General features: G+C 59.9%; 57 protein-coding genes and 1 pseudogene (2 of these 58 cut by a window edge). 30 read left to right on the plus strand and 28 right to left on the minus strand.

The features are described 5' to 3' along the window. Positions 1-409 carry the 5' portion of an outer membrane protein gene (locus HQ945_RS01920; protein WP_027229778.1) on the minus strand. 236 nt of this gene lie to the left of the window's left edge, so the window shows 409 of its 645 coding nt (coding positions 1-409); the start codon lies at positions 407-409; the stop codon falls past the left edge of the window. A gap of 479 nt (positions 410-888) precedes the next feature. Between HQ945_RS01920 and HQ945_RS01925 the strand changes: the two genes are divergently transcribed. The 6 genes from HQ945_RS01925 (at position 889) to HQ945_RS01950 (ending at position 5,620) form a co-directional block, all read left to right on the plus strand. Next, positions 889-1,668, plus strand: a complete 780-nt coding sequence (locus tag HQ945_RS01925; protein ID WP_113281920.1) for an SDR family oxidoreductase — start codon at positions 889-891, stop codon at positions 1,666-1,668. Then, positions 1,665-3,761, plus strand: a complete 2,097-nt coding sequence (gene uvrC, locus HQ945_RS01930) for an excinuclease ABC subunit UvrC (RefSeq protein WP_246272458.1) — start codon at positions 1,665-1,667, stop codon at positions 3,759-3,761. Before HQ945_RS01925 ends, uvrC begins: the two co-directional genes overlap by 4 nt. A 98-nt stretch (positions 3,762-3,859) precedes the next feature. After that, on the plus strand, positions 3,860-4,444 hold the full coding sequence (pgsA, locus tag HQ945_RS01935; RefSeq protein WP_027229781.1) for a CDP-diacylglycerol--glycerol-3-phosphate 3-phosphatidyltransferase: 585 nt from the start codon (positions 3,860-3,862) through the stop codon (positions 4,442-4,444). A gap of 12 nt (positions 4,445-4,456) precedes the next feature. Continuing rightward, on the plus strand, positions 4,457-4,711 hold the full coding sequence (moaD, locus tag HQ945_RS01940) for a molybdopterin converting factor subunit 1 (protein ID WP_113281921.1): 255 nt from the start codon (positions 4,457-4,459) through the stop codon (positions 4,709-4,711). A gap of 1 nt (position 4,712) precedes the next feature. After that, a complete protein-coding gene (locus HQ945_RS01945; RefSeq protein ID WP_091919044.1) occupies positions 4,713-5,192 on the plus strand; it encodes a molybdenum cofactor biosynthesis protein MoaE in 480 nt (159 codons plus the stop codon). Further along, a complete protein-coding gene (locus HQ945_RS01950; protein ID WP_113281922.1) occupies positions 5,189-5,620 on the plus strand; it encodes an META domain-containing protein in 432 nt (143 codons plus the stop codon). The genes HQ945_RS01945 and HQ945_RS01950 overlap by 4 nt, the downstream gene beginning before the upstream one ends. Before the next feature lie 60 nt (positions 5,621-5,680). Here the strand turns inward: HQ945_RS01950 and ndk are convergent, their stop codons facing one another. Further along, a complete protein-coding gene (gene ndk, locus HQ945_RS01955) occupies positions 5,681-6,103 on the minus strand; it encodes a nucleoside-diphosphate kinase (protein ID WP_027229784.1) in 423 nt (140 codons plus the stop codon). Positions 6,104-6,324: 221 nt separating this feature from the next. Between ndk and HQ945_RS01960 the strand changes: the two genes are divergently transcribed. Beyond that, the gene (locus tag HQ945_RS01960; protein WP_113281923.1) at positions 6,325-6,837 is read left to right on the plus strand and encodes a DinB family protein; all 513 of its coding nucleotides are present in this window, start codon (positions 6,325-6,327) and stop codon (positions 6,835-6,837) included. A gap of 81 nt (positions 6,838-6,918) precedes the next feature. Next, positions 6,919-8,823, plus strand: coding sequence for an ABC-F family ATP-binding cassette domain-containing protein (locus HQ945_RS01965; protein WP_091919050.1), 1,905 nt, complete (start codon positions 6,919-6,921; stop codon positions 8,821-8,823). A 7-nt stretch (positions 8,824-8,830) separates the two neighbouring features. On the opposite strand, the gene HQ945_RS01970 is transcribed toward HQ945_RS01965, so the two are convergent. Together HQ945_RS01970 and HQ945_RS01975 are read right to left on the minus strand one after the other, a co-directional pair. Next, the gene (locus HQ945_RS01970; RefSeq protein ID WP_051614481.1) at positions 8,831-9,493 is read right to left on the minus strand and encodes a GNAT family N-acetyltransferase; all 663 of its coding nucleotides are present in this window, start codon (positions 9,491-9,493) and stop codon (positions 8,831-8,833) included. Positions 9,494-9,500: 7 nt separating this feature from the next. Next, positions 9,501-10,937, minus strand: a pseudogene (locus tag HQ945_RS01975) (MFS transporter). A gap of 116 nt (positions 10,938-11,053) precedes the next feature. Between HQ945_RS01975 and HQ945_RS01980 the strand changes: the two are divergent. After that, positions 11,054-11,683 carry a helix-turn-helix transcriptional regulator gene (locus HQ945_RS01980; protein WP_234576077.1) on the plus strand — a complete coding sequence of 210 codons (630 nt, stop codon included), beginning with the start codon at positions 11,054-11,056 and terminating at the stop codon, positions 11,681-11,683. On the opposite strand, the gene HQ945_RS01985 is transcribed toward HQ945_RS01980, so the two are convergent. Genes HQ945_RS01985 through HQ945_RS02005 form a run of 5 tightly spaced genes read right to left on the minus strand, consistent with a single transcriptional unit; the run spans position 11,662 to position 15,389 of the window. Next, positions 11,662-12,201 carry a GNAT family N-acetyltransferase gene (locus HQ945_RS01985; protein WP_162737271.1) on the minus strand — a complete coding sequence of 180 codons (540 nt, stop codon included), beginning with the start codon at positions 12,199-12,201 and terminating at the stop codon, positions 11,662-11,664. The two genes, HQ945_RS01980 and HQ945_RS01985, sit on opposite strands and share 22 nt — an antisense overlap. Continuing rightward, positions 12,201-12,788 carry a hypothetical protein gene (locus HQ945_RS01990; RefSeq protein WP_113281927.1) on the minus strand — a complete coding sequence of 196 codons (588 nt, stop codon included), beginning with the start codon at positions 12,786-12,788 and terminating at the stop codon, positions 12,201-12,203. The genes HQ945_RS01985 and HQ945_RS01990 overlap by 1 nt, the downstream gene beginning before the upstream one ends. A 10-nt stretch (positions 12,789-12,798) precedes the next feature. After that, positions 12,799-13,248: a DNA polymerase III subunit chi gene (locus tag HQ945_RS01995; protein ID WP_091948969.1), complete on the minus strand. Its 450-nt coding sequence runs from the start codon at positions 13,246-13,248 to the stop codon at positions 12,799-12,801. Positions 13,249-13,261: 13 nt separating this feature from the next. Further along, positions 13,262-13,888: a glutathione S-transferase N-terminal domain-containing protein gene (locus HQ945_RS02000; RefSeq protein WP_162737272.1), complete on the minus strand. Its 627-nt coding sequence runs from the start codon at positions 13,886-13,888 to the stop codon at positions 13,262-13,264. A gap of 4 nt (positions 13,889-13,892) precedes the next feature. Then, the gene (locus HQ945_RS02005; protein WP_174207611.1) at positions 13,893-15,389 is read right to left on the minus strand and encodes a leucyl aminopeptidase; all 1,497 of its coding nucleotides are present in this window, start codon (positions 15,387-15,389) and stop codon (positions 13,893-13,895) included. 286 nt (positions 15,390-15,675) lie between these two features. Here HQ945_RS02005 and HQ945_RS02010 point away from each other — a divergent pair, with 286 nt between their 5' ends. The 6 genes from HQ945_RS02010 (at position 15,676) to rsmA (ending at position 23,270) form a co-directional block, all read left to right on the plus strand. Then, the gene (locus tag HQ945_RS02010; RefSeq protein WP_036813177.1) at positions 15,676-16,878 is read left to right on the plus strand and encodes an LptF/LptG family permease; all 1,203 of its coding nucleotides are present in this window, start codon (positions 15,676-15,678) and stop codon (positions 16,876-16,878) included. Next, positions 16,875-17,963 (plus strand): LPS export ABC transporter permease LptG, encoded by a 1,089-nt coding sequence (gene lptG / locus HQ945_RS02015; RefSeq protein ID WP_113281930.1) that lies wholly within the window; start codon positions 16,875-16,877, stop codon positions 17,961-17,963. Before HQ945_RS02010 ends, lptG begins: the two co-directional genes overlap by 4 nt. A 1-nt stretch (position 17,964) precedes the next feature. After that, positions 17,965-20,325 (plus strand): LPS-assembly protein LptD, encoded by a 2,361-nt coding sequence (locus tag HQ945_RS02020; protein ID WP_027229794.1) that lies wholly within the window; start codon positions 17,965-17,967, stop codon positions 20,323-20,325. A 132-nt stretch (positions 20,326-20,457) separates the two neighbouring features. Beyond that, positions 20,458-21,411, plus strand: coding sequence for a peptidylprolyl isomerase (locus tag HQ945_RS02025; RefSeq protein ID WP_113281931.1), 954 nt, complete (start codon positions 20,458-20,460; stop codon positions 21,409-21,411). Between the two features lie 15 nt (positions 21,412-21,426). Beyond that, positions 21,427-22,452 carry a 4-hydroxythreonine-4-phosphate dehydrogenase PdxA gene (gene pdxA, locus HQ945_RS02030; protein ID WP_174207612.1) on the plus strand — a complete coding sequence of 342 codons (1,026 nt, stop codon included), beginning with the start codon at positions 21,427-21,429 and terminating at the stop codon, positions 22,450-22,452. Beyond that, positions 22,449-23,270, plus strand: a complete 822-nt coding sequence (gene rsmA, locus HQ945_RS02035; RefSeq protein ID WP_113281933.1) for a 16S rRNA (adenine(1518)-N(6)/adenine(1519)-N(6))-dimethyltransferase RsmA — start codon at positions 22,449-22,451, stop codon at positions 23,268-23,270. The genes pdxA and rsmA overlap by 4 nt, the downstream gene beginning before the upstream one ends. Here the strand turns inward: rsmA and gmk are convergent. The 7 genes from gmk to fabD form a co-directional block, all read right to left on the minus strand. Next, positions 23,267-23,908, minus strand: a complete 642-nt coding sequence (gene gmk, locus HQ945_RS02040) for a guanylate kinase (protein ID WP_113281934.1) — start codon at positions 23,906-23,908, stop codon at positions 23,267-23,269. The genes rsmA and gmk overlap by 4 nt on opposite strands. A gap of 2 nt (positions 23,909-23,910) precedes the next feature. Beyond that, complete coding sequence (locus HQ945_RS02045) at positions 23,911-24,798, minus strand: YicC/YloC family endoribonuclease (protein WP_113281935.1); 888 nt, start codon at positions 24,796-24,798, stop codon at positions 23,911-23,913. Positions 24,799-24,838: 40 nt separating this feature from the next. Continuing rightward, the gene (gene mltG / locus HQ945_RS02050) at positions 24,839-26,041 is read right to left on the minus strand and encodes an endolytic transglycosylase MltG (RefSeq protein ID WP_036813190.1); all 1,203 of its coding nucleotides are present in this window, start codon (positions 26,039-26,041) and stop codon (positions 24,839-24,841) included. 91 nt (positions 26,042-26,132) lie between these two features. After that, positions 26,133-27,395, minus strand: coding sequence for a beta-ketoacyl-ACP synthase II (gene fabF / locus HQ945_RS02055; protein ID WP_027229799.1), 1,263 nt, complete (start codon positions 27,393-27,395; stop codon positions 26,133-26,135). Positions 27,396-27,505: 110 nt separating this feature from the next. Then, the gene (locus HQ945_RS02060) at positions 27,506-27,742 is read right to left on the minus strand and encodes an acyl carrier protein (RefSeq protein WP_008128530.1); all 237 of its coding nucleotides are present in this window, start codon (positions 27,740-27,742) and stop codon (positions 27,506-27,508) included. Between the two features lie 258 nt (positions 27,743-28,000). Then, positions 28,001-28,738, minus strand: coding sequence for a 3-oxoacyl-[acyl-carrier-protein] reductase (gene fabG / locus HQ945_RS02065; protein ID WP_113281936.1), 738 nt, complete (start codon positions 28,736-28,738; stop codon positions 28,001-28,003). A 17-nt stretch (positions 28,739-28,755) separates the two neighbouring features. Continuing rightward, positions 28,756-29,700 (minus strand): ACP S-malonyltransferase, encoded by a 945-nt coding sequence (gene fabD, locus HQ945_RS02070; RefSeq protein WP_113281937.1) that lies wholly within the window; start codon positions 29,698-29,700, stop codon positions 28,756-28,758. 459 nt (positions 29,701-30,159) lie between these two features. On the opposite strand from fabD, the gene rpsF reads away from it, so the two are divergent. The 11 genes from rpsF to HQ945_RS02125 all read left to right on the plus strand — a co-directional run bounded on the left by rpsF (position 30,160) and on the right by HQ945_RS02125 (position 41,652). Further along, positions 30,160-30,588, plus strand: coding sequence for a 30S ribosomal protein S6 (rpsF, locus tag HQ945_RS02075; RefSeq protein WP_027229802.1), 429 nt, complete (start codon positions 30,160-30,162; stop codon positions 30,586-30,588). After that, a complete protein-coding gene (gene rpsR / locus HQ945_RS02080; protein WP_174207613.1) occupies positions 30,588-30,836 on the plus strand; it encodes a 30S ribosomal protein S18 in 249 nt (82 codons plus the stop codon). The genes rpsF and rpsR overlap by 1 nt, the downstream gene beginning before the upstream one ends. A gap of 140 nt (positions 30,837-30,976) precedes the next feature. Further along, positions 30,977-31,945 carry a DUF2232 domain-containing protein gene (locus HQ945_RS02085; RefSeq protein WP_174207614.1) on the plus strand — a complete coding sequence of 323 codons (969 nt, stop codon included), beginning with the start codon at positions 30,977-30,979 and terminating at the stop codon, positions 31,943-31,945. Between the two features lie 19 nt (positions 31,946-31,964). Next, positions 31,965-32,534, plus strand: a complete 570-nt coding sequence (gene rplI, locus HQ945_RS02090; protein ID WP_091919068.1) for a 50S ribosomal protein L9 — start codon at positions 31,965-31,967, stop codon at positions 32,532-32,534. 367 nt (positions 32,535-32,901) lie between these two features. Continuing rightward, positions 32,902-34,182, plus strand: a complete 1,281-nt coding sequence (locus tag HQ945_RS02095) for a cyclopropane fatty acid synthase (RefSeq protein WP_027229806.1) — start codon at positions 32,902-32,904, stop codon at positions 34,180-34,182. 367 nt (positions 34,183-34,549) lie between these two features. Continuing rightward, the gene (locus HQ945_RS02100; RefSeq protein WP_027229807.1) at positions 34,550-36,043 is read left to right on the plus strand and encodes a replicative DNA helicase; all 1,494 of its coding nucleotides are present in this window, start codon (positions 34,550-34,552) and stop codon (positions 36,041-36,043) included. 4 nt (positions 36,044-36,047) lie between these two features. Beyond that, positions 36,048-37,214 (plus strand): alanine racemase, encoded by a 1,167-nt coding sequence (gene alr, locus HQ945_RS02105; protein ID WP_174207615.1) that lies wholly within the window; start codon positions 36,048-36,050, stop codon positions 37,212-37,214. After that, on the plus strand, positions 37,214-38,614 hold the full coding sequence (gene radA, locus HQ945_RS02110; protein ID WP_113281940.1) for a DNA repair protein RadA: 1,401 nt from the start codon (positions 37,214-37,216) through the stop codon (positions 38,612-38,614). The genes alr and radA overlap by 1 nt, the downstream gene beginning before the upstream one ends. A gap of 41 nt (positions 38,615-38,655) precedes the next feature. After that, the gene (locus HQ945_RS02115; RefSeq protein ID WP_027229810.1) at positions 38,656-39,255 is read left to right on the plus strand and encodes a CvpA family protein; all 600 of its coding nucleotides are present in this window, start codon (positions 38,656-38,658) and stop codon (positions 39,253-39,255) included. 138 nt (positions 39,256-39,393) lie between these two features. Beyond that, positions 39,394-40,887, plus strand: a complete 1,494-nt coding sequence (gene purF / locus HQ945_RS02120) for an amidophosphoribosyltransferase (RefSeq protein WP_091919071.1) — start codon at positions 39,394-39,396, stop codon at positions 40,885-40,887. A gap of 12 nt (positions 40,888-40,899) precedes the next feature. Next, a complete protein-coding gene (locus HQ945_RS02125) occupies positions 40,900-41,652 on the plus strand; it encodes an SDR family NAD(P)-dependent oxidoreductase (protein ID WP_113281941.1) in 753 nt (250 codons plus the stop codon). A 296-nt stretch (positions 41,653-41,948) separates the two neighbouring features. On the opposite strand, the gene pssA is transcribed toward HQ945_RS02125, so the two are convergent. From pssA to HQ945_RS02150, 5 genes are all read right to left on the minus strand, one after another. Beyond that, a complete protein-coding gene (pssA, locus tag HQ945_RS02130; protein ID WP_113281942.1) occupies positions 41,949-42,797 on the minus strand; it encodes a CDP-diacylglycerol--serine O-phosphatidyltransferase in 849 nt (282 codons plus the stop codon). Between the two features lie 9 nt (positions 42,798-42,806). Then, positions 42,807-43,538 carry a phosphatidylserine decarboxylase gene (locus HQ945_RS02135; protein WP_255695364.1) on the minus strand — a complete coding sequence of 244 codons (732 nt, stop codon included), beginning with the start codon at positions 43,536-43,538 and terminating at the stop codon, positions 42,807-42,809. Positions 43,539-43,631: 93 nt separating this feature from the next. After that, on the minus strand, positions 43,632-45,512 hold the full coding sequence (locus tag HQ945_RS02140) for an ABCB family ABC transporter ATP-binding protein/permease (RefSeq protein WP_113281943.1): 1,881 nt from the start codon (positions 45,510-45,512) through the stop codon (positions 43,632-43,634). 2 nt (positions 45,513-45,514) lie between these two features. Next, entirely contained in the window at positions 45,515-45,853 is a 339-nt protein-coding gene (locus HQ945_RS02145) for an ArsR/SmtB family transcription factor (RefSeq protein ID WP_246272470.1), read from the minus strand. Positions 45,854-45,975: 122 nt separating this feature from the next. Continuing rightward, a complete protein-coding gene (locus HQ945_RS02150; protein ID WP_113281944.1) occupies positions 45,976-47,229 on the minus strand; it encodes a LysM peptidoglycan-binding domain-containing protein in 1,254 nt (417 codons plus the stop codon). Between the two features lie 177 nt (positions 47,230-47,406). On the opposite strand from HQ945_RS02150, the gene HQ945_RS02155 reads away from it, so the two are divergent. Continuing rightward, entirely contained in the window at positions 47,407-48,012 is a 606-nt protein-coding gene (locus HQ945_RS02155; RefSeq protein WP_113281945.1) for an LOG family protein, read from the plus strand. Positions 48,013-48,033: 21 nt separating this feature from the next. Next, positions 48,034-49,035: a CorA family divalent cation transporter gene (locus tag HQ945_RS02160; protein ID WP_027229818.1), complete on the plus strand. Its 1,002-nt coding sequence runs from the start codon at positions 48,034-48,036 to the stop codon at positions 49,033-49,035. Here the strand turns inward: HQ945_RS02160 and rarD are convergent. The 5 genes from rarD to cysS all read right to left on the minus strand — a co-directional run bounded on the left by rarD (position 49,032) and on the right by cysS (position 54,224). Further along, complete coding sequence (gene rarD, locus HQ945_RS02165; RefSeq protein WP_113281946.1) at positions 49,032-49,988, minus strand: EamA family transporter RarD; 957 nt, start codon at positions 49,986-49,988, stop codon at positions 49,032-49,034. The two genes, HQ945_RS02160 and rarD, sit on opposite strands and share 4 nt — an antisense overlap. Before the next feature lie 116 nt (positions 49,989-50,104). Continuing rightward, on the minus strand, positions 50,105-51,718 hold the full coding sequence (gene cimA, locus HQ945_RS02170) for a citramalate synthase (RefSeq protein WP_113281947.1): 1,614 nt from the start codon (positions 51,716-51,718) through the stop codon (positions 50,105-50,107). Further along, entirely contained in the window at positions 51,715-52,218 is a 504-nt protein-coding gene (locus HQ945_RS02175) for a GFA family protein (protein WP_113281948.1), read from the minus strand. Before HQ945_RS02175 ends, cimA begins: the two co-directional genes overlap by 4 nt. Further along, the gene (locus tag HQ945_RS02180; protein WP_113281949.1) at positions 52,208-52,591 is read right to left on the minus strand and encodes an endonuclease domain-containing protein; all 384 of its coding nucleotides are present in this window, start codon (positions 52,589-52,591) and stop codon (positions 52,208-52,210) included. The genes HQ945_RS02175 and HQ945_RS02180 overlap by 11 nt, the downstream gene beginning before the upstream one ends. A gap of 184 nt (positions 52,592-52,775) precedes the next feature. Next, complete coding sequence (gene cysS, locus HQ945_RS02185) at positions 52,776-54,224, minus strand: cysteine--tRNA ligase (RefSeq protein ID WP_113281951.1); 1,449 nt, start codon at positions 54,222-54,224, stop codon at positions 52,776-52,778. A gap of 370 nt (positions 54,225-54,594) precedes the next feature. Between cysS and HQ945_RS02190 the strand changes: the two genes are divergently transcribed. After that, positions 54,595-54,762, plus strand: coding sequence for a hypothetical protein (locus HQ945_RS02190; protein WP_155810791.1), 168 nt, complete (start codon positions 54,595-54,597; stop codon positions 54,760-54,762). Here the strand turns inward: HQ945_RS02190 and HQ945_RS02195 are convergent. Then, entirely contained in the window at positions 54,739-55,353 is a 615-nt protein-coding gene (locus HQ945_RS02195) for a LysE/ArgO family amino acid transporter (RefSeq protein ID WP_113281952.1), read from the minus strand. The two genes, HQ945_RS02190 and HQ945_RS02195, sit on opposite strands and share 24 nt — an antisense overlap. Before the next feature lie 33 nt (positions 55,354-55,386). Beyond that, positions 55,387-56,154, minus strand: a complete 768-nt coding sequence (locus HQ945_RS02200) for an SOS response-associated peptidase (protein WP_113281953.1) — start codon at positions 56,152-56,154, stop codon at positions 55,387-55,389. Between the two features lie 98 nt (positions 56,155-56,252). Here HQ945_RS02200 and HQ945_RS02205 point away from each other — a divergent pair, with 98 nt between their 5' ends. Further along, a protein-coding gene (locus HQ945_RS02205) for an NUDIX hydrolase (protein WP_113281954.1) crosses the window boundary here: on the plus strand, positions 56,253-56,293 show its 5' portion. 391 nt of this gene lie beyond the right edge of the window; the window shows 41 of its 432 coding nt (coding positions 1-41); the start codon lies at positions 56,253-56,255; its stop codon lies beyond the right edge, outside the window.

Raw genomic sequence — 56,293 nt, forward strand, 5'->3', positions numbered from 1 at the left:
CGCCGGTGCCATAAAGCAGCACAGGGTCAAGGGCGATACCGGCACGGGCACGTACCGAGCCTTCTACGCCCTGCTTGGCCTTGATGCCGTTGCGGGTTTCATCGCCGCCGGAATAGCCGAGATCGGCTTCACCACCGTATACGAACTGGCCGTTCTGGAAGTTGTAACCACCATAAGCACCACCTTTGAAACCGTCGGCATTGATTTTGCCGTCATCGGTCTTGTGCTTGTTCCAGCCGTAGCCGCCATAGGCACCGAGATAAGCGCCTGACCAGTCGGATGCGACAGGCGCTGCTTCGACGGGAGCCGGCGCTGGCGGCTGTTCCATGACAGCGTCGGCGGCAAATACGGGAGCGGAAAGCATCAGCACGGCGGCCGACGCGAGGAAGGTTGTTTTAAGAGTGCGCATGGCAATCTCCTTTTTTTAAACTCTTTTACACGGAGCGGGCACTGGTCGGGGGGAAAACCATGGATTGCGTCCGCTTAACGAGGCGGACATTCGCGCCGCATTGTGGCGGCACTTGCGCGGCAGTGTGATAAGAAACCGACGAGATCGTGGCCGAAATGCGATGTGCTTTTTGCGCAACATTCTGCATTGCGGCCAAACTCAATAGTATGTCAGTCTAGCTGTGAAAGAACTGCTCACAAACATTTGATAATAAACAAAACTATCTTGCTGGGAATGGTTAAATTCCGATTAGAATACTTAATATTTACTTAATATTTGCACAGATCGACGGAGAGACATTGCCACCGTCAAACAACGCAACTTTCGGCGAGCAAGCCGTAGCGAAAGAACACCGTTCCACTGCTTCTGTTCACTGCTGACCTTTCACCCTCGCGCTTTTCGTCGCCGAACCCTATATTCGGACCTGAATCACAGCATGGATGGAGTGGACCTTGAAGATTGACCGAACCGTTGCTCTCGTAACCGGCGGCGCGAAACGGATCGGCAAGGCGATTGTCGAAGACCTGGCGGCGCATGGTTTTGCCGTCGCCATTCATGGCCATAACGGCCTTGATGAAGCGCGCGACCTGCTTCGCTCAATCGAGGCGCGCGGAGGCAAGGGCTGCGTGGTGAAAGCCGATCTCAGCGACAGTGACGCGGTTCGCCGGCTGATCGGCGATGTCGGGGCCGCGCTGGGCCCGGTGCAACTCCTCGTCAACAACGCTTCGGTGTTTCACGCGGACGGCATCGGCGATCTCGGCAATGACGAGATCTGGGACAGCCATTTTGCGGTGCATGTCAAGGCGCCGGTGCTGCTCGCCGACGCCATGGCCGCGGCCCTTTCACCGGAAGCGGAGGGACTGATTGTCAACATGATCGACCAGCGCGTCCTGAAGCTCATGCCGACGTTTACATCCTACACATTGTCGAAGGCGGCACTGTGGGCCGCGACGCAAACGCTGGCGCAGGCGCTGGCGCCGCGTATTCGCGTCAACGGCATCGGCCCAGGCCCTACCCTGCCGAGCTCCCGCCAGGATACCGCCGCGTTCGACAAGCAGGTTCACGCGCTCCTGTTGCAGCGCGGCCCCGATTTGTCAGAATTTGGCCGCACAATCCGCTACCTCTGGGAGACCCGCTCGATCACAGGGCAGATGATCGCCCTTGACGGCGGACAGCATCTGGCGTGGGAAACGCCCGATGTATCAGGAATTATTGAATGAGCGACCCGGCCAATCAGAACCAGAAGAACGAGCTTCACGCCGACAATACCAACGATGACGACATCATCCTTGGCGTCGACGAGGAAGACGAGCCTGTCGAGGAAAGCAATGAGCCCGTCCGCGACGTCGCCGCGCTGATCAGCGCGATCGAATGGGATACCAGCGTCGTTTCCGAAGGCTCGAGCGGTCCTGACGTGATTGCGGACCTCGTCAAGCGGCTTCCCAACAAGCCCGGCGTCTATCGCATGTTCAATGCGAGCGGCGACGTTCTTTATGTCGGCAAGGCACACAGTCTGAAGAAGCGCGTTTCCAACTATGCGCGCGGACAGGGGCACAATAACCGCATCTCCCGGATGATCCGCGAGACGGTCAAAATGGAGTTCGTCGTCACGCGCACCGAAACGGAGGCGCTTCTCCTTGAAGCGAATCTGATCAAGCGCTTACGGCCGCGTTTTAACGTGCTGATGCGCGACGACAAGTCCTTCCCCTATATCCTGCTCACCGCCCCGAAGCGCGGCGAAAAATGGCTGGCGCCCGGCATCTTCAAGCATCGTGGTGCGCGCTCCAGCAAGGGCGACTATTTTGGCCCCTTCGCTTCGGCGGGGGCGGTAGGACGCACGATCAATGCGTTGCAGCGTGCCTTCCTTTTGCGCACCTGCACCGATTCCTTCTACGAGAACCGCAGCCGGCCGTGCCTGCTCTATCAGATCAAGCGCTGCTCGGGCCCGTGCACCGGCGAGGTCAGCGAAGGCGACTACGACGAACTTGTGCGCGAAACGAAGGCGTTCCTCTCGGGCAAGAGCCAGGCGGTCAAAACCCACCTTTCCGACGCGATGCGCGAGGCTTCGGCCGAACTCGACTTCGAACGCGCCGCCATCTATCGCGACCGCCTCTCGGCTCTCTCGCATGTGCAATCGCATTCCGGCATCAATCCGCAATCCGTCGAGGAAGCCGACGTTTTCGCCATCTACCAAGATGGCGGCGTGACTTGCATTCAGGTGTTTTTCTTCCGCACCGGACAGAACTGGGGCAACCGCGCCTATTATCCCAAGGCAGACTCCTCCCTGTCCGCCGCGGAGGTTCTCGGTGCTTTTCTTGCGCAGTTCTATGACGACAAGCCAAGCCCCGCCTTGATCATGCTGTCGGAAACAGTCGAAGACCAGGAACTGCTCTGCGCTGCCCTCACCGCAAAATCTGACCGCAAGGTCTCGATCACCGTGCCGCAGCGCGGCGAAAAGAGGGATCTGGTCGAACACGCCTTGAGCAATGCACGCGAGGCGCTGGGACGGCAACTCGCGGAGACCTCATCGCAATCGCGCCTGCTCAAGGGCGTCGCCGATACGTTCGGGCTGGAAAAGACGCCCCGTCGCATCGAGGTCTACGATAACTCGCACATCATGGGAACCAACGCGATCGGCGCGATGATCGTCGCCGGGCCGCAGGGCTTCGTCAAAAACCAGTATCGCAAGTTCAATATCCGCTCGACCGAGATTACCCCGGGCGATGATTTCGGCATGATGCGCGAAGTCATCGAGCGGCGATTCAGCCGGCTGGTCAAAGAGCACGGAACGCCCGAGAACCGCGATGCACCGGCCGAGGACCTTGAGGTCGATGAATTCGAGGAAGATACCGATGCCTTCCCCGCCTGGCCGGACATCATCCTGATCGACGGCGGACAGGGGCAGATGAGCGCGGTGCGCGGCATCCTCAACGAGATGGGCATCGCTGACAAGGTGACCGCTATCGGCGTTGCCAAGGGCGTCGACCGCGATGCCGGACGCGAGCGGTTCTTCATGGAAGGCAAGCCGTCGTTCACGTTGCCGCCGCGCGACCCTGTTCTCTATTTCCTGCAGCGCCTGCGCGACGAGGCACACCGTTTTGCCATCGGCACCCACCGGGCCAAGCGCAAGAAGGAAATGGTGAAGAATCCGCTCGACGAGATCGCCGGTATCGGTCCGTCGCGCAAGCGCGCGCTCCTGCATCAATTCGGCACGGCAAAGGCAGTTTCACGCGCCGCTGTCGAAGATTTGATGAAGGTCGACGGCATATCTGAAGCGATGGCGATTACAATTCGCGACCATTTCCGTACATAGCTGATTTTCGGACATAAATGCGCCTGACTTCTTATTGATTGGCTTGACGTTTGGCGGTCGAGCCACTTTGATCGGCACTGATTTGATTGGTTGGAAACATGCCCAGAAACAACGCCTACTCACTGCCGAACCTGTTGACCTATGCCCGTATCATCGCGGTTCCCCTCGTCGTCATTTGCTTCTTCCTCGAAGGCAGGCTGCAATCGAGCGACGCTGCGCGGTGGGGCGCGCTGGCCATCTTCCTGATCGCCAGCATTACCGACTTTTTCGATGGTTATCTCGCCCGTATCTGGCAACAGACTTCTACGATCGGGCGTATGCTCGATCCCATCGCCGATAAACTGCTGGTTTCCGCCGTCCTCCTCCTTCTCGCTGCGGACGGAACGATAGCAGGCTGGAGCCTTTGGGCGGCCATCATCATCCTTTGCCGGGAAATTCTTGTTTCGGGCCTGCGCGAATATCTTGCCGAACTCAAGGTCAGCGTGCCGGTCAGCCGGCTGGCGAAATGGAAGACGACGATCCAGATGATCGCGATCGCGTTTTTGCTGACCGGCCCGGCCGGCGACAAGATCGTGCCGATCGTGACAATAACCGGCATTATTCTATTGTGGATTGCCGCGCTCATTACGCTGTACACTGGCTGGGACTATTTCCGCGCCGGCCTGAAGCACGTCGTCGATTAGAGAGGTTTCGATATGACCAAGCTCGTCTATTTCGCATGGGTACGCGAGCGAATCGGCAAAGGCGAGGAAGACCTCGAACTGGCTCCATCGATCGTAACCGTCGGCGACCTTCTCGCGCATCTGAAGCAACGCGGCGACGAATATGAGGCGGCATTCGAATATCCAGAGGTCATCCGGGTTGCTATCGACCAGGAGCATGTCGAGCACGACGCGCCGATCCAGGGTGCGCGCGAAATCGCCCTCTTCCCGCCGATGACCGGGGGATGAAATGGGTTCGGTCAAGCCCCTCGTCCGGATTCAGGGTGAGGATTTCGATACAGCCTCCGAGATTGCCCGCCTGACCGAAAACCGCCGCGGCATAGGCGCCGTCGTAACATTCAGCGGCCTTTGCCGCGACGAGGCAGGAACGCTCGCCGCGCTCGAGATCGAGCATTATCCCGGCATGGCCGAAGCCGAGATCACCCGCATTGCCGACGAGGCCCTGGCGCGCTGGAGCCTGGACGGGCTGACGGTCATCCATCGCTACGGCTTCATCAAGCCCGGCGAAAACATCGTCCTTGTGGTTGCGGCCTCGGCGCATCGGCAGGCGGCTTTCGAAGCCGCGTCGTTCCTGATGGATTACCTAAAAAATGCCGCACCTTTCTGGAAAAAACAGCATCTCGTTGGCAGGGATGGCGAGAACAGCTGGGTGGAAGCCAAGGCAACGGACAAGGAAGCGCTAAGGCGCTGGCAGAAGAAAACCAAATGAACCGGATAGCAATCGGATCGCTTGTCATCGGCTTCATCGCCGCCGTCGTACTTCTTGGACTGTCGCTGACAGCGCGCAGTGCGGAAGCCGCCGGGCAATTGACCGACATCAACTGGGTTGCGGAAGATCTCAATGGCCGCGGCGTCATCGATTATGCGCAGACGACGCTGCTCATCGGGCCGTCGGGCGCCGCGAGCGGCTCGGGGGGTTGCAATCGTTTCGCAACGACTGCGACGATCAACGGGGCGAAGATCAGCTTCAAGCCAGCTGCGGCGACGCGCATGATGTGTGCGCCTGCCGTCATGGACCAGGAGCAGAAATTCTTTGCGGTCCTGGAAGAGGCGCGGACCTATTCGGTCGAGGCCGCTACGGGAAAGCTCTTTCTATACGACAAGGACGGCAAGATCGTCGCCCGCCTGTCGCGATAGACCTCCAGAAACAAAAAAGCCGGGCACTTGGCCCGGCTTTTTCAATTCGATTATCAGGTATCAACCGACGATTTCGGTGCCCGAGAACCAGTAGGAGATTTCCTCGGCAGCGGTTTCGGGAGCATCCGAGCCGTGTACCGAATTCTCGCCGATCGACAGGGCGAACAGTTTGCGGATCGTGCCTTCGTCGGCATTGGCCGGGTTGGTCGCACCCATGATTTCACGGTTGCGGGCAATCGCGTTCTCGCCTTCGAGGACCTGTACGATCGTCGGGCCGGAGGACATGAACTCGACGAGCTCGCCAAAGAACGGGCGTTCCTTGTGGACCGCGTAGAAGCCTTCGGCTTCGCGGCGGCTCATCCAAACGCGCTTCGAAGCAACGACACGAAGGCCGGCCTCTTCGAACTTCTGGATAATGGCACCGGTGAGATTGCGACGCGTCGCGTCGGGCTTGATCATCGAGAAAGTGCGTTCAATCGCCATGGGAGTAAACCTTGTCATGAGGGAAATTGGTGGCGACCCTATAGCGGCAGGCAGTGCTTTTGCCAAGGGCTCGCCGCGATAAAGGCGATGGCGCCAAACTCATCGCTGCCTGCCATGCTCGGGCGGGCCCATCCTTGGCGCAGAATAAAATCGCGTGGAAAGATGGCATCGTTTGGATAATGTGTCAGCAGGACTGACTCTTATCGGCGGAACTCAACGTCATGGAACAGCATTTTCGCATGTTCGCAGCCTATAATCGCTGGGCGAACGAGCGGCTATACGCGGTAGCGGCCGAACTCGATGACGAGGAGTATCGCCGCGATATGCGCGCTTTCTTTGCGTCGATGCATGGGACGCTCAACCATCTTCTCGTCACCGACCGCATCTGGCTTTTCAGGTTCACTGGTGAAGGCGAAGCGCCGAAGGGCCTCGATGCGATCCTCTTCGACACGTTCGAGGATCTCAGGATTGCGCGCGTAAAGGAAGATGCCCGCATCATCGACTGGGTCAGCAGCCTGGATGCAGCGGCCATCGGCGGGCGCTTCACCTATACTACCGTGAGCGATATGCGCACGATCAGCCAAAGGCTTGCCCCGGCGCTGGCGCATCTGTTCAACCACCAGACGCATCATCGCGGCCAGGCGCATGCCATTCTGACGGCGCTCGGCAAGACGGCTCCATCCTTCGATCTGATCCAGTTTCAGCGAACGGAAGAAGGCCGCCCCTACGCCTGACGCCATTTTCCGCTCCGTTCGGAACATATCTGCAACAGGAGCGGCTTGCGAAATCGGCATTTCCCGTGCAAAAGCGCGGCCATGCTTATTCTCGACAATATATCCGTGCGCATGGCCGGCCGCTTACTGATCGATCACGCCAGCCTCAACCTGCCTTCGGGCACGAAGGCCGGACTGGTCGGGCGCAACGGCGCCGGCAAGTCGACACTGTTCAAGGTCATCACCGGCGAGCTTCACGCCGAGACGGGCGATTTCTCGCTGCCGAAGAACGTGCGCATCGGCCAGGTGGCGCAGGAAGCGCCGGGCACCGAAGACTCGCTGATCGAGATCGTGCTGGCCGCCGATACTGAGCGCAGCGCCCTATTGGCGGAAGCCGAGAGCGCAACGGACCCGCATCGCATCGCCGATATTCATATACGGCTTGCCGATATCGACGCGCATTCGGCGGAAGCGCGCGCCGGCGCGATCCTTTCGGGTCTCGGCTTCGACGCGGAGGCGCAGAAGCGGCCCGCCTCGTCTTTTTCGGGCGGCTGGCGCATGCGCGTTGCCCTGGCGTCAGTGCTGTTCGCCGAACCCGATCTTCTGCTCCTTGACGAGCCGACCAACTATCTCGACCTAGAAGGCACCCTGTGGCTCGAAGATTATGTGCGCCGCTATCCGCATACGGTCATCCTCATCAGCCATGATCGCGACCTTTTGAATTCCTCGGTCAACGCGATCATCCATCTCGACCAGACCAAGCTGACGCTGTGGCAGGGCAATTATGACCAGTTCGAGCGCCTGCGCAGTGAAGCGCTGGAGCTGCAGCAAAAGCAGCGCACCAAGCAGGAAGCCCAGCGCAAGCACATGGAATCCTTTGTCGAGCGCTTCCGGGCCAAGGCATCCAAAGCAAAGCAGGCCCAATCGCGCCTGAAGGCGTTGCAAAAGCTGAAGCCCATCGCCGCCGTCATCGAGGATCATGTCCGGCCGTTCCATTTTCCCGAGCCCGAAAAGGTCGTGGCATCGCCGATCATCGCCATCGAGAACGGCGAAGTCGGCTACACGCCGGGCAAGCCTGTATTGCGGCACCTCAATCTGCGCATCGACGCCGACGACCGCATCGCCCTCCTTGGTTCGAACGGCAACGGCAAGTCGACGCTGGCAAAGCTCATCGGCGGCCGCCTGCCCTTGCAGAGCGGTCGCATGACCGTTGCGCCCAATCTCAAGATCTCTTTCTTCGCCCAGCACCAACTCGATGATCTGGTGCCGGAAGACAATGCGATCGAGCATGTGCGCAAACTGATGCCGGATGCGCCCGAAGCGAAGGTACGCGCGCGCGTCGCGCAGATGGGTCTTGCGACGGTCAAGATGAACACGGCGGCAAAGGACCTTTCCGGCGGCGAGAAGGCGCGCCTCCTGATGGGCCTTGCGACCTTCCACGGTCCAAACCTGCTCATCCTCGACGAGCCGACCAACCATCTGGACATCGATAGCCGCGAGGCGCTGATGTATGCGCTCAACGATTTCAACGGCGCGGTCATCCTCATCGCCCACGACCGCCACCTGATCGAGGCGACGATGGACAGGCTGTGGCTCGTTCGTGACGGCGGGGTTGCGCCCTATGATGGCGATCTCGACGCTTATCGCGCACTCGTGCTTGCCGATGCAAAGGCGGAACGCTCCGGTAGCGGCAAGGCGACCGTCGATGAAGGGCAGAAGCTGACCAAGGCCGAGCAACGCAAGCTGGCGGCGCAGCGGCGCGAAGCGTTGAAGCCCCTGCAGAAGAAGATCCATGAGGCGGAGGCGCAGGTTCAGCGCTTCCAGAAGAAGATCGACACGTTGCAGGCGCAGCTCGCCGATCCGGTCATCTATTCGCGCGAACCTGCCAAGGCGACGCAGATTGGCAAGGAGATCGGCTATGCCAAGACTTCGCTCGCCCGCGCCGAAGAGGAATGGCTGACGCTGTCAGGCGAATATGAGGAAGCGATGGCGGAACTGGCGCAGTAAACTGTGCCTAAGCTTCGGGTGGGATCAGCACGGTCGTATAGGGCGAGTGCAATTGCCAGCCTAAGGTCTGATAGAGCGCCCGTCCCTCCGGCGTTGCGACGAGAGCGGCATGGCGAATGCCGTTCTCGTGCGAAAGACGCTCCAGCTGCTTCATGAGCGCACGGCCGAGCCCGCGGCGGCGGTGGTTTTCATGCGTGCGGATGCGGTCATAAACGGCGAGTTCGCCGGGAAATGCGATGCGCCCGGTCGCAGCGATCTCACCGCCACCGTCCAGAATATTGAGAAGCGTTACACCCGCGCCAAGCTCCTCGCGGGAAAAGGAATAGCCGTCCGGCAGCGACGCATCTTGCCCGACCATTTCTCCGGAAAGCAGCATCATGTATCCCGGCGGCCCGATGTGCCATCGGCGCGGCAGATTTAACCCGACCGTTTTCGCGGGCGCGCAAACTTTAAGGAAGACGAAAGGCTCGCGGATGGCTTCAGCGTGCTCCAGGACATGGTCGGAATATGCCGGAAACAAGTGCCGCCGCTTCTGGTCAGGCAAGCCGACCTCGATGCGGTAAGCGCCATGCTCGAAAACGGGCGCCGCCACCTGCCGTGTCAGCGCCCATCCTTTCGCCCAAATCCCGACAATCGCCGGATCGGCTTTCAAATCGTCTTCATTCGCCATGCGCTGTCTATAGCGGCTTGTGCAATTCGATCGCCAGCGGATTCTTCTTGCGAAGCGGCAGGGCAAAGCCCGCGATCATTGCGCCGAGGCCAATGATCGCCGAAACCGTGAATATGGTAATCGTTGCATCGCGTAGGCCATCGGGCGTCGTCGCCTCGGGGTAACCGGCGGCATTGGCGGTAAGACCCGCCACTGCTGCGCCGATCGCATAGCCCGCCGATTGTAACGTCGGCAGCAGCGCCGAGGCGCGGTCACGCTCACCGCTGCGGGCAGCCTCCATGACGTTCTGGCTCAGAAACCCTCAGCTTACACCAAAGCCGGTGCCAATGCTCATCTGTCCGAGCATCACGACGAGCGGAATATCCAGCGAGAAGCCGACGACAATGACGGCGAGGCCAGTAACAAGCAGGGCCGGCCCAAGCCGGATCAGGAAGGCGCGGCGAGACGGACTCTGAATATTGGCCACGAGGATAGCGCAGGTGCTCCAGGCGATGGCAAAGGTCGCGCTGAAGGCACCTGCCTTGGTCGGACCGTAGGACCAGAGGTCCTGTAGCGTCATAACCAGGTAGACGGATGTCGATGCCTGTGCCACCGGCATCAGCAGGACGACCCAGAGGCCGATACCGACCGTCGAATTCAAAGCAAAGGCGTCCGAAGGAAAGAGCGGCGTGTGGCTGCGGCGGTCGAGGATGATAACGCAGACGAGCACCAGGCCGGCCGCTGCAACGAACACGACCTCAAGCCCGAGATTGTTGGCGATGCCGGCAAGAGCAACGAGCATGATACCAGTACCGATCGCCGCGAGGCGAAAGATCGGCACAGAATGGCGTGATACTTCACCGGAAAATTTCGGCACGATGCGCAAAACAAGGGCGATGAATATCAGCCCCAGCGGAACATTGACAAGGAAGGCGGCGCGCCAGGAAAAATGCTCGGTCAAAAGCCCGGATGCCAGCGGGCCGCCAAAGGCCGCGGTGGCCCAGACCAGGGCCTCGGCACCAAAAACCTTGGCGACCAGCCGCGACGGGAAGAGTTCGGGAATGAGCGCATAGCAGATGGCGGCGATGATGCCCTCGCCCAGTCCCTGCAAGGCGCGGCCCACGAGCACCTCCGGCATTGAAGACGCAAAGGCGGCGATGAGCGTGCCGAGCAGAAAAATCAGCCCGGAGCCGACGAGTGTCGTGCGCGCGCCGAACCTTCCCTTCAGAAGTGCGCCGCTGGCGCCGCCGACGATGGAAAGCACCAGATAAAGCGTGAAGGCCCAGGAAATCAGTTCCAGACCGCCGATTTCGCGAACAGCGGTCGGAAGCGATGTCGAGACGAGGAAGCCGTTGAACGCAAAGAGCGCAACCCCGAGGCAAAGCGTCGTCGTTGCAGCCGAGTAGCGCGGATCCAGCAGTTCCGACCAGCCAGCGTCGCCGGCATTTTCCTTTACTTCCGACATGGCAATTCCTGATTTAATAAGTTTTATATTTTTATATTCCGTCCAATTAAACAAGCAATAGCTTTTTTAATTTTTTTCCATAAGCTCAAGCCATGCAGGACCGTACGACAAACCGCATGCTATATTCACTGAAAGTGGCTGGTCCGCAGACCGCCGCCGCCCTCGCCGACCGACTGGATATTACCGCCGTCGCTGTCCGTCAAATGCTTGGGCGATTGCATGAGGGCGGCCTTGTCGCCTTTGAAGACAGCCGCGAAAGCGTCGGACGGCCCAAGCGCTTCTGGCACCTGACCGATGCCGGCAATGCGCAATTCCCCGACAATCATGCCGGTTTTACCGCCGATCTCTTGGCCTCGGTTTCATCCGTGTTCGGCGAAGCGGGCCTTGACCGGCTGATCTCGCACCGCGAGCAGGCGACGTTGAGCCAGTACCGCGCGGCACTTGACCCAATTCACTCTATCGAAGGGAAAGTCGAGCAGCTCGCCGAAATCCGCTCGGCGGAGGGCTACATGGCGGAAGCCAGGCGCGACCCCAATGGCGATTTGATACTCATCGAGAATCACTGTCCGATCTGTGTTGCGGCCAAGGCCTGCCAGAAACTGTGCAGATCGGAGCTCGAGGTGTTTCAGGCCGCGCTTGGGCCCGATGTCACGGTCGAAAGGTTCGAGCACATCCTCAAGGGCGCTCGCCGCTGCGCCTACCGGATCAGGCCAACCAGCAAGGGTCAGCTGGCGATGAAGCTGTAGAGCATCGGGCTCATATAGGTGGTCCCAGTTCGCCAGTAGTCGCGCAATGGACCGCCCTCGCATTCAAAACCGAGCTTGGTCACCAGCCGGATCGAAGGGGCATTATCCGGGTGAATGATCGCAGCGATGCGCCTTGTCTTGAGGTTTTCGATGCAGTGCGCCACCAGTCCCTGCACGGCTTCGCGCATCAGTCCGCGCCCATGCCAATTTGCGTTGAGGATATAGCCGATCTCCAGGCGATGGTTGCGCGCTTCGCGATGATGATAATTGACCATGCCGATGCATTCATCGGTTTTGGCATCGGCGACAGCCCAGGCAAGCGCGTCATAGGGCGATGTCGTCTTCGCAAGAATACGCACCCAGCGCCGCGTCTCGTCGATATCCTCGCAGGCGACGAAATCCCAGTAGCGCATGAGGCGTTCATTGCCGAGGCAAGCGTGGAGACCGCGGTCGTCGCGGGCCTCGAACTGCCGCAAGCGCAGCCGCTTCGTCGTAATTACCGGAAACGACCGGTCCATCACCGGCCCCATTTCGGCGGCGTCGGCACTTTTTCAACGGATTTGCGGCGGCGCGACCGGATGAGGCCGAAAACACCGATCGCGATCAAGGCAACGCCGCCCGAAACGATACGCCAATCTATGCTCCTTGCACCGCGGCGCAGGATCAGATCGACCCCGGCGACCTCGAGCCCGTCAAAATCGCCGGGACCGATGGTGAAGGTATAATTGCCCGATTCGACCGGATCGATATCGCCGATGCTGGCGCGATAGAACTGAGGGCCCTGCGGCGAGCCCTTGTTGCCGACCCGCCCGTTCAGATAATCCAGCGTCTTGACGAGAATGTCCTTGCCGTTCCGCGTCACCACTGCCGTCAGGGCCGTGCGCCCCTGCGTCGGCACGAAATTGCGTAGGGGCTGCATATCGACAAAAGCGCGCACCGGCGCATCGTTAACGTCGAGGCGGACGGTAACCGGCTTGTAGGGGCCCGGCCGATCATAAATGCGCCATGATCCGATCTCCTCACCGGAAAAATTTGTGGTTGCCCAGGGATAGGCCACGCCAAGGACGATTCCGGTCAGGAGAACGAGAAACAGAATCAGCCGCATCTGACAGCGCTCACGCTTTCTTCTCCCAACGACCCTCTGCGTTCTGCTGCCAATAGGTGAGCGTGTGCCCTTCGGCCTTCAACGCTTTCCACTGTTCCCGCGCTTGTTCGAGTTGCTGCTGGTCGTGGCCATCGAACATGAGCACCAGCCGGTCGTATTTCTCGACGTTGCGGGGTGCGGCGCCATCGACGAGGAAGCGCACCGTTGCGCCATTCGGATTGCCGTCGCCGGTCGTCAGAATGATCGGCTGCTCTTCCGGGTATGGCTCCAGATCGGTGGCATGGGCGAGGAACGAGGCGTCTGACCAAGTCCATAAATGGTTGTCGAGGCTGTCGCGGCGCTCTTCCGACCCTGTCTGGATAACCACCCTCCACTTGCGCTCCACCGATCGCTCGATCAAGCCGGGAAGCGCGTTTTCGAGCGTCGATTCCGTCAGATGGTAGAAAAGGATCTCGGTCATGGGGTCTCGGCGATCAGAATTTCGTATGTTGCGAACGCGTGGACGCCAAGATCGGCAACGTTCGAACACCGTTCCACCATTCACGCAAGCGCGGCTGTTCGTCAATGAGGTTCGAGCCGATCGCCACGCTGTCGGCCGCAGCAAGCACGCTTGCGAGATAAAACGTCGCCAGCGTCGGGTCGGCAAACGCGGCACCGGGCGATGCGGCGACAAATCCCTCAAGAGCCCGCAGGACGCGCCGCCCGTCTTCAATGCTTTCGCTCGAAGGCAGCTCGCCGTCACGCCACCAGAGCGGAACGTATATGCCCCACACGAGCGGCCGATAGCCGTAATTGTCGATGATGCGCATCAGCTGGCGCATGCGCGCCGCCATTTCCACGTCCGTCGGAGTGAGGCTCAATGGTTCTACGATGGCATCGATATAGTGGACTATGGCGTCCGTCTCATAGAGGCGAACGCCATCGATCTCGATGGCCGGAATGCGCTTGAAGGGATGGCGTAGATCGTAACCCTCCGGCACTGTTCCGCCTTCGAACGGATCGGTCTCGACCAGATCGAACGCCAAGCCCTTGGCGTGAAGGACGAGCCGCACGATCCGCGTATAGACGCTTTCATCGAGACCGTAGAGTGTGACGTCCACCAGACTAGCCTTCGAAATTGTCCCTTACCAGGCGGTCGAGGAGCCGAACGCCGAAGCCCGAGGCCCAGGACTGGCTGTATTCGGTTGCCGGTGAGCCCATCGCCGTGCCGGCAACGTCCAGATGGGCCCAAGGCGTATCGCCGACAAAGCGCTCCAGGAACTGCGCGGCGATGATCGCACCGCCGTGACGCCCGCCAATGTTCTTCATGTCGGCGTTCTTGGTGTCGATCAGCTTGTCATATTCATCGCCGAGCGGCATGCGCCAAAGCTTCTCGCCAGTCGCCTCGCCTGCATCGAAGAGTTGCGTGGCAAGCGTATCGTCGTTGGAGAAAAGGCCGGCGCGGTAGACGCCGAGCGCCACCATGATTGCGCCGGTCAACGTTGCAAGGTTGACCATAAACTTCGGATTGAACCGGTCGTTGCAATAATAGAGCGCATCGGCGAGGACGAGACGGCCTTCCGCGTCGGTATTCAGCACTTCAATCGTCTGGCCCGACATCGACGTGACGATGTCGCCGGGGCGCTGCGCGTCGCCATTCACCATGTTCTCGACGAGGCCGATGATGCCGACCGCGTTGACCTTGGCCTTGCGGGACGCGAGGGCGTGCATGAGACCGGTCACGGCAGCGGCGCCGCCCATGTCGCCCTTCATTTCATCCATGCCGGCCGCAGGCTTGATGGAGATGCCGCCGGAATCGAAGGTAACGCCCTTGCCGACAAATGCGATCGGCTTGTCCTTGCCCTTGCCGCCATGCCACTCCATGATCGCAAGGCGCGCCGGACGGACAGAGCCCTGGGCAACGCCCAGAAGCGAGCCCATGCCGAGCTTTTTCATGTCCTTCTCGCTGAGGATTTCGACCTTCACATCGAGCTTCTTCAACTCCTCGACACGTTCGGCAAATTCGACCGGGCCAAGAATGTTGGCGGGTTCGTTCACAAGGTCGCGCGCCAGGGTCACGCCGGCAGCGATGGCCTCGACGTCCGAAAAAGCCTTCTTTGCCGCCTGCGGATCGGCAACATGGATGGTGATGCTGGCCGCCGACTTGCTCTCCTTGGCCTCATCGTCGTTCTTGCCCTTTTTCGTCTTGTATTTGTCGAAGGTATAGGCGCGCAGCAGCATGCCCAGCGCGAACTCGGCAGCGTTTTCGGCGGAAATTTCGCTGGCCTGCAAAGCCAGGATCACCGAAACATCCTTTGCCTTGCCCAATTTGGAGAACGCCGCGCCGCCGATCTTCAACCAGTCATCCGCCTTGAGCTTGGCCGGGTCGCCGGTGCCGACGAGGACGAGACTTTCGAGTTCGGTGGACGGCGCTACAGTCGACAGGGTTGCAGCGAGTTTTCCCTTGAAATCCGAGACACCGATGATACGCGAGAGCAGCGCCTGCCCGACGATAGATTCGGCCTCTGCAGCGGTCTTGCCCTCTGCGGCGACAAGCACGATGGCAGTACCTTTTTCGACGGCTGCAAATTTGGCGAAACCGATGGATGGGCGTTTGGACATGATATCTCCAGATCGAACAAAAACGTGATTTTCCTATTCACCAGAGCGGTGAAAGAAGGGATGGTTGCGAAGAACCTTGACTAACACCTTGTTAACCAGCTTTCTTCGCCTATTTTTAGCCAAGCCTGACTAGAGTGAACATATGTCGGGTTTATTGAACATGTAACGGGTTCGTCCCATAGTGCGGCAAAAATAATGCCATGGAGTTCATGGCATGGATTAAGCAACCGGTGTTTTGTCGCCGGTCGGTCGAACAAAGTGGCGGTACTCTTTTGCGAAACATGACATGCGCCTGATTGAGATATATATCTTGCGACGGATCGTCGTCATGTTTTTTTCCGTCCTGCTGTCGGCGGTCGGGATCACATGGATCGTTCAGGTTCTGAACCGCATCAACTTCCTCACCACCAGCGGCCAAAGTTTTCTCTATATCCTGAAATTCAGCTCGAACCTGCTGCCGGCAGCATTTCCGATCGTGATGCCGTTCGCACTCGTGATCGCGGTGGCGCAGACGCTCTCGACCATGAATCAGGATTCGGAACTCGTCGTCATCAATGCCGCCGGTGCGCCACGCTCCGCCGTCATCCGCCCCGTTTTGCTGTTTGCGGTCGTCATTTCGGCAGCGTCTTTCCTCATCAACAATTTCATCGTCCCCTACTCATCGATGAACATGCGGCAGATGGTTGCCGAAGCGCGCTCCGACGTCATCAACCTCGTCGTGCAACAGGGCACGTTCAAGGAGATCGACACGGACCTTTATCTGCAAATCGAAAACCGCGACGCGAATGGTGCGATAAAGGGGCTTTTCGTCTCCGATTCGCGCGACAAGACGACCGACCTCATCTACTACGCCAAGGACGGTCTTGTATTCGATACGGGCGAGCAGAACCTTTTGATCATGAAAGATGGCGAAATCGATCGCCGCGACGTCCAGACGGGCAATGTCTCAATCATCAAGTTCAACACCTACGCGCTTGACCTTGCAGCAATGCTGCCGGCGGACGACGACAATGTCACCCTGTTTCCGAAGGACCGGCCACTGACCTATCTGCTGAGCCCGGATCCCAACGACAAATATTTCCAGCAGAACCCGCTGCGCTACCAGTCGGAACTGTACAAGCGCCTGACAGACTGGATGTATCCCATTGTTTTTGCGTTGATCTCGCTCGCGGCCGCGGCGGATTCGCGCTCGCACCGCGAAGCCCGGGTATCGGCATCGTTTACGGCGATCACCCTTAGTCTGATCGTGTTCTGGCTCGGCTATTCCGCCGGGCAGAGCAGCGACAAGAATGCCTCGGTACTGCCCCTGCTCTTTGCGTTCCCGATCGGCGCGGCCTTGCTGGCGACCTATGCACTTGTTACCAACCGCCAGATCGGCGTCCCGGTAAAGTGGAGCAACTGGGTTCGCGATGCCTTTGCGACGCCGCAGACCGCGTTTGCCGGAGCCGGCGCAAGGCTCTTCCGTCGCGGACGCGGAGGACGCTCATGATCGGCTGGACCCTCGGGCGCTACTTCTTCCTGCGCTATGTGCAGATCACGATGTATTTCCTTCTCGGCAGTTTCGCACTGGCGCTGATTCTCGACTTCACCGAACTCTCGGGCAAGCTCTCGTCGCTCCCCGACTATTCGGCAATCCAAGCCTTTGGCCTGTCGGTGATGCGCGTTCCCTACATCATGCAGCAGGTGTTTCCCTTCCTCGCCTTGTTCTCGGCAATGGCGACGCTGATTTCGCTCAATCGCAAATATGAGTTGGTCGTCGCGCGTTCGGTCGGCGTTTCCGCCTGGCAGTTCCTCCTGCCCGCCTGCACCGGCGCACTCCTGTTCGGCCTCGTCGCTATTTTGGTCGTCAACCCCCTCGCCGCCTGGGGCTTCGACCGCAGCGAGCAGATCACGGCAAACTGGCGTGCCGGCAAGGCCAATGACGTGCAGGCCGATCGGGTGCCCTGGCTGCGGCAAAAGACCGAAGATGGCGAGACCATTATCGGTGCAAAGTCAGTGGTCAATCGTGGGTTGCGCCTGGTCGATGCGACCTTCATCAGGCTCGACAAGAATCAGGACATTCTCGAGCGGCTCGACGCCAAGGTAGCCGACCTTGAAGAGGGCTACTGGAAGCTCGCCGACGTTACCAAATTCGTCCTCGGCTCGACCCCTGTCGCGCAGGACGAGGTTCGGATCCCGACGCATCTTCGCCCTGAATTCGTTGAAGAAAGCCTCGCTCGGCCCGAGACCATTCCTTTTTTTGAGCTGCGTAACAAAATTGCCGCAGCCCGCTCATTTGGCTATCCGGCCAACGCTTTTGACATGCATTTCCAGTCTTTGCTGGCTTTGCCGGCTCTTCTGATGGCGATGACTTTAATCGCTGCAACCGTTTCGTTGAAATTTGTTCGTTTCGGACAATCGGGGACGATGATTCTGGGTGGCGTCCTCGCAGGCTTCGTGCTTTATGTCGTCACTGTTGTGGTCAAGGCATTCGGGAACGCAGGATTCGTCCCGCCTTTCGTCGCCGCATGGACACCCGTGCTGATTGCAACATTTTTTGGGGTCTCCTTTCTGTTGCACAAGGAGGATGGTTAGAGTGGGATTGAATGTAACGCGCTCGGTGTTGCCGACGTGGTTCGCACGGCTGGCGTGCGGGACGGCGGTTCTATGCCTTGCGGGCGGGATTTCACTCCCAGCCTATGCCCAGATGGGCGGCGCTGATGCGCTTACCGCAAATGTCCAGACCAACCCGAATGCCCAGCTTCTGCTGGAATCGGACGAACTCGTCTATGACATCAACGCCAAGACCATTTCCGCAGTCGGCGGTGTACAGATCGATTATGACGGCAACAGGCTTGTTGCGCGTCAGGTTACCTATGACCAGAAGACTGGGCGTCTCAAGGCGATGGGCAAGGTCGAACTCGTCGAAAAAGACGGCAATCGCATCTATGCCGAAAATCTCGACGTTACCGACGATTTCCGCGAAGGCTTCGTCAATGCCTTGCGCGTTGAAGCAGCCGACAATACCCGATTTGCGGCAGAGAGCGCCGAACGTATCGGCGGCGAGCTGACCGTCTTCAACAATGGTATCTATACGGCGTGCGAACCGTGCCGCGCCAAGCCCGATCGTGCGCCGATCTGGCAGGTTCGCGCCCAGAAGATCGTATGGAACGGTAAGAAGAAAACCATCCGCTTCGAGCGCGGCCGCTTCGAAATGTTCGGCATGCCCCTGGCCTATCTGCCATCATTCGAAATTGCCGACCCGACCGTGAAGCGCAAGAGCGGCTTCCTCATGCCGAGTTACCAGCATGAAACCGAGCTTGGCTCGGGCATTTCTGTTCCCTATTTCTGGGCTCTGGCGCCGAACTACGACCTGACGACGACTGGCACCTACTATACCAAGCAGGGCTTTCTGGGCGATGTTGAGTGGCGGCACAGGCTGGCCAACGGCGCCTATACGTTAAGGCTCGCCGGCATCAGCCAGCAGGATCCAGGTACATTCTCCGACAGCGAGCCCGAAGATCAAAAAACGAATCGCGGCATGATCGGGTCGACGGGCGCGTTCCAGATCAATCCACGCTGGTCCTACGGCTGGAATCTCATGGCCCAGTCGGACAAGTCGTTCGCGTACCGCTATGGCATCGAAGGCTATTCGGGTTACAACATCACCGACCAGATTTATCTGACTGGACTTAACGATCGTAACTATTTTGATGCGCGGCTCTATCGCTTCCACGTCCAGGAAAGCATTCCGGATCAGAACCCCGACGGAACGCCGAATGGTTCCTCGCAGCCGAAGCAGCCATACGTCCTGCCAGTCGTCGACTATGCCTATTACCTGCCACAATCAGTGGCCGGCGGCGAACTTAGTTTCGACGTGAATTTGCAGAATCTGCATCGCGATGAAGAGGACGGCACCACGCCCATCGGCTTGAACCGTGCCGGTTATCTCTCCGGTATCGAGGGCAATGACGGCCGCATTACTGGCGAAGCTGAATGGAAACGCACATTCATCGCCGATAACGGTCTGGTGATCACCCCAATTCTCGCTTTGCGCGCTGATGGCATGTACGTCGATTCCGACTCGATCGGCGTGACCCGATCCGAGGCCTTCCGGGGCATGGCGACAGCCGGCATGGAAACCAAATGGCCGATACTCTTCTCCACGACGAGTTCGACGCATATTCTCGAGCCCACTGCGCAGCTCTTCGTGCGCAATGACGAGCCCTATAATGGCGAGATGCCGAACGAAGACGCGCAGAGCTTCGTCTTCGACGCCTCCAGCCTTTTCGACCGCGACAAATATTCCGGTTATGACCGCATCGAAGGCGGCACGCGCGCCAATCTCGGTTTCCGTTATTCCGGCACGTTCAACAATGGCTGGTCGCTCAACGGTATCGCCGGCCAATCCTTCCAGCTCGGTGGCCTGAATTCCTTTGCCGGGCCCGATTTCGTCAATGCTGGTGCCGAATCCGGGCTTGATTCGGCGCGCTCCGACTATGTGGCAATGATCGGCGCCAATCGCGGTGGCTTCACGTTGACAACCGGCGGCCGTTTCGACAAGGACTCCTTTGCAGTTCGGCGCGCTGAAGTTGCCAGCACCGAAACGGGTAAATACGGCTCGCTCTTCGTCAAGTATGCTTTCATCGACGCGCAGCCGACCTATGGCTTCACTGACGACAGGCATGAGGCAACCGTCGGCGGATCGTTGAAGATGACACCGAACTGGCGGGTTCTCGGATCCGGCACGTACGACATCTTCCATGAAGCGCTGGTCAAGCGTACGGCGGCCCTCGCCTATGACGACGAGTGCTTCACCTACATGATGTACTACCAGCAGGAACAACCGATCACCTCGACGGGTGATAAGGGCGACGAAACGACGAAGTTCGGCTTCAATATTTCGTTCCGGACGTTGTGGGAATTCGGCAAGCCGGTTGATATCGGCGGTATCTGATCGCTCGCATGACGGGCTGTACTTGCAGCCAGTCATGCTTTTGCCTTACTAGAGCGACAATAGAGTGTCACGAGAACCCATAAGACTACCATCCATTCGTCAAGAATGGCCTATGATCGGATATAGTGGAACATGATGGCGAGGAAACATCTACTTGTAGCACTTATTGCTACCGCTTTGACCTCTACGCTCCTGGGCGGAATGGCACTGCCTGCCGCGGCGAGCGAGGTCAAGGTCATCGTCAACGGTACTCCGATCACCGATTACGACATCACCAAGCGGGCCGCATTCCTCAAACTGCAGAAGAAAAAGGGCAACCTCAACCAGGAAGCCCGGGACGAATTGACAACCGAAGCGCTCAAGCGCCAGGAACTGAAGCGGCTCAATCTTCTTGTTTCGGACGGTGAAGTGAACGACGCTTATGCGCGGTTTGCCACCAACAACAAGATGTCGCTCGATCAGCTCAATACTATTCTCGATAAGTCTGGCGTCACTTCCACTCACTTCAAGGAATATATCCGCATTCAAATGAGCTGGGGCCGCGCGCTTTCCACACGCAACAAATCCCAGGGCGGCGTTCGCGTATCGGAACAGGAAGCCGTCCAACGCATGTTGAAGGATGGCGGCAAGAAACCGGTCTCTACCGAGTACAAGTTGCAGCAAGTCATCTTTGTTGTGCCGGCGAATAATCGCGGCATACTCGCGAAACGGCGGGCGGAAGCCAACGCCCTCCGCGCCCGCTTCAACGGCTGCGAAAACACGCGTGAGATCGCCAAGGGCACACTCGACGTGACGGTGCTCGATCTCGGCAAGTTCATCGAACAGGAACTGCCGCCGGAATGGTCGAAGCAGGTCATCTCGACGCCGGTCGGCCAGGCGACAACGACACTCGATACTGGTAAGGGAGTTGAATTCCTTGGTGTCTGCGCCTCGCGCCAGGTGTCGGACGACCGCGTTGCCCGCATGGTGTTCTCACAGGAGGATGCTGCGGCCACTGGCGACGGCAAGAAGGATGCGACCGCCGAAGCCGTCGATAAGAAATACATCGAAGAACTGCGCAGCAAGGCGAAAATCGTCAACGAATGATCGGATTGCACGCGCATGAATGCTGCCCTCGCCGTTAGTTCCGGTGATCCGTCGGGCATTGGCCCCGACATAGCCATTGCCGCGTGGCAATTGCGCCAGGAAATGCAAATCCCTGCCTTCTTCCTCCTCGCCGATCCGGACTTCGTTCGCTTGCGGGCATTGCGGTTGAGGCTGGATGTTCCGGTTGAGCCGACAAACCCTAAAGCTGCGGCAGGAGTTTTCGACCGGGCGCTGCCGGTCATACCGTTGCAGCACCCGCAGATCGACAGGCCGGGTGTGCCGCTGGTCGCGAATGCTGCCGCGACGATTGAGGCAATAGAGCGCGCGGTTGCGCTCACGTTGGCAGGTGACGCCCATGCGGTCGTCACCTGCCCCATCGCCAAGAAGCCGCTCTACGAAGCAGGATTCAAATATCCCGGGCACACCGAGTTTCTTGCGCATCTTGCCGGCGAATATCTCGGCCATAAGTTCACGCCTGTCATGATGCTGGCGGGTCCCGAACTTCGCGCGGTGCCAGTCACCATCCACATTGCGCTGAACAAAGTGGCGACGGTCCTGGATGCAGCGACAATTCTCACGGTTTCCCGCATCACCGCCCTCGCCCTGAAAGAGCAGTTCGGTATCGCTCATCCGCGCCTCGCCATTGCCGGGCTCAACCCGCACGCCGGCGAACACGGCAGCATGGGCATGGAAGACGAAACGATTGTTCGTCCAGCCGTCGAGACGCTGCGCGCCGAGGGTATCGACGCGCGTGGACCGCTTCCGGCTGACACCATGTTCCACGCCGCGGCGCGCACCCAATATGACGCAGCCATCTGCATGTATCACGATCAGGCGCTCATTCCGGTAAAAACGCTCGGCTTCGATGACAGCGTTAACGTAACCCTCGGCTTACCATTTGTCCGTACCTCGCCGGACCACGGCACCGCATTCGACATAGCCGGCACGGGAAAAGCCAAGCCCGACAGCCTCATCGCCGCGCTTCGGCTGGCCGGCGAGCTTCACGCCAAGCGCGCCCAATTGAAACGCCCTGCCGCATGAGTATCGACAGCCTGCCGCCGCTGCGAGAGGTCATCGAACGGCATGGCCTGATGGCGAAGAAATCGCTCGGGCAGAACTTTCTGTTTGATCTCAATCTGACAGCGAAGATTGCGCGGCAAGCGGGTGATCTCGCGGGACAAACCGTCATCGAGGTCGGGCCTGGTCCTGGAGGATTGACGCGCGCCCTGCTCGCGCAAGGCGCCAACGTCATCGCCATCGAGCGCGATGAACGCTGCCTTGCTGCCCTTCAGGAAATAGCCGACCACTATCCGGGTGCGCTCAAGGTCATTCCCGGCGATGCGCTGGAAGTCGACTTCACGCAGTTGGCCAATGGCAGCGAGGTCAAGATCGTTGCCAACCTGCCTTACAATGTCGGCACGCAATTGCTGATAGGCTGGCTCCTCAGCGAGCCTTGGCCGCCGTTCTACGCATCGCTGACGCTGATGTTCCAGCGTGAAGTGGCCGAACGGATTGTCGCGAGGCCGGGTTCCGACGCCTATGGGAGGCTCGGCGTTCTCGCAGGCTGGCGGACCGACGCAAAAATCACCTTCGATGTGCCGCCGCAGGCGTTTACTCCGCCGCCCAAGGTGACTTCATCGGTCGTGCACCTCGTCCCGCGCCAGTCGCCACTCGCGTGCGATGCTGCGACACTCGGGCGTGTGACCCAGGCAGCTTTCGGCCAGCGACGAAAAATGCTGCGGCAGAGCATCAAGCCGCTCGGCGGCGAGGCATTGCTTCAGAAGGTCGGGATCGACCCGACCCGGCGCGCGGAAACGCTCTCGATCGAGGAATTCGTCGCGCTCGCAAACGCTCTCTAGAGCTTTTCTTCCAGCAGGCCGCTGACAAAATCGAAGAGGCCCGGGCAGCGGTCACGCCGCAGCCGTTCGGCCGTGACGATCGACTGTACCTGGTGAAATGCTTCGTCGAGATCCTCGTTGACCACGACATAGTCGTAGGAACGCCAGCGCTCGATTTCGTTGCGCGCATTGCGCAGGCGCATATCGATGACTTCCTCGGTGTCTTCGGCGCGGCGATGCAGGCGCTGCTTGAGGTGCGCCATCGAGGGCGGCAGGATGAAGATACTGACAATGTCGCCCTTCATCTTTTCCTGGAGCTGCAACGCGCCCTGCCAGTCGATGTCGAAAAGCATGTCCCGACCATCGGCGAGAGCATTTTCAGCAGCCTCACGCGGCGTTCCGTAGAAATTGCCATGCACTTCGGCCCATTCGATCAGCGCGTCGCTGTCGCGCAGGCGTTCAAATTCACGAACCGAGATGAAGTGGTAGTGCACGCCTTCGATCTCGCTGGCGCGGCGCGGGCGCGTTGTCACGCTGATCGAAAGCGAGAGCTTCAATCCGGTATCATTGAGCAACAACCGGGCGAGCGTTGATTTTCCTGCGCCGGACGGGGACGACAGGACCAGCATGAGACCGCGTCGCTTGATGCTGTTGAACATGATTACTCCAAATTCTGAATTTGCTCGCGCAATTGATCCACAACGGCCTTCAGGTCAAGCCCAATTGTCGTGATCGATGCCGCATTGGCCTTCGAACAGAGCGTATTGGACTCGCGATTGAATTCCTGCGTAAGGAAATCGAGCTTGCGGCCAACGCCATTGCCTTCTTTCAGAAGCGCGCGCGCCGATGCCACATGCATCTCCAGCCGGTCGAGTTCCTCTTGGATATCCGCCTTGGTGGCGAGGAAGGCCGCTTCCATGTGCAGGCGCGCCTCATCGAGAGCAGGCGCCGCATCAAGAAGAAGGGCGACCTGAGCGGCGAGACGGGCACGAATGGCTTCTGGCGAGCGGCTCGGATCAAGCCGCGCCTGTTGCACAAGCATCTCGATCGTCGTGATCTGCACCCGCAATATCTCGCCGAGCGCCTTGCCTTCGGCCTGACGATTATGCGCGAGTTCGATGAGCGTTTCGTCAAGCACAGCCAGGACCGCGTGTTCGAGTTCGCTCTGGTCGCCCGGCAAGACCACCTCCTGCGGCACGTCCAGTACGCCGCGCAATGCCATCAGGCCCTCCGGCGTCGACGGCGCGAGGCCGTACTCCTCGCGAAGATGTGCGGCGATGGAAGCCAACTCCTTGAGGAGTGGCTCGTTGACGATGGCGCGACCGATATTGGCTGTGCGATCCACGGTCAGCGTCGCCTGGAAGTTGCCACGCTTGAAATGCTGCGCGACGAAATTGCGCGCCTTCAGTTCGATTGCTTCAAGCCCTGACGGCAGTCGAAACCGCACGTCGAGGCCCTTGCCGTTGACCGATTTGATCTCCCAGGAAATCTGTGCGCCGGCCATATTGCGAAGGTGCCGGGCAAACCCCGTCATGCTTTGCAGTGACATTGTGCCCCCTCGAGCCCGGCTTCAACGCGGGCTCGTCCGTTTAGTTGCCGCTATCGACGTCCGGTGCGGCGTTCTTGTCTCCTGTCGCCGCCTTGGCAGCCTCATCCAGGCGATTCTTCTCGACCTCGCGCCAGCGCTTCACATTATCATTATGTTCTTCAAGCGTCGCAGCAAACACATGACCGCCGGTCCCGTCGGCAACGAAATAAAGCTCGTTGGTCTGCGATGGATGGGCAACGGCCTCCAGCGCATCGCGCCCGGGATTGGCAATCGGCCCAGGCGGCAGCCCGTTCACCGTATAGGTGTTATAGGGTGTCGGCTTTTCGAGGTCCGATTTCAGGATAGGCCGATCCGTCGGCTTGCCCTTGCCGCCGAACAACCCGTAGAGGATCGTCGGATCAGACTGGAGCCGCATTTTCTTGTTGAGGCGGTTGATGAAGACAGCGGCGACGCGCGGACGCTCATCCGCCTTGCCGGTCTCTTTCTCGACGATTGAGGCAAGCGTGACGAATTCATCGATGGTCTTCAGCGGAACGCTGGGGTCGCGGCGCTCCCAGATGTCGTCGACAAGCTTCTTCTGGTCGGCCTGCATCTTCTTGACGAGTTCCTCGCGCGTCGTGCCGCGTGAGAAGCGCATCGTATTGGCAAAGAGCGAACCTTCCGCCGGCAAAACTGCGGGCAGATCACCAGTGAGAACATCGTCCTCCTGAATGCGCTCGAAAATCTGCTCGACCGTCAGTCCTTCGGGAATTGTCAGCGAATGAAGCACGGACTTGCCGCTGCGCAGAAGATCCATGATCTCGTGCATCGACGCCCCGGCCTTGATTTCATATTCGCCGGCCTTCATATCGTTCTGAAAGCCGTAGGCGCGCACTGCATATTTAAACACGCGCGCATCGGAAATGATGCCCCGGCGCTCAAGCCCGTCGGCAATCTCGGCAAAACCTGTACCGCTCTTCACCACGTAATTGGTTGTAACTTCGGTAGGCCCCGCCTCGTTGAAGGCGATTTTGCCGAAGTACACCGCAGCGGCGGCGGCCAACACCACCAGCACAACCAGCGAGAACAGAAAATTCGCGAAAACGACGATCTGGCTGCGGGCGCGCCGCGAACGCTTCTTCGGCGCAGGCGGGGGCGTACCCGGCTCAGGACGCAAAGCTTCCGACGCCGATTGCGGCACGATCGGTTTGCGCGCCGGCGCACTGCCGGCGTTCGCGTCTCCAGACTGTTGATCTGAGCTCACTCAAGCACCTCGGATATCCTCTGCTCTAGAGCCGGTAGAATCGATTGCGAATATGGCGAAAGCGCGAATGAGCGCTCCCGCCATGCTCGCATCACTGTTGATAACGCCGCAATACGAGCGAAGCGTTCGTGCCGCCGAAACCGAAGGAATTGGACAGGGCGATATCGATCTTGCGTTCGCGCGGCTTGTGCGGGACGAGATCGATCTTGGTTTCCTTCGACGGATTGTCGAGATTGATGGTGGCAGGCGCGATATTGTCACGAATGGCGAGGACGCAGAACACAGCCTCGGTGGAACCTGCCGCGCCGAGAAGGTGGCCGATCGACGACTTCGTCGAAGACATGGAAATTTTCGATGCAGCATCGCCGACAACGCGCTCTACCGCACCGAGTTCGATGGTGTCGGCCATGGTCGAGGTACCGTGCGAGTTGATGTAATCGATATCGTCAGGCGTTATACCAGCGCGCTTCAGGGCCATTTCCATGCAGCGCTGCGCACCTTCGCCATCCTCTGACGGGGCGGTGATGTGATAGGCATCGCCAGAAAGACCGTAGCCGATCACTTCAGCGTAAATCTTTGCACCGCGTGCCAGGGCATGTTCGAGCTCTTCAAGGACGACAACACCAGCGCCCTCGCCCATGACGAAGCCATCGCGGTCCTCGTCATAGGGCCGCGAAGCAGCCGTCGGATCATCGTTGCGCGCCGTCGACAACGCCTTGCATGCAGCAAAGCCGGCAAGCGAAATGCGGCTGACCGGTGATTCCGTACCGCCGGCAACCATCACGTCGGCATCGCCAAAGGCAATCAGACGCGAGGCATCGCCGATCGCATGCGCGCCGGTCGAACAGGCGGTGACGACCGAATGGTTCGGCCCGCGCAGCTTGTGCTTGATCGAAACGTGCCCGGAGGCGAGATTGATCAAGCGGCCCGGAATGAAAAATGGCGAAATGCGCCGGGGACCTCTGTCCCGCAGCGTATACCCAGCCTCGACGATACCCTCGAGACCGCCAATGCCCGATCCGATCAGCACGCCGGTGCGAATCTGGTCTTCATCGCTCTCCGGCGCCCATTTGGCATCGGCAAGCGCCTGATCGGCGGCCGCCACGGCGTAGATGATGAATGGATCGACCTTGCGCTGCTCCTTGGGCTCCATCCATTCATCCGGATTGAACGTCCCGTCGGTGCCGTCGCCTACCGGAATGCGGCAAGCGATCTTGCAGGGCAGATCATCAACTTCGAATTCCGTCACGCGCCGGGCACCACTTTGGCCTGCGAGCAAACGAGACCAGGTGGCTTCAACACCGGATGCGAGAGGAGACACCAGCCCAAGGCCGGTTATGACAACGCGCCTCATGGCCGATCCTTCAATGTCATATGCAACATGATTATTTCCGGCTCCACGCATGAACGAGGAAGGCAGAACACCTTACATCACCATCCACGCGGTGGCGAGCCGAACGAAAATCAGGCCTGTGCCTTGTCGATGAACTTGACCGCATCGCCGACTGTCAGAATCGTCTCAGCAGCATCATCGGGAATTTCGACGCCGAATTCTTCTTCAAAGGCCATCACGAGCTCGACAGTATCAAGGCTGTCGGCGCCCAGATCGTCGATGAAGCTCGCACCATCGGTGACTTTCTCGGCATCAACGCCCAGATGTTCAATGACGATTTTCTTGACGCGTTCTGCAGTATCACTCATGTGGAACCTCAACCTGTTTGTTTTTTCCTATGCCTTGGTTAGCGGCACGGATGACTCTAATCAAGCAATAAGATGGTTGTTTTACCCTGTTCGGCAGCCAAAACACCCACCCATGCGGCTCTTTCCTTGCGGAATTTGAAAGGACATCAAATCGGTTTGACTGCCCAAACTGGTGCGCGACTTATCACGCTTTATTCGTTGCCTCAATCTCATAAATGGGATTGGACCCAATACCCACCGATACCTGCACTAACAGGCTCAAATCATTGCCATGCCGCCGTTGACGTGAATGGTCTGGCCGGTGACGTATGCGGCCTCGCTGCTGGCAAGGTAGGCAACCGACGAAGCAACCTCGGCACCGGTTCCCATGCGGCGCATCGGGATGGCGGCCATGATGCTTTCCTTCTGCTTGTCGTTGAGCTTGTCGGTCATGGCCGATTCGATGAAACCGGGCGCGACGCAATTGACCGTCACGTTGCGGCTGGCGATCTCTTGCGCCAGCGACTTCGTAAAGCCGATAAGGCCGGCTTTTGACGCAACATAGTTGGTCTGGCCCGGATTGCCGGTTACGCCGACGACGGAAGTGATGTTGATGATGCGGCCATAGCGGCGGCGCATCATCGGATGCGTTAGCTCGCGTGTCAGCCGGAAGACTGCCGTCAGATTGACCTCGAGCACGCTGTCCCAATCGGCATCGCTCATGCGAACGAAAAGTCCGTCCTTGGTGATGCCGGCATTATTAACGAGGATGTCGACCCCTTCGAGGTCCGCTTCCGCCTTCTCGCCGAGCGCCTTGACCTCTTCGCGGCTCGAAAGGTTGGCCGGGAAAAGCTTGACGCGGTCGCTGAATTCGCTGGCCAGGGATTCCAGTTTCTCGACTCGGGTGCCATGCAGGCCGACTGTGGCGCCCTGTGCGTGCAGCATCCGCGCGATCGCCTCGCCAATGCCCCCTGTCGCGCCCGTCACGAGCGCCTTGCGGCCGGTCAGATCAAACATGGTATGTCCCTCTTGTCTCAGGCGTTGAGCGCGGCGACTGCCGCATCGATGTCTTCCGGCGTACCGATGGCGACCCCGGAAATGTCCTTGTTGATACGGCGGGCAAGTCCGGACAGTACTTTGCCGGCACCGATCTCATAGAGCGTCGTCACGCCATTTGCGCCGAACCACTCGACGGTTTCGCGCCAGCGCACCTGGCCGGTGACCTGCTCGACCAGCAGCCGGGCGATTTCATCGGCGGATGTGACAGGCGCTGCGCGCACATTGGCAATGAGCGGCACGATCGGATCCTGCATGCGCACAGCGGCGAGCGCTTCGCGCATGGCCTCCGCCGCCGGCGCCATCAGTGCCGAATGGAAGGGCGCGGATACGGGCAGCATGATAGCGCGTTTTGCGCCCTTCGCCGTTGCCAGCGCCGCCGCCGCCTCGACAGGGGCCTTCGCCCCGGAAATCACCAGCTGGCCGCCGCCATTGTCGTTGGCGATCTGTACTGGTCCCCCGGCAGACGCCTCCTTGCAAACGGCTTCGACATCGGCGTGCTCCAGCCCGATGATGGCTGCCATAGCGCCCTCGCCGGCGGGAACGGCCTTCTGCATGGCATTGCCGCGAATACGCAGAAGCCGGGCCGTGTCGGCGAGCGAGAACGTGCCGGCCGCGCAAAGTGCCGAATATTCGCCGAGCGAATGCCCGGCAACGCAGGCGACCTTGTCCTTCAGCGAAACACCCTTTGCCTCAAGGACGCGCAGGACGGCAATGGAAACCGCCATCAGCGCCGGCTGGGCATTGGCTGTCAGGGTCAGGGTCTCTTCCGGGCCTTCCCAGATGATTGCCGAGAGCTTCTCGCCAAGGGCTTCATCCACCTCGTCGAACACCGCACGCGCTTCAGCGAAGTTGTCCGCCAGCGCCTTGCCCATGCCGACGGCCTGGCTTCCCTGCCCCGGGAAGGTAAATGCTATGGACATGGAAGGGCCTCCAATCGTTCGCTCGCTTGTCAATCTGACGCGCGATGTGCCTATCGGCAAGCGCGAAGTCAAGCTTTGATGCTGCAGCGGCCGGCAAGCCCACAGTATTGAACCAATTGTTATATTGACTGCGACGGCTGTATTTGGGCAAGCTCGCGCGAAATCTGAGGCCTCAATCGGCTTTCAATCGTCTGATCCCGCTGCATCGAATATTCTCGGACGGGCGGGTTGCTTCTTTGACCTTTTGCCCGTATAAGCCGCCCGTTCATTGCTCGGCGTCAGCTGGGGGCTGAACGGAGGGCCGGATCAAGCATCCGTCGAAGCTTAAAGCTTCAGCCTCCCGTGTCTCCGCTCTCGATCGTCTCCATCAGCGTCCTTTCTTCCCCGGTCCTCCGGCAGAGAGATTCGCAGAGGTTTACCGTTGATACCGGGCAATATTAACGAAGAAAGGCAAAGACAATGGCTCTTTATGAACATGTGTTCCTTGCCCGACAGGACATTTCGCAGCAGCAGGTCGATGCGCTTGTAGAACAGTACAAGGGCATCATCGAGACCAATGGCGGATCAGTCGGGCGTATCGAAAGCTGGGGACTGCGTGCCCTCACCTATCGTATCAACAAGAACCGCAAGGCGTATTACTCGCTTCTCAACATCACTGCTCCGGCAGCGGCTGTTGCCGAACTCGAGCGCCAGCAGCGCATCAATGAAGACGTCCTGCGCTTCATGACGATCCGCGTCGACGAACACGAGGAAGGCCAGTCGGCCATGCTCGCACGTCGCGACGATCGCCGTGACCGTGACGACAACAAGTTCGGTGGCCGCGACGACGATCGTCCGCGCCGTCCGCGTCGTCCGCGTGACAACGAAGCCGGTGAAGGAGCAGAATAATGGTTGATATCAATCAGATCCCGACCCGCCGTCCCTTCCATCGCCGCCGCAAGACCTGCCCGTTCTCGGGTGCGAATGCGCCGAAGATCGACTACAAGGACATCAAGCTCCTGTCGCGCTACATTTCCGAGCGTGGCAAGATCGTTCCTTCCCGTATCACGGCTGTCAGCCAGAAGAAGCAGCGCGAACTCGCCCAGGCGGTCAAGCGCGCACGTTTCCTCGGCCTCCTGCCCTACGTTGTGAAATAAGACAAGACCGAAGGCGGCAGCCCAGCCGCCGCCTTCCTTGCCATCCGCGATGGGCGCGGGCCTGGCGAACAAAAAACCCAAGTTGAGGCTCTGGTCGAAGAACCGCCTCTAACTGCTCAAGAAGCAGGACAGCGAGCGAAATGAAACTGACTGCAAAAGATATTGGCGTTGGAGTAATGGCGGGGCTCGCAGCCGCGCTGCTCTCGGTCGGCGTCATCACGCAGTCGACGCTCGCCATGGCGCTCCTGCTCTTTTCCCCGCTTCCGATTTTCGTTGCCGCCCTCGGCTGGGGCACCGGCGCGGGCTTCATTGCCGCCCTCTCCATGGCCGTTGCCGTTTCGGTGCTTGCCGCACCGACGGCCGCCATCGTCGTCGTGCTTATCACGGCGCTGCCCGCCGCGGCAGCTTCCTACTTCATTGGCCTTGCACGTCCTGCCGAAGAGATCGGCGGCCCAAAGGATACCTATGTCTGGTACCCGATCGCCGACATGCTGCTTCGCCTCGCGCTGATCGTCGGCGCAAGTTTCGTCGCCATCGGGGTGATGATCGGCTTCGGCGATGATTTTGCCGCGCAGCTTGCCGCGTCGCTTGGACAGCAGCTTGCCGCGAGCAATCCAGAACTTGCCGCCAATGCGGAAGCCGTTCAGGACATGGCGCTGTTCGTCGTGCGCGTCCTGCCGGCCATGCAGCCGGCCGTCTGGGTGATGATCATCGTCGCCAATCTCTACCTTGCCCTGCGACTCACCGCAGCGTCGGGCAAACTGCGCCGTCCGAGGGATGACTGGCCGCGCGCCCTGCGCATGCCCCGCCCGGCGCTCGCCGTCTTTGCCATTGCCTGTGCCGCGTGCTTCCTTCCGGGCGGTATCGTCTATGCCGCGACCGCCTTTGCCGGCGCCCTTGGTGCCTGCTTCATCATGGCCGGCTTTGCCATGCTTCACGCACGGACACGCGGAGCCGCGTGGCGTCCTGTGGCGCTATGGTTCGCCTACTTCGCCGTGATGCTCTTCGTCTTCGTGCTTTTCTTCTTCCTTCTCGCCGGTCTGTTCGACACATCGCGCAGCGCGCCGGTTTCGAAGGCTGCGAATACAACACCCAACAACGACAATTGAACTTGAAAGGAAACTCAAAATGGAAGTCATTCTTCTCGAACGTATCAGCCGCCTCGGCCAGATGGGCGACACCGTCAAGGTAAAGGACGGCTTTGCCCGCAACTTCCTCCTGCCGCAGGGCAAGGCTCTTCGTGCAAACGAAGCCAACAAGAAGAAGTTCGAGGGCCAGCGCGCCCAGCTCGAAGCCCGCAACCTCGAGCGCAAGTCCGAAGCCCAGGCAATTGCCGACAAGCTCAACGGCAAGACCTTCGTCGCCATCCGCTCGGCCGGCGAGACCGGTCAGCTTTACGGTTCGGTATCGACGCGCGATATCGCCGACCTGATCACGGCCGAAGGCTTCTCGCTCAACCGCAACCAGGTTGAACTCAACCTGCCTATCAAGACGATCGGCCTCCACAAGGTCGTTCTCGCCCTGCATCCGGAAGTTGAGGCATCGGTCACGATCAACATCGCCCGCACGGCCGACGAAGCCGAGCGTCAGGTAAAGGGCGAAGACCTTACCTCGGCTCAGGCGATCTACGGAATTGAAGAAGCACCGCTTTCGGACGAATTCTTCGACGAGGACGAAGAAGGCGAAGAAAACGCCTGATAGTACTTCGGTTACCATCAGGTAACTGCTTTACTTGAGTCGCACAAAACACCCGGCAGAGATGCCGGGTGTTTTTTTGCTTTTCAGAATGAAAAAATTGAGTAGATTTACTTGTCCTACCCATGCCCGACCTAGACTCAAGGTTGAGTCTTCTAGAGCAAAGGATATCCAAATGGCACCATTCTGCCGGAGGAAATTCGGGATACGGTCAAAGGGTCCGGCTAGACCGATCGCATCGGTCGAGCCAAAGCCCGCAGAATTTATTCCGAATCTGCCCGGAACGCCGGGTTTCCGCCCAAGAAGACATACCTTTTGGACATCCTTTGCTCTGATGGCCGAGCTCTATCGTCAATGATGGAGATTGTTCATGAATGCCATTCTAAAGGCTGCACTATCACGTCTGATCCACACTGGTACCCTTGTAATAACGGACGCCTCGGGCAAATCCCGGACGTTTGGCGATGGAACGGGCGAACCGATCGCCTTTCGCATCAACAGCGCCGCCGCAGAGCGGAAAATCGCGTTCGACCCGTCGCTGCACTTTGCCGAAGCCTATATGAACGGCGAAATCGACGTTCTTGACGGCAATATCTACGATGTCCTCAAGATCATATTCGAGAATACCGGGGCAACGGTCGCCCGGGAACCCTGGATGCTGGCAATCGAAGGCATCCGCCGCGCCACGCGCAGACTGCACCAGATGAACACGCTGACCCGCGCATCGAACAATGTGCAGCGGCACTACGACCTTTCGGGAGACCTTTATCGTCTCTTCCTCGACAGCGACATGCAGTACTCCTGCGCCTATTTCGAGCGCCCTGACGCGACCCTCGAAGAGGCGCAGCTCGCGAAAAAGCGCCATATTTCCGCAAAGCTTCTCGCCAGGAAGGGCCAGAAGGTGCTCGATATCGGCTGCGGCTGGGGTGGCCTCGGGCTTTACCTTGCCAAATATCTCGAAGCAGACGTTACCGGCGTCACGCTTTCGCAGGAGCAGCATGGCGTCGCCAACAAGCGCGCCTTCGACGAGGGCCTCTCGGCGCGCGCGCGCTTTGATCTGCGCGACTATCGCACGCTGGAGGACGGTTTCGACCGGATCGTTTCCGTCGGCATGTTCGAGCACGTGGGCGTCGGCCATTTCGCCGAGTATTTCCAGCACACGGCCCGACTTCTGAAAAAGGATGGCGTGTTCCTCCTGCATTCCATCGGCCGTTCGGACGGTCCGTCCTACACGAATGCGTTCATCCAGAAATACATCTTCCCAGGCGGCTATATCCCGGCCCTGTCGGAAGTCGTCCCGCATATCGAGAAGGCAGGCCTTGTCGTCACCGATATCGAGATATTGCGTCTCCACTACGCCGAGACGCTGCGTATCTGGCGCGAGCGCTTCATGGAAAATCGCGAACAGGCCAAGGCGATCTACGACGAACGCTTCTGCCGGATGTGGGAATTCTATCTCGCCGCCTCGGAAGCGGCTTTCCGCTGGCAGAACCTCGTCGTGTTCCAGATCCAACTGGCGCATCAACAGGAGGCCGTGCCGCTGACCCGCGACTATATATTCGAGGCAGAAAAGCGGCTGAGGCGTCTCGAATGCGAGCGCAGTTCCGCCAACAGCCAGGTCAATACGAAGGAGTCGGTAGCGGGGCGCTAGGCCGCCCCTCTTCCCCTTCGCCATCATCTTGCGCCCGGAATGCCACCAAGACCATTGGCGAGCCTGAACTGCCGTTATCGTCGGTCCGTCCCGAGGATCCACTCCCCACGAAAGAATCAGTGCTGGTCTCACTTTAACTGTGCGGAGTGGCCAGCGGTCGCACAGCTTATTGCCGCCTGCATTTGCACAATTTCCTACGCCGGGTGTAGATTCAGGAGGGCGAATCGCGCCCCGAATCTGCCTCTCTGAGTCAAGCTTCAAACAATCCGAGTCTGCTTTTGTTGTGGATTGAAATGTATGTTTCGACCCCGCATTGCGCGGTCAAATGACCGGTGGCCATAGTGAAGGGATAACAGGAAAAAGCGAAATGGCTGAAGCAACGGTACGCAAGATCAATGAGGCGCGCGACGCCTTCTACAGGGAGGCTCCCAATAATATCGAGGCAGAGCAGGCCCTTCTGGGTGCCATCCTGGTCAACAATGATGCGTTCTACCGCGTTTCCGATTTCCTGAAGCCGACCCATTTCAACGAACCTTTGCACCGCAAGATTTTCGAGATCTCATCCGACATGATCCGGATGGGCAAGATGGCTAATCCGGTGACGCTGAAGACCTTCGTGCCGGCCGACGAGAAGGTCGGCGACATGACGGTCATGCAATATCTCGCCCGTCTCGCGGCCGAAGCGGTGACAATCATCAATGCCGAGGATTATGGTCGCGCCATCTACGATCTTGCGACCCGCCGCGCGCTGATCACCATCGGCGAGGACATGGTCAATATCGCCTATGACGCTCCCGTCGATGTCGCACCGCAAGGCCAGATCGAGGACGCTGAGCGGCGGCTGTTCGAGCTTGCCGAAACCGGCCGGTACGATGGCGGGTTCCAGACCTTTACCGACGCGGTGAAGTCCGCGGTCGACATGGCCAATGCCGCCTTCATGCGCGACGGCCACCTCTCCGGCATCTCCACCGGCATACGCGCACTCGATGCGCGCATGGGCGGGCTGCAGCCTTCCGACCTTATCGTACTCGCCGGGCGTCCCGGCATGGGCAAGACCTCGCTTGCGACCAATATCGCGTTCAACATCGCTGCGGCCTATGAGCCGGAACAGCAGGCGGATGGCAGCTTCAAGGCCAAGAATGGCGGCGTCGTCGGCTTCTTTTCGCTCGAAATGTCGTCGGAACAGCTGGCGACGCGTATTATTTCCGAGCAGTCGGAGATCAGCTCCTCGAAAATCCGCCGAGGCGAAATCAGCGAGGCCGATTTCGAAAAGCTGGTCGCCTGCTCGCAGCATATGCAACGCGTGCCGCTCTATATCGACCAGACCGGCGGTATCTCGATCGCCCAGCTTGCCGCAAGGGCACGGCGGCTCAAGCGGCAGCGCGGGCTCGACGTTCTCGTCATCGACTATATTCAGCTGATGCAGGGCTCTTCCAAGCGCGCCTCGGAAAACCGCGTTCAGGAAATCACCGAGATCACAACCGGCCTGAAGGCACTCGGCAAGGAACTGAACACGCCGATCATAGCCCTCTCCCAGCTTTCCCGCCAGGTGGAAAGCCGTGAAGACAAGCACCCGCAGCTTTCGGACTTGCGCGAATCCGGCTCGATCGAGCAGGACGCCGACGTCGTGCTTTTCGTTTATCGCGATGAGTACTATATCAAGAACAAGGAGCCGAAAGTAGGGACGGAAGAGCATTTCAAGTGGCAGGCCGATCTCAACGAGGCTTCAGGCAAGGCGGAAGTCATCATCGCCAAACAGCGCCACGGCCCGACGGGAACCGTGAGGCTTGCGTTCCAGTCAGAGTTCACGCGGTTCACCGATCTTGCCGAGGATTCGCATCTTCCAGAACGATTCGAGTGATGATTTGAACAACAAGACCAATGTGACCACGACCGGCGCCGACCCGCGGCTGGCCGGTGGACGCCTGACCATCGACCTCGATGCTCTCATTGCCAACTGGCAGCTGCTCGCGGAGAAATCGAAGCCAGCCGAAACATCGGCCGTGGTCAAGGCCGACGCTTATGGGCTCGGGATCGTGCATGTCGTGCCCGCCCTCTGGCAGGCTGGCTGCCGCAGCTTTTTCGTCGCGCTTGCAGAAGAAGGTTTGCGGGTCAAAGCCGTTGCGCCGGATGCGCGCGTGTTCGTCCTCAACGGATTTTTCGAGGGCGCATTTCCCGCCTACGAGCAATCTGACCTCATCCCGGTTCTCGGATCGCCCCACGAAATCGAGCTTTGGGAGCGCGCAAATTCCGGTCGTCCCGAGCCGCTGCCATTCGCCTTGAATGTAGATACCGGTATGAACCGCCTCGGGCTGACGGTTGACGAGGCGCTGGCATATGCCGCAAGGCCCGGCGCACCCGCCCCGGTGCTCCTGATTACCCATCTTGCGACGGCCGACGACACAGCCCACGCCTTGACGGCCAAGCAATTTGAATCATTTCAAAAGCTTCGAGCCGCTTTCAAAGGCATTCAGTCAAGTATCGCCAACTCGCCCGGCGTCTTTCATACCTTGCATACGGGCTTCGATTTGAGTCGCCCGGGCGTTGCCATGTATGGCGGCGAACCGCTGTCCGGCGTTGCCAATCCGATGCGTCCCGTGGTGACGGTGAAGGCGCGCATCGTACAAATCCGTAACGGCCGCAAGGGGGAGACGGTCGGTTACGGCGCCACGGCGACGCTCGAGCGCGATACGCGGATTGCGATCTGCTCGGTCGGCTACGCCGATGGCTACCTCCGCTCGGCTTCGGGAAGCGGCGTGCCGCTACGCAACACTGTCGCCAAGGGCGGCGAAGGGTTCATCGCCGGCCAGAAAGTGCCGGTGATCGGCCGCGTAACCATGGATCTTACCTCGTTCGACGTGACGGATCTTCCCGAGGAGGCGGCAAAGCCCGGGGACTTCATCGAACTGATCGGCGCCAACATTGCGCTCGATGAGGCCGCACGCGCCGCCGGCACCATTGGCTATGAGATGCTTACCAGCCTCGGCAATCGCTATCACCGCCGCTATCTTTATTCGGGAAAGCGCAGCTGATGGCGAAGGCCCGGGTTCAATTCATCTGCCAGAACTGCGGCGCAGTGCATTCACGCTGGGCGGGGAAGTGCGACGAGTGCGGTGAGTGGAACACGCTGGTCGAGGAAGGCACCTCCGGCGGGATCGGGAGCGGCCCGGGACGCCTTTCGGCCCGCAAGGGCCGAGCCGTCGCCCTCACCAGCCTTTCTGGCGAAATTGAGGATGCGCCGCGTATCCGATCCGGGATCGGCGAACTTGACCGGGTGACCGGGGGCGGATTTGTACGCGGTTCCGCCATTCTCGTCGGCGGCGATCCCGGTATCGGCAAGTCCACATTGCTGACACAGGCGGCAGCAGCGCTGGCGCGGCGTGGAAACCGCGTGGTCTACGTCTCGGGCGAGGAGGCGGTGGCGCAGATCAGGTTGCGCGCGCAGCGCCTCGACGCTGCGGACACCGATGTGCAGCTAGCGGCCGAGACCAATGTCGAGGACATTCTGGCGACTATCGCCGATTCGAAGCGCCCCGACCTCATCATCATCGACTCGATCCAGACCCTTTGGACGGACGCGGCCGATTCGGCGCCCGGCACGGTGACGCAGGTACGCGCCGGCGCACAGGCGATGATCCGCTATGCCAAGCAGACCGGCGCCGCCGTCGTTCTCGTCGGCCATGTCACCAAGGAAGGCCAGATTGCCGGTCCGCGCGTCGTCGAGCATATGGTCGATGCCGTGCTCTATTTCGAGGGCGAAGGTGGCCATCACTACCGCATCCTGCGCACGGTGAAGAACCGCTTCGGACCCACTGACGAGATCGGCGTCTTCGAAATGTCCGACCGCGGCTTGCGCGAAGTTGCGAACCCATCCGAGCTTTTTCTCGGCGAGCGCAACGAAAAATCCCCGGGCGCAGCAGTGTTTGCAGGCATGGAGGGCACGCGCCCGATCCTCGTCGAGATCCAGGCGCTGGTTGCGCCGTCGACGCTCGGAACACCGCGGCGCGCGGTCGTCGGATGGGACGGCAACCGCCTGTCGATGATTCTCGCCGTGCTCGAAGCCCATTGCGGCGTTCGGTTCGGCCAGCACGACGTTTATCTGAACGTCGCCGGCGGTTATCGCATTACTGAACCGGCCGCTGATCTCGCCGTCGCCTCTGCGCTGGTTTCCTCTATCGCCGGTATTGCCCTTCCGGCCGATTGCGTCTATTTCGGCGAAGTCAGCCTATCGGGCGCCGTGCGCCCGGTTGCACATGCTGTACAGAGACTGAAAGAAGCAGATAAGCTTGGCTTCAAGCAGGCGGTTCTTCCCAAGGGAAGCAACGATGTTGCCAAGAACGGCAATGCCGCTCTGACCGAAACGGCTTCGTTGCCGGACCTTGTGGCCCGGATCGCGGCTTCGGGACCAGGCAAGAAACAACGCGCAGACTGACCGGATGGGGCCATCGGGCAGTGACATGGGGATGAAAGTAAATGCCGATTACGTTGCTTGACGGAATTCTATTGGGCATCACCCTCGTATCGGCGGTCCTCGCCATGGTGCGCGGATTTTCGCGCGAAGTGCTGTCGGTTGTTTCCTGGGCAGCGGCGGCAGCGGCCGCCTATCTCTTTTACAAGCCTGTTGTTCCCTTCCTCACCCCGTACATCAGCAACGACACCATCGTGCAGATTGCAGCGGCGGGCCTTGTCTTCGTCGTCACGCTGATCGTCGTGTCCATTATCACCATGAAGATTGCCGATTTCATCATCGACAGCCGCATCGGCGCGCTCGACCGCACGCTCGGCTTCCTGTTTGGCGCAGCGCGCGGCATACTTCTCGTTGTCGTCGCCATGCTGTTCTTCAACTGGCTCGTGCCGGAAAACCAGCCAGCCTGGGTTGGAAACGCCAAATCGAAGCCGATGATCGACCAGCTTGGCGCGAAACTTGTCGGCCTTCTGCCGGAAGATCCCGAATCGACCATCCTGAAACGGTTGAAACCCGGCACGACCGCGCCGGAAGCATCGCCCGACGCGACGACTGCGCCGGAACCGAAGGAAGATATCCCGCCGGAAGGTGGTGCGACAAACCAGTGACTTGGAGTCTTGGCGCTTATACACCATATAGGGGCTTCGATTGACACGTGGACGCGGGTCCTGCCCTGTTAGTCGATTGCCTCCTATGGCATAATATGAATTAGGCTCAATTGAATCTGCGGCGAAAGGCTGGCGGTAATGACCGACATTTCTCGTGACGATACCCAATTGATGTCCCTCGATGACGACACACTGCATGAAGAGTGCGGTGTGTTTGGCATTTTGGGGCACACCGATGCGGCCACGCTGACGGCGCTCGGATTGCATGCGCTGCAGCACCGCGGGCAGGAAGCTGCCGGTATCGTTTCCTACGACGGACGCCAGTTCTGCTCGGAGCGGCGCATGGGCCTTGTCGGCGATCACTACACCAACCCCGCCACGCTTGCCCAGTTGCCGGGCGACAGGGCCATCGGCCATGTGCGCTATTCGACGACGGGCGACACGGTTCTGCGCAACGTGCAGCCGCTCCTCGCCGAGCTTGAAGTCGGTGGCATCGCCATCGCCCATAACGGCAATTTCACCAATGGCCTGACGCTGCGACGCCAACTGATCGCCGACGGTGCGATCTGCCAGTCGAATTCCGATACGGAGGTCGTCCTCCACCTCATCGCGCGCTCGCGCCATGCCTCGTCCAGCGATCGTTTTATCGACGCGATCCGCCAGATGGAAGGCGGCTATGCGATGCTTGCCCTCACCCGCACCAAGCTGATTGCCGCGCGTGATCCGATCGGCATCCGCCCGCTCGTCATGGGCGAACTCGACGGCAAGCCGATCTTCGCATCCGAGACCTGCGCGCTCGACATCATTGGCGCGAAGTTCATCCGCGACGTGGAGAACGGTGAAGTCGTCGTCTGCGAGATCCAGCCGGACGGCTCGATCAGCATAGACGCCTTCAAGCCGCAGGCTCCAAAGCAGGAGCGCCTCTGCCTGTTCGAATATGTGTATTTCGCCCGTCCTGACTCCGTCGTCGGCGGCCGCAACGTCTACACCGCGCGCAAGAACATGGGCATCAACCTTGCCAAGGAAGCGCCGCTTGAGGCCGATGTCGTCGTACCTGTTCCAGATGGCGGCACACCCGCCGCGATTGGCTTTGCCCAGGCCAGCGGTATCCCGTTCGAGCTCGGCATCATTCGCAACCACTATGTCGGACGCACCTTTATCGAGCCGACGCAGTCGATACGCGCTTTCGGCGTGAAGCTGAAGCATTCGGCCAACCGTGCCGTCATCGAAGGCAAGCGCGTCGTTCTCATCGACGACTCGATCGTGCGCGGGACAACGTCGGTCAAGATCGTGCAGATGATCCGCGATGCCGGGGCGAGCGAAGTTCATATTCGCGTCGCGAGCCCGATGATCTTCCACCCGGATTTCTATGGCATCGACACGCCGGACGCCGACAAGCTCCTCGCCAACCAATACGCCGATCTCGACGCGATGTGCCGTTACATCGGCGCGGATTCGCTGGCGTTCCTGTCGATTGACGGTCTCTACAAAGCCGTCAGCGGCCAGCCGCGCGATTCCCGTACGCCGCTGTTCACCGATCACTATTTTACTGGCGACTATCCGACCCGCCTTCTCGACAAGGATGGTCCGAGCAACGTCCACAAGCTCTCGCTTCTCGCAAATAACGGTTGAGTTCACGACACAATGATTTCTGACGGCAGTTTCCGGCTGGACGGCAAGCTTGCGCTTGTTACTGGCGCATCCCGCGGCATCGGCTATTTTCTGGCGAAGGATCTTGCCGCACGCGGCGCCCATGTCATCGCCGTCGCCCGAACGGTCGGAGGGCTCGAGGATCTCGACGACGAGATCAAGAGCGCGGGCGGTAGCGCGACGCTGGTGCCGCTCGACCTGACCGACATGCCGGCCATCGACCGGCTTGGCGGCTCGATCCACGAGCGTTGGGGAAAGCTCGACATCATGGTTGCGAACGCCGGTTTCCTCGGCACGATATCACCGATCGGCCATGTGGAAGCGAAGGTGTTCGACAAGCTGATGGCGATCAACGTGTCGAGCGTATGGCGCCTGATCCGCACCACCGATCCGCTCCTAAAGCTATCGGATGCCGGCCGTGCGCTGTTCCTTTCCTCAGGCGTCGCCCACACGGCGAGAGCCTACTGGGGTCCCTATGCCGCCTCCAAGGCCGCCGTCGAGGTGATGGCGCGCAGTTGGGCCGAGGAGACGCGCCAGACGCGCCTTCGTATCAACTCGGTCAATCCCGGCGCAACGCGCACGGCAATGCGCGCCCAGGCAATGCCCGGCGAAGATCCGGAAACCTTGCCGACACCCGGCGACGTTGCCGCCCAGATCGCGCTTATGCTTGACCCGGCACTCGATGTCACCGGCAAGCTCTATGACGTGCGCGAAGGCAAGCTTCTGAGCTACAACGATCCGAGCTAGCGTAGCCGTATCAGTCGAGCAGGCGTTGTTTGCAATTTCTGCCGACTCGAGCACGGCTCTTGCGAGAAGCCATGATTGCGGTCTTGGCGACCATTAACATCGTTCTGCCGGAAGGTGTTTGATTTCACATCATCCTCCTCTCAGCCGTTATCCTCGGCTTTTTACCCGAGGACCAAGCTTCGTTTTGCGTGATCAACAGCGTCCAAGATAGATCCTCGGGACAAGGGCCCGAGTATGACGGGGGTGAGACCGGATGACGGCAAGCTAGGCCCGAGTAACGGCCGAAAACCCGAACCTCACGACGATGCGGCTTCGGCGTCGTTGTTTGGAGAAGCGGGAGCGGCGCTGAGTGCATCCGCCGCTTCGAAGCGCTTCCAGGCGCGTGTGCTGAAAGGCAGGCTGATGAAGAAGGCGATCGTCGTCAGTGTCAGCGTCTGCCATGTGTAGCTCATCAGGAACGCAACGTAGACGACGATGAACAGGAAAATCGGCATGACCCAGTCGGAGCGCAGCTTTGTACCCGCCGCCTTGCCGCTATAGACCGGCAGACGGCTGATCATCAGGCTGGCGACAATCACGGTGTAGGCGGCTGCCCCGAAGGCGACAGCCCGCGTCGGGGCAAGACCGAGAAAGCCGAGATAGACCGGCAGCATTACCAGAAGCGCTCCGGCGGGTGCTGGCACGCCTGTAAAGAAGTTCTTTTGCCAGGCGGGCTGGCCTACGGCATCGAGCATGACGTTGAAACGGGCAAGGCGCAGGCAGCAGGCGATGCAATAGAGCAGCGCCGCGATCCAGCCGAAGGACCGCGCCTGATCGAGCATATAAGCATAGAGCACGAGGGCCGGCGCAACTCCGAAATTGACGATATCGGCGAGCGAATCCATCTGGGCGCCGAAATTGCTCGAGCCCTTCATCATGCGGGCGATACGTCCGTCAATGCCGTCGAGAAAGGCGGCAAGCAGCACCATGGCGACGGCAAGTTCGAAGCGATTCTCGAAGGCGAGCCTAATGCCTGTCAGCCCGGCACAGATGGCAAGCACAGTGATCACATTCGGGACGAGATAGCGCAGCGGAATGCGCCTGCCCCGAGGTTCGTGTGCCCGAGGCTTGTCGTCAAACAGCGGATCGGATTCGATGTCGTTCATGCCGCAACCTCAGCTGATCCGCACCAGCGGCGCGCTCGCCGCCCCGCCGAATTCCGCGATGACGGTCTCGCCGCCAACCGCCATCTGACCAATTGCGACGCGGGGGGTAAAGCCCTGGGGAAGATAGACATCCACTCGCGAGCCGAAGCGGATGAGCCCGAAACGCTCGCCGATCGACAGCGCGTTGTTCTCGTCAGCCCAGCACACGATGCGGCGCGCAACCAGCCCGGCGATCTGCACCACGGCGACCTCGCCATTCGGGCTTTCGATCAGGAGGCTGTTGCGCTCGTTCTCGGCACTCGCCTTGTCGAGCTCGGCATTCAAAAACTTGCCCGGCTTGTGAACGATCGTCTTGATGCGTCCGCGCACCGGTGCGCGATTGATGTGACAAGAGAAAACGTTCATGAACACGGAAATGCGCGTCATCTCGCCGGTGCCGAGGCCGAGTTCGCGTGGGGGCACGGCTGGGCCCACCGCTGAAACAATTCCATCCGCCGAGCTTATGACCAGCTTGTCGTCGATAGGCGTCACGCGCTGCGGGTCACGATAGAAATAGATACACCAGGCCGTCAGCACGAAGCCGATCCAGAACAACGGCTCCCAGAAATAGCCGAGAATGATCGTCGCACCGGCAAAACCGGCGATAAACGGATATCCCTCCCGATGAATCGGCACAAATGTATTGCGGATGGTATCGACAAGGCTCATTCGTTGCTTCCTGCTGGTCCCGGTAACGCACACGCGAAACCCAAGGCGCGCCAATGCGGTTCGCGCGTTACTTATCGGAGATTGGAGGCCGGGGCAAACGCTTCGCTCGCCAGTTCACTGAAACCGCTATGCTGCCGGCTCGCCGCGCAGGACCACGCCAAGGTCGTCTTCCTCGCGCACACGGCGCAGCCGCTCCTCGGCCTCGGTGGCTTCGCGCTGGCGATTCCACATGGAAGCATAGAGGCCGCCGCGGGCAAGCAGCGTCAGGTGCGTGCCACGCTCGGCAATCACGCCATCTTTGAGGACGATGATTTCATCAGCGCCGATGACAGTCGAAAGACGATGGGCAATGACCAGCGTTGTGCGGTTGCGGCTGACAAGATCGAGCGCCGACTGGATTTCATGCTCCGTGGCGCTATCAAGCGCCGACGTCGCTTCGTCGAGGATGAGAATGGGCGGAGCCTTCAGGATCGTCCGGGCAATGGCGACACGCTGTTTTTCGCCGCCGGAAAGCTTCAGCCCACGCTCGCCGACCATCGACTCGTAGCCGTCCGGCAATGTCTGAATGAACGGACCGATCTGAGCAAGTTCAGCGGCGTTGCGCATTTCCTCATCGCTTGCTGCGATTCGGCCATAACGGATATTATAGGCAATGGTGTCATTGAACAGCACCGTATCCTGCGGCACCATGCCCATCGCGGCGCGCAGGCTTTCCTGCGTAACGTCGCGAATATCCTGCCCGTCAACGCTGATCGAGCCGCTCTGGATATCGTAAAAGCGGAAAAGCAGCCTGGAAAGGGTCGATTTCCCCGCACCGGAAGGCCCGACAATAGCAATCGTCTTGCCGGCCGGCACCTCGAAACTGACGCCCTTCAGGATGGGGCGCTTCGGGTCATAGGCAAAGTGAACATTGTCAAAGCGAACGGAACCGCGCTCGATGTCAAGCGGCCGCGCGTCCGGCCTGTCCTGGACTTCCTGCTCCACATCCAGAAGATCGAACATCTGCTCGATGTCGGTCAGGCCCTGGCGCACCTCTCGATAGATGAAGCCGATGAAATTGAGCGGGATCGACAGCTGCATCAGCATGGCATTGATGAAGACGAAGTCGCCAAGTGTCTGTGTGCCGGCGAGAACCTCCCTGCCCGACATGATCATCATCACCGCCATGCCGACGCCGAAGATGACGGCCTGACCGAAGTTGAGCCAGCCGAGCGACGTCCAGATGCGGGTCGCCGATACTTCATAACGCGCCATCGCTCCGTCGAAGCGCTTGGCCTCCATGGCCTCGTTGCCAAAATATTTGACCGTCTCGAAATTGAGCAGCGAGTCGATCGCCTTGGAGTTGGCGTCCGTATCGGAAGCGTTCATGTCGCGGCGTATGCCGATGCGCCAATCGCTGGCACGGACGGTAAACCACGTATAGAGCCAGACCGTGGCAACGACCACGGCGACATAGGAGAAACCATAGGTTACGGCGAAAATTACGGCCGTCATGAGGAATTCAAGGATCGTCGGCGCCGTGTTCAGGATCGTAAAGCGGACAATCGTTTCGATGCCTTTGGTCCCGCGCTCTATAATGCGCGAAAGGCCGCCCGTGCGCCGTTCGACGTGGAAGCGCAACGACAAATCATGCATATGCACGAAGGTCTTATAAGCAAGTTTTCGCACGGCGTACTGGCCGACGCTGGCAAACAGCGCGTCGCGCAACTGGTTGAGACCTGCCTGGACGATGCGCGCCAGATTATAGGCTGCGACCAGCATAAGCGGGCCAACGAGCAGCGCCGGCACCAGGTCCGAGGGCTCGGACTTGCCATTTAAAGCATTGGTCGCCCATTTGAAGAAATACGGAACAAGGATCAGAACGACCTTGGAAATGACGAGATAGACCGTGGCCCAGATCACGCGCATGCGCAGGTCCGGCCGCTCCATCGGCCACATGTAGGGCCAGAGATTGCGTATGGTCTGGAGTGTCTTTCCAGAGTCGGCGGAAACGGTCTTGTTGGCCACTTTTATTCCTTGTGGATCGCGGGGTGTAGCGAGGCACCGCCCCGAACCATCCCTTCATCGGAACAGCAAAGGCTCGCCATGTCGCTGACAAACGCGGCAACGGTGACGAATGCATCCGGATTGATACTGTAGTGCGAGCTCTGGCCTGAGGGCTGATAGCGGACAAGGCCGGCTTCGACGAGAATTTTCAGATGCTGCGAGACCGTCGACTGCGCAAGGTCAAGCTGCGCGACGATATCCTTGCAACAGGAGCGGTCCAGACAGGCGAGCTGCCGGACGATGCGCAAGCGCGCCGGATGAGCAAGCGCAGCAAGGATCCGGGCGGTTTCCGCGTCCGACAAAGAGCGTTCAAACGGATTGGTACAATTCATCGTCCATCGGCGATAAACGATATAAATTTCCAAAGCAAGCCGAAAAGTAAAAACGCTATTCCGGCTTGAGGTGCCGGAATAGCGCAATCATGTCACTCGACGGCCGATTTTTCCTGATCCGGCAAGGTGAAGACCTGACCGGGGAAGATCTTGTTCGGATTGCGGATCTGTTCCTTGTTGGCAAGGTAGATCGTCGTGTAGCGAACGCCCGCGCCATAGGTGCGGCGGGAAATCCGCCAGAGATTGTCGCCCCGGCGAATGATGACCGAGCCGTCGACATTCTTGAGCGGCGCTTCGCTGTTCTGCGCTGCCGGATCCGTGCCTTGCGGAACAGCGCCGGTTGCGCTGTCGCCGGGCGACGAGTCGGCAATGGCTGCGACGCGTTCACCCGCCTCGCGTTTGAACGGTACCGCCGCACGCGCGATTATGGTCATGCCATCCCGGCCCATCATTTCGGCGCGGATAATGTAATCGCCGACAGCAAGCTCCTGTACGGTCTGCAGCAGGAAGCGGCCGTTTGGCGCCGTCTTCGTCGTTCCGAGCGGATCGTCATTGGCATAGAGCTTGACTGTCGAGCCTGGCTCCGAGGTGCCGGCGATGAAAATCTTGTTGCCCTCGATCTCGACAGCCTCGACGGCAACGAGAGCCCTCTCGGCGGGCGCGGCGGGCTTGTCGCCGGCCGGCGAGGCGTCGGTCGCCGTTGCCGTCTGCGCTTCGGCCGGTGCAGCCGGTGCCGTGGCTTGCGGAGTCGTGATCATGCGGCTCGGTTGGCCAGATTGCTCGACGAGCGCCAGCACCTGTCCGGACTTGTTTTCGGGTATGGAGACAATGGCGGTCTCAAGCGATGTCAGCGCGCTGCCATCGGGCAGTGTCGAGCGCAGCACAAGCTGATAGTCGCCGGGTTTCAACGGCGTATCGAGGGCGATGACGAAGTCGCCGGTATCTGTCGCCTTGCCGGTGCCGACGATCTGCGATCCAGACAAAAGATCGACTGTAGCGTTCTTTGCCGCCTTGCCGGCAACAACGATCGATCCGGAGGGTTCGACGCGGAGAATGTCGAAGGTGGGTCCGCTCGATGTAATCGTCGTTTCGCCTTGCGGAACCGAAGCGTCCGGCTGGGCAGCGGGCGCGCTGGCCGCAGGGAGCGTCGGGCTCTCTACCTTGGCCTCTTGTTGCGGGGCCGGTGCTGGTGCAGCGGCTGGCTGCTCTGTCTGTGCAGGACTGGTCGCAAGCGCTACGGGTTTGTCAGAAGTCGGCTCACCTGGCAGCAACGCCACGACAGCGGCGACGAGCCCAGCGGCAACGACAGTACCGAGCCCCAAAACCGCAATTTTATTCTCGAACATCGTTCCCCATTCCTATTGTTCTCTTTTTGGTCTAGCGCCTTTTCGCCGTTGCTACAAGAAAACCCTTTAGATTCAGGACTAGTCTTTAGACTTATCAAGAACAAATCGGGGGTAGCAAACTTTTGTCGCATTACTACCGCCTTGACGTTTGGCGGTGCAGGAGGCACCACTCGTCGCATGAGCAAGATTCGATCCATCTGTGTCTATTGCGGGTCCTCGCCGGGCCGCGATCCGATCTACAAGCAAAGCGGCCGGCTGCTCGGCAGGTCGATTGCCGCACACGGGCTTGAACTCGTCTATGGCGGCGGCACGAAAGGCATCATGGGCGCGGTTGCGGACGGCGTCATGTCCGCGGGCGGTCGGGTAACCGGCATCATCCCGAAGTTCCTGATGAACAAGGAAGCCACCGAACACGCGCTTGGCCAGCTTTCCGAGCTGATTGTCACGGAAGACATGCACGAGCGCAAACACAAGATGTTCGAGCGCTCCGACGCCTTCGTCACGCTGCCCGGGGGCATCGGCACGGTCGAGGAGATCGTCGAGATAATGACCTGGGCCCAACTCGGGCGGCATCGCAAGCCGATGGTCTTTGCCAATGTCAACGGCTTCTGGAATCCGATGCTTGCGCTCATCGACCACATGAAGGCCGAAGGGTTCGTGCATACGTCACATTTGGTCAATCCGCTTGTGGTAGAAAACCCGGATGAGATCGTGCCGGCGATCCTCAACGCCGCTGCGCGAGGCGACCGGGAAGGCGATGGGTCGATCATCGAACGGATGTAGCTACGGAAAAGGGATCGATAGGTGGACACGAAGGCCTTGGATCCCAACAGCAAACAACTTGCCAGCGATGACTTTGTCATAAGCCACGCATTCGGTGCGGATGGCGCGCTTATCCTGCATCCTGGCGCCTCCAATCCTGCCGTATGGACCTGGAAAAGCTATGCGCTGGCCGATGCAAGAGCACGACGCAGCCTCGAAACCGACGCCACCCTGCCCGAAGCGGTACGCGAGGTTCTGCTTGCCTCCGGCGACCAATGCCAGATCAATTTCGATGATGGCTGGCTATACGGCGAATTGCCCGATCTCCAGCATGAGCACTATGGCGATCCGCGCGAACTCGGCTATTTCCGCTTTGCCTTCAATGATGGGGTCTTCATCAGCGCGCGGCGCCATCCGCTGCAGTCGGTCGACGACATACGCCAGGCGATAGGTCGGGGCAAAATCCGGCTTCCCTCGCCGCTCACCCTGTTCAATGCTGTTTTCCGGCGTTTCCTTGAACTGCTCAAGGCGGAAATCGCCAAGCTTTCGGAAACGCTCGATTCGATCGAGGATCACATTGTCGGCGAGAACTGGCAGGGCGAACGGGAGCGCCTGGTGCCGGTGCGGCGGCAGATCGTGGTCTTCCACCGCTATCTGACAGCGGCGATCAGCCTGTTTCGACATATAGACCATGCCGACCGCAGGGCCCTGCCTGAGGAGTTGGACGATCTCATCGAGGCCCTGTCGCGGCGAGCCGAAACCCTGCATGCGGAGGGCGACCAGTTGCAGCAGCGCGCGCGTTTGCTGCAGGACGAACTGATGGCCAAGCTCACCGACCAGTCGAACCAGTTCCTGTACGTTTTGTCGGTGATGACCGCTGTTCTTTTGCCGAGCACGGTCATCAGCGGGCTTTTCGGGATGAATACCGGCGGGCTACCGCTTGCAGAAAGCGCGCACGGTTTTTGGATCATCGCTTTCATCGCGCTCGCGATTTCCGCGGCGGTTTATCTGATTGTGCGCAGGATCGGCGGGAACAGGCGTTAAGCCGCCTTCACCTTGCGGGCTTGCTGCAACATTGACCACGTATAGATGGCAAGCGCCGTCCAGATCAGCGCAAAGGCGATGAACTGGATATGCGAGAAAGGCTCGCCGAAGACGAAGATGGCGCTGAGGAAGACGATCGTCGGTGCGATGTACTGCATCAGTCCGATCGTCGTATAGCGCAGCAGCTTGGCGCCGAATGCATAAAGGATGAGCGGCACCGCCGTTGCCGGACCGGCGAAAAGCAGAAGGCCGACGTCGTGGGCGCTGCCATTGAAGAAGTGGCTGGTGCCCTGCGAGACGGTCCAGGCGATGAAGGCGAGCGAAGGCACTGACAAAAGCAGGACTTCAAGCATGAAACCCTGCGTTGGGCCAATCGGTAACGTCTTGCGGAAGAAGCCGTAGAAGCCAAAGCTGAAGGCAAGCACCAGCGAGATCCAGGGCAAGCCGCCGGAATAGACCGTCAAAAGGAGCACCGCGCAGGCGGCGAGCCCGACCGCCACGGCCTGCGGCTTCGACAGGCGCTCGCCAAGGAAAATGCCGCCGAGCACGACATTCACAAGCGGGTTGATGTAATAGCCGAGCGCGGTATCGATGGCGTGGCCGCTGCCGATCGCCCAAACATAGGTTCCCCAGTTGAGCGTGATGAGCGAGGCCGTCAGCATCGCCATGAAAAGCATCCGGGGCGTCGTCAAAGCGACCTTCAGATCGCCGAACAATCCGAGCCACCACAGCAGCAGGGCGGCGATGGGTACCGACCAGATGATGCGATGCGCCACCACTTCCAGCGCCGGCATATGGGCAACCGACTTCAGGTAGAACGGAAGGACGCCCCAGAGCAGATAGGCTGAGAGCGCAAAGATGAAACCCTTCTTCCCGTCGGACATGCCGCCCGGACCTTCGGTTGTGACAAGGGCTGCGGTCACGGCGCGATTGGAAGCTATCTGTTCAGTCATGATGCGCCGACTCCTAGTCCTCGCTTCCCGGCGCGTCCATTGAATTCGGCTGATCGATACATCAAGACAGTTGATGTTTTTTACGGCAATTCGAACAAATTATGAGCGATTTCCAGCTATTCCGCGGCGATCTTGCCAGCGAGATCGCGGTTTTTCATCAGCTTGTAGACAATGGAATCCATCAGCGCCTGAAAGGAGGCGTCGATGATGTTGTCGGAGACGCCCACCGTCCACCAGCGCGCATTGCTCGAATCCGTCGACTCGATCAGAACGCGCGTGATCGCCTCCGTGCCGCCATTGAGGATACGAACCTTGAAATCGGCGAGCACAAGATCATCGATCTCGTTCTGGTAACGGCCCATATCCTTGCGCAGCGCAAGATCGAGTGCGTTGACCGGACCATGGCCCTCGGCGACGGACATGCGGGTCTCGCCGTCGACGTCGACCTTCACCACCGCTTCCGAGACCGTCTTTATGTTGCCGTTGGCATCGAAGCGGCGTTCGACCATGCATCGAAACGAGTCGACCTTGAAGAATTCCGGGACCGTGCCAAGTGTGCGCCGGGCCAAGAGTTCGAAGCTCGCATCGGCGCCTTCGTAGGCATAGCCTTCCGCCTCATGTTCCTTGACGAGGGCAATGAGCGTGTCGAGCCGAGGATCGGATTTTGCCACGCTGATGCCGCGGCGCTCCAGCTCATTGATGAAGTTGGACTTGCCGCCCTGGTCGGAGACCATCACCTTGCGGCGGTTGCCGACGGTCTCGGGCGGAACATGTTCGTAGGTTGCCGGCTCCTTGATGAGGGCCGAGGCATGGATGCCGGCCTTGGTCGCGAAAGCCGACGTCCCGACGAATGCGCCCTGCGGGTTGGGCGCACGGTTGAGCAATTCGTCGAAGCTGCGCGAGAGCCGCGACAGCCCCTGCAGTTTCTCCATGCTGATGCCGGTCTCGAAGCGGTCCGCCCAGGCAGGCTTCAGCATCAGCGTCGGAATGATCGTGACGAGATTGGCATTGCCGCAACGCTCGCCGATACCGTTGAGCGTGCCTTGCACGTGGCGCACGCCGGCATCGATCGCAGCCAGCGAGTTGGCGACCGCCTGCTCAGTGTCATTATGGGCATGAATGCCGAGATGATCGCCGGGGATCAACTTCGCCACCTCGCGTACGATCGTCGCCACTTCTGCGGGCTGTGTACCGCCATTGGTATCGCAGAGCACGACCCAGCGCGCGCCGGCGTCATAGGCGGTTTGCGCGCAAGCGAGCGCATAGGACGGGTTGGCCTTGTAGCCGTCAAAGAAGTGCTCGCAATCGACGATGGCTTCCTTGCCGGCCTCTACAGCGGCCGTGACCGAGGCTGCGATACTTTCAAGGTTTTCGTCATTGGTGCAGCCGAGCGCCACGCGCACGTGATAGTCCCAACTCTTGCCGACGAAGCAGACCGTGTCGGCGGCGGAGCGGATCAGCGCCGTGACGCCGGGATCGTTGGAGGTGGAGACCCCTGCCCGCTTGGTCATGCCGAATGCCGCAAACTTCGCGCGCTTTGTTCGCGTCTCGCTGAAGAACGCCGTGTCGGTGGGATTGGCGCCGGGATAGCCGCCTTCGACATAATCGAAGCCGAAATCATCGAGCAAGGCGGCGATGACCTTCTTGTCCTCGACCGAAAAATCGATGCCGGGCGTCTGCTGGCCGTCGCGCAAAGTGGTGTCGAAGAGGTAGATGCGTTCCTTGGTCACTTGCTCGTTTCCCCGTCCCCGGCCAGCGGCCATTGATCCGTGTCATGGTCGGGATGCTGATAGGATATCATTGTTTTAAGAAATTCAGCCGATGCAGGATCGCCTTCCGACGTATAGCCCGGCAGCGCGCCGAGATCGTCGACGTAGGGCAACTTGCCCTCAAGTCCCCATTGCAGGACAGGGGCAAGTTCCTCCGGATGATCGAAAGCACCGATCGCCAGCGCGAGGCCGTCGGGCGCCTCATAGGTCAGCGGTGTGCCGCATTCGGCGCAAAAACCGCGCTTGACGTGATTGGACGACCGGTAGCGCTTGGGTTCGCCGCGCGTCCACTGGAAATGGGCGCCGCGCACCGATGCAAGCGGCGCATAGAAATTGCCGAACGCCTTCTGGCACATGCGGCAATGGCAGATGGAGGTGTCGTCCACCCTGCCCTCGACGCGAAACCGAACCGCTCCGCACTGGCACCCGCCGGTGTATATGGGCTTGTTGTCAAGGCTCATGGGCGGGGCTCCGTGCGGAAACTGTGCTGACGATATGCTGACAGACGCCATCGATATCTTGAAGCACATCGTCATTCCAAAACCGCAAAACCGTCCACCCGTCGCGGTTCAGGCGTTCGGTCCTTGCGCCGTCATACTGTTGACTATGATCTTCACCGTGTTGAGAACCGTCGAGTTCCACAACGATGCGAGCCGCAGCACAGGCGAAATCAACGATGTAACCGGCGATTGGAACCTGCCGCTTGAACGACAAGCCCATCAGTCGGTGAGCACGGAGGCAATTCCAAAGTTTCAATTCCGGCTCGGTTTGCGCCCGCCGCATGGACTTCGCATATTGGCGGATCTTCACCGGAATTGGCGTGTGGGATGGCATGGTCAGTCACCCCCCTCTGTCCTGCCGGACATCTCCCCCACAAGGGGGGAGACTGAATTGTCATCGAGCGTGTCGCTCAAATGTAAACCCTGGAGATTGGCCTCAACCTCTGTAAAGGCTGGTCTCCCCCCTTGTGGGGGAGATGTCCGGCAGGACAGAGGGGGGTGCGATCCACGCCCGTCCATCACCGCCTCACCTCCCAGGTCGTAACCCGCTCGCCCGTTTCAGGATCCTTGCCGTCCTTGAGCTGTATGCCCTGGTCCAGCAGTTCGGCGCGGATGCGATCGGCCTCGGCGAAGCTCTTTGCAGCAAGCAGAGCGAGCCGGTCGGCGATCTTCGCCTCGATCTCGTCCGCAAGCTCTGACGACACTGTCTCCGCCTGCAAATCGAATCCGAGAAGCGCGAAGGCGGCCCGGTAATCGCCAGGCTCGACCGCGCGCGAGCGCCGCGCCGAAGACAGCCAGTTGATCACGCTCGGCGTGGCGAGATCATCCGCAAGCAGGGCAATCACCTCATCCGGGATCGCACCGGGTTCGGCATTGCCCACATATTCGCGCGCCTTGGCAAGAATGTTCTCCGCCTCCTCGAGCCGGCTGACGCTGAAATCGATCGGCTCGCGGTAATTGGTCATCAGCATGGCGAGGCGCAGCACGTCGCCCGGCCACTTGCGCCCGCCGAACGTTTCGGTCGCGAGAAGCTCGTTGATCGTCACGAAGTTGCCGAGGCTCTTTGCCATCTTCTGGCCCTCGACCTGCAGGAAGCCGTTATGCATCCACACATTGGCCATGCGGTCGATGCCGAGCGCGCAGCACGACTGTGCGATCTCGTTCTCGTGGTGCGGGAAAACGAGGTCGATGCCGCCGGCATGGATGTCGAAGATGTTCTTCTGCGGATCGTCGCACTGCAGTCCGCCGCCAAACGGCTCGAGCAGTTTCGCCATGGACATGGCCGAGCATTCGATATGCCAGCCGGGACGGCCAAGGCCTTCGATCCCAGCCGGTGAGGGCCAGCCTGGCTCACCCTCCCTTGACGGTTTCCACAGGACGAAATCCATCTCGTCGCGCTTGTAGGAGGCGACATCGACGCGGGCACCGGCGAGCATATCGTCGGCGGAGCGGCGCGCAAGCATGCCGTAGCGCGGCCCCCTGGCGGCGTTCATCGCCGCCGGTGAGAACAGGACATGGCCATCGGCGACATAGGCGATGCCGCGCTCGACGAGACGGTCGATCATTGCCACCATTTCCGCGATGTATTCCGTCGCCCGCGGCTGGGCCGTTGGCTGCAGGTTGCCAAGCGCCGCCACATCAGCCTGGAACTGGCGGTTCGTCGTCTCCGTCACCTTGCGGATCGCCTCATTGAGCGGAAGCGCCGGAAAGTCACGGGCGGCACGCGCATTGATCTTGTCGTCGACGTCGGTGATGTTGCGCACATAGGTAACGTGGCGTTCGCCGTAGACGTGGCGCAGCAAGCGAAACAAAACGTCGAAGACGATCACCGGTCGCGCATTGCCGATGTGGGCATAGTCATAGACAGTGGGTCCGCAAACATACATGCGCACATTGTTCGGATCGATCGGCACGAACACTTCCTTCGTGCGGGTGAGCGTGTTGTAGAGGCTCAGTTGCTGCGGCATGGCGGTGTGCTCAAATCTCGGGTTTCAACATCAAACGCATATCATTCCACTGGTCTGGCGACCGGTGCGTTTCACATCTTTTGCTGAATTTTGAGACGAAAACGGCCGGGCCAGCGCAGTGCTAGCTGATAATGATCCGACAGGTAATAATGATGGTTACGGGCAACGTTTTCATGGCCGCATTTATGATCGACTGCGCGCCGATCGTCAAGCGTATCGCCGCGAAACGCGGGTGTTGCATTTTTGCCTGCTTCCTCGTGGTTAATCCATCTTAACCGAATAGCCCAAAATCCTCCCGGAAAGTGCCTTTTTTCCGGCTCATTTGACCGGGAATCCTGACTTATCCGAAAAAGGGGATAGGACCAGACCCATGAACACCATCCAGCAGACGGCAAAGCCGCGCGAAAGCGTCCGCGCCGAGAATCTCGTTGCCAAATATAATGCCATCGGCCCCGCCGCGATCCTTGCCGCGGTGCTGAGCACCGTGCGCAAGCGTCCGCAGCTGAAGCTTGCTTCAATTGTGCAGGAAACGGACTAACAGGCTCGTTGCAATGCCGGCCATGACAAGGCCGATCAGGATATCAAGGACGCGCCAGGCCGCAGGCTTGGCGAATACCGGCTGCAGCAGCCTCGCCCCATAGCCGAGGCTGAAGAACCAGATGAACGAAGCGAGCGCCGCGCCGATGCCATAGGCCGCGCGGTTGACGCCCTCGAAGCGAGCCGAGAGCCCGCCCAATAGAACGACTGTATCGAGATAGACGTGCGGATTGAGGAATGTCAGCGCGAGCACTGTGCCGACGGCTGCCTTGAGTGAGCTTCCGCCAGAACCCGCCGCCCGCAAGCCTTCCGGATGAAACGCACGCCGAAAGGCGACCGACGCGTACCAGAAGAGAAACGCCGCTCCGCCCAGCGTCACGAAGGAAATCAGTTTCGGGGACTGTGCGATAAGCGTGCCGAGGCCGGCAACGCCAGCCGCGATCAGCAAGGCATCCGACAGCGCGCAAATGAAGCTCAGGATGAAGACATGTTCGCGCAGCAGGCCCTGCCGCAGGATATAGGCGTTTTGCGCGCCGATCGCGATTATGAGCGACGCGCCAAGGAGAAAACCGGAAAGAGCGGCTGAAAGCATATCGTCTGTGTCCTGAAGTTGGCGCGTAAAGGACTAGAAAAGTTTCATCTGTGCGTCGGATTGCGGCGGCTTTGAACGCTGCGGTCTCTTGCGTTCCTCGGGCGGTGTATCTTCGACCCGCTCCTGGATTTCCGGTCCGGTGTTTTCGAACTTGTTGACCTTGTCGGAGACCGGTATAGCCTCGAAAAGGTCCTCGCGTGCCGGTTTCAGGAGGTCGGCGACATGGCGCGGCTCCTGCGACTTGCAATCGAGCCAGCGCGAGAAATCCTTCTGCTCGATGACGACGGGCATGCGGTCGTGGATGAAACGCAGGTTATCGCTCGCCTCCGTGGTGAGCACCGCGCCGGTATCCATCTCCGACCCCTCGGCATTCGCCCAGGGCTCGTAAAGTCCGGCAAAGGCGACAACGCCGCCATCGCGCGGGCGCACCCAATAGGCCTGCGCCTTCCGGTCGCCGTTGCGGCGCCACTCATAGAAGCCCGAGGCCGGGATCAGCGCGCGGCGATGGCGCATCGCCGCCTTGAACGATGCCTTGTCGATCGCAGTCTCGGCGCGGGCGTTGATCATCAGCGGATAATTTGCCGTGTCCTTGACCCATCCCGGAATGAACCCCCATCGTACAAGGAGCGCACGCCGGTTGGGCCGGTTGCTGCCGGGCGGCGGCGTTTCCCCGCTGACGACCATGAGGATCGGTTGGGTCGGCGCAATATTGTAGCGGGGCGGGAAATCCTCAAGCTCCATAAGATCGAACCAGGCTTCGATCTCTTCCGGTGTTCCGAGGAGGGAAAAACGTCCGCACATTTATAACGAGCCCTTAGTGACCGCGGCGATCTTCCCGATTTGCGGTCGTCCGTCAAGGCGACCTTGTCAAATGCGTTGATGCCGCTTACCCCTGAGATATGGATCAAATTCCCCTCTCCGCAACTGTCGATGGCGTTTC

This window comes from Phyllobacterium pellucidum (assembly GCF_013327855.1).
GTDB lineage: Bacteria > Pseudomonadota > Alphaproteobacteria > Rhizobiales > Rhizobiaceae > Phyllobacterium > Phyllobacterium pellucidum.

Coding starts and splice junctions, on each gene's coding strand:
- pdxA (WP_174207612.1), top strand. CDS start 21,427: ATGAATGCTGCCCTCGCCGTTAGTTCCGGTGATCCGTCGGGCATTGGC.
- HQ945_RS02100 (WP_027229807.1), top strand. CDS start 34,550: ATGGCTGAAGCAACGGTACGCAAGATCAATGAGGCGCGCGACGCCTTC.
- fabF (WP_027229799.1), bottom strand. CDS start 27,395: ATGAGGCGCGTTGTCATAACCGGCCTTGGGCTGGTGTCTCCTCTCGCA.
- HQ945_RS02190 (WP_155810791.1), top strand. CDS start 54,595: ATGAACACCATCCAGCAGACGGCAAAGCCGCGCGAAAGCGTCCGCGCC.
- gmk (WP_113281934.1), bottom strand. CDS start 23,908: ATGTTCAACAGCATCAAGCGACGCGGTCTCATGCTGGTCCTGTCGTCC.
- rplI (WP_091919068.1), top strand. CDS start 31,965: ATGGAAGTCATTCTTCTCGAACGTATCAGCCGCCTCGGCCAGATGGGC.
- cysS (WP_113281951.1), bottom strand. CDS start 54,224: ATGCCGCAGCAACTGAGCCTCTACAACACGCTCACCCGCACGAAGGAA.
- HQ945_RS01925 (WP_113281920.1), top strand. CDS start 889: ATGGAGTGGACCTTGAAGATTGACCGAACCGTTGCTCTCGTAACCGGC.
- HQ945_RS02085 (WP_174207614.1), top strand. CDS start 30,977: ATGAAACTGACTGCAAAAGATATTGGCGTTGGAGTAATGGCGGGGCTC.
- HQ945_RS02150 (WP_113281944.1), bottom strand. CDS start 47,229: ATGTTCGAGAATAAAATTGCGGTTTTGGGGCTCGGTACTGTCGTTGCC.
- rarD (WP_113281946.1), bottom strand. CDS start 49,988: ATGACTGAACAGATAGCTTCCAATCGCGCCGTGACCGCAGCCCTTGTC.
- HQ945_RS02005 (WP_174207611.1), bottom strand. CDS start 15,389: ATGTCCAAACGCCCATCCATCGGTTTCGCCAAATTTGCAGCCGTCGAA.
- HQ945_RS02025 (WP_113281931.1), top strand. CDS start 20,458: ATGATGGCGAGGAAACATCTACTTGTAGCACTTATTGCTACCGCTTTG.
- fabD (WP_113281937.1), bottom strand. CDS start 29,700: ATGTCCATAGCATTTACCTTCCCGGGGCAGGGAAGCCAGGCCGTCGGC.
- radA (WP_113281940.1), top strand. CDS start 37,214: ATGGCGAAGGCCCGGGTTCAATTCATCTGCCAGAACTGCGGCGCAGTG.
- uvrC (WP_246272458.1), top strand. CDS start 1,665: ATGAGCGACCCGGCCAATCAGAACCAGAAGAACGAGCTTCACGCCGAC.
- rpsR (WP_174207613.1), top strand. CDS start 30,588: ATGGTTGATATCAATCAGATCCCGACCCGCCGTCCCTTCCATCGCCGC.
- HQ945_RS02155 (WP_113281945.1), top strand. CDS start 47,407: ATGAGCAAGATTCGATCCATCTGTGTCTATTGCGGGTCCTCGCCGGGC.
- HQ945_RS02125 (WP_113281941.1), top strand. CDS start 40,900: ATGATTTCTGACGGCAGTTTCCGGCTGGACGGCAAGCTTGCGCTTGTT.
- HQ945_RS02060 (WP_008128530.1), bottom strand. CDS start 27,742: ATGAGTGATACTGCAGAACGCGTCAAGAAAATCGTCATTGAACATCTG.
- purF (WP_091919071.1), top strand. CDS start 39,394: ATGACCGACATTTCTCGTGACGATACCCAATTGATGTCCCTCGATGAC.
- HQ945_RS01970 (WP_051614481.1), bottom strand. CDS start 9,493: ATGGCGAATGAAGACGATTTGAAAGCCGATCCGGCGATTGTCGGGATT.
- HQ945_RS02180 (WP_113281949.1), bottom strand. CDS start 52,591: ATGCCATCCCACACGCCAATTCCGGTGAAGATCCGCCAATATGCGAAG.
- HQ945_RS02010 (WP_036813177.1), top strand. CDS start 15,676: ATGCGCCTGATTGAGATATATATCTTGCGACGGATCGTCGTCATGTTT.
- HQ945_RS01950 (WP_113281922.1), top strand. CDS start 5,189: ATGAACCGGATAGCAATCGGATCGCTTGTCATCGGCTTCATCGCCGCC.
- HQ945_RS01990 (WP_113281927.1), bottom strand. CDS start 12,788: ATGCGGCTGATTCTGTTTCTCGTTCTCCTGACCGGAATCGTCCTTGGC.
- pssA (WP_113281942.1), bottom strand. CDS start 42,797: ATGAACGACATCGAATCCGATCCGCTGTTTGACGACAAGCCTCGGGCA.
- HQ945_RS02115 (WP_027229810.1), top strand. CDS start 38,656: ATGCCGATTACGTTGCTTGACGGAATTCTATTGGGCATCACCCTCGTA.
- fabG (WP_113281936.1), bottom strand. CDS start 28,738: ATGTTTGATCTGACCGGCCGCAAGGCGCTCGTGACGGGCGCGACAGGG.
- HQ945_RS02095 (WP_027229806.1), top strand. CDS start 32,902: ATGAATGCCATTCTAAAGGCTGCACTATCACGTCTGATCCACACTGGT.
- rpsF (WP_027229802.1), top strand. CDS start 30,160: ATGGCTCTTTATGAACATGTGTTCCTTGCCCGACAGGACATTTCGCAG.
- ndk (WP_027229784.1), bottom strand. CDS start 6,103: ATGGCGATTGAACGCACTTTCTCGATGATCAAGCCCGACGCGACGCGT.
- HQ945_RS02175 (WP_113281948.1), bottom strand. CDS start 52,218: ATGAGCCTTGACAACAAGCCCATATACACCGGCGGGTGCCAGTGCGGA.
- HQ945_RS01965 (WP_091919050.1), top strand. CDS start 6,919: ATGCTTATTCTCGACAATATATCCGTGCGCATGGCCGGCCGCTTACTG.
- rsmA (WP_113281933.1), top strand. CDS start 22,449: ATGAGTATCGACAGCCTGCCGCCGCTGCGAGAGGTCATCGAACGGCAT.
- HQ945_RS01945 (WP_091919044.1), top strand. CDS start 4,713: ATGGGTTCGGTCAAGCCCCTCGTCCGGATTCAGGGTGAGGATTTCGAT.
- moaD (WP_113281921.1), top strand. CDS start 4,457: ATGACCAAGCTCGTCTATTTCGCATGGGTACGCGAGCGAATCGGCAAA.
- pgsA (WP_027229781.1), top strand. CDS start 3,860: ATGCCCAGAAACAACGCCTACTCACTGCCGAACCTGTTGACCTATGCC.
- HQ945_RS01980 (WP_234576077.1), top strand. CDS start 11,054: ATGCTATATTCACTGAAAGTGGCTGGTCCGCAGACCGCCGCCGCCCTC.
- HQ945_RS01960 (WP_113281923.1), top strand. CDS start 6,325: ATGGAACAGCATTTTCGCATGTTCGCAGCCTATAATCGCTGGGCGAAC.
- HQ945_RS02195 (WP_113281952.1), bottom strand. CDS start 55,353: ATGCTTTCAGCCGCTCTTTCCGGTTTTCTCCTTGGCGCGTCGCTCATA.
- HQ945_RS01985 (WP_162737271.1), bottom strand. CDS start 12,201: ATGGACCGGTCGTTTCCGGTAATTACGACGAAGCGGCTGCGCTTGCGG.
- lptG (WP_113281930.1), top strand. CDS start 16,875: ATGATCGGCTGGACCCTCGGGCGCTACTTCTTCCTGCGCTATGTGCAG.
- HQ945_RS02045 (WP_113281935.1), bottom strand. CDS start 24,798: ATGTCACTGCAAAGCATGACGGGGTTTGCCCGGCACCTTCGCAATATG.
- HQ945_RS01995 (WP_091948969.1), bottom strand. CDS start 13,248: ATGACCGAGATCCTTTTCTACCATCTGACGGAATCGACGCTCGAAAAC.
- HQ945_RS02200 (WP_113281953.1), bottom strand. CDS start 56,154: ATGTGCGGACGTTTTTCCCTCCTCGGAACACCGGAAGAGATCGAAGCC.